The organism is Klebsiella sp. GW_Kp181 (genome assembly GCF_040062315.1).
GTDB classification, from domain to species: Bacteria; Pseudomonadota; Gammaproteobacteria; order Enterobacterales; family Enterobacteriaceae; genus Klebsiella; species Klebsiella oxytoca.
Genome location: NZ_JBEAFR010000047.1, coordinates 1 through 56,467 on the forward strand (window position 1 = coordinate 1; position 56,467 = coordinate 56,467).

General features: G+C 55.2%; 55 protein-coding genes and 1 riboswitch (1 of these 56 cut by a window edge). Of the genes, 30 read left to right on the forward strand and 25 right to left on the reverse strand.

What is annotated here, in order from left to right:
* Positions 1-146: 146 nt before the first annotated feature.
* Positions 147-674 carry a single-stranded DNA-binding protein SSB1 gene (gene ssb1 / locus ABLV11_RS09345; protein ID WP_004097799.1) on the reverse strand — a complete coding sequence of 176 codons (528 nt, stop codon included), beginning with the start codon at positions 672-674 and terminating at the stop codon, positions 147-149.
* Between the two features lie 246 nt (positions 675-920).
* On the opposite strand from ssb1, the gene uvrA reads away from it, so the two are divergent.
* The 3 genes from uvrA (at position 921) to ABLV11_RS09360 (ending at position 4,610) form a co-directional block, all read left to right on the forward strand.
* A complete protein-coding gene (uvrA, locus tag ABLV11_RS09350; protein ID WP_004109498.1) occupies positions 921-3,746 on the forward strand; it encodes an excinuclease ABC subunit UvrA in 2,826 nt (941 codons plus the stop codon).
* Positions 3,747-3,879: 133 nt separating this feature from the next.
* Positions 3,880-4,290 carry a hypothetical protein gene (locus ABLV11_RS09355; protein ID WP_126488170.1) on the forward strand — a complete coding sequence of 137 codons (411 nt, stop codon included), beginning with the start codon at positions 3,880-3,882 and terminating at the stop codon, positions 4,288-4,290.
* A gap of 2 nt (positions 4,291-4,292) precedes the next feature.
* Positions 4,293-4,610: a hypothetical protein gene (locus tag ABLV11_RS09360; RefSeq protein ID WP_004109504.1), complete on the forward strand. Its 318-nt coding sequence runs from the start codon at positions 4,293-4,295 to the stop codon at positions 4,608-4,610.
* A gap of 2 nt (positions 4,611-4,612) precedes the next feature.
* Here the strand turns inward: ABLV11_RS09360 and ABLV11_RS09365 are convergent, their stop codons facing one another.
* From ABLV11_RS09365 to tyrB, 4 genes are all read right to left on the reverse strand, one after another.
* Entirely contained in the window at positions 4,613-4,966 is a 354-nt protein-coding gene (locus tag ABLV11_RS09365) for an MmcQ/YjbR family DNA-binding protein (RefSeq protein WP_004097793.1), read from the reverse strand.
* A 2-nt stretch (positions 4,967-4,968) separates the two neighbouring features.
* A complete protein-coding gene (locus ABLV11_RS09370) occupies positions 4,969-5,385 on the reverse strand; it encodes a secondary thiamine-phosphate synthase enzyme YjbQ (RefSeq protein WP_004109507.1) in 417 nt (138 codons plus the stop codon).
* A gap of 142 nt (positions 5,386-5,527) precedes the next feature.
* The gene (gene aphA / locus ABLV11_RS09375) at positions 5,528-6,241 is read right to left on the reverse strand and encodes an acid phosphatase AphA (protein ID WP_004109510.1); all 714 of its coding nucleotides are present in this window, start codon (positions 6,239-6,241) and stop codon (positions 5,528-5,530) included.
* A 196-nt stretch (positions 6,242-6,437) separates the two neighbouring features.
* Positions 6,438-7,631 (reverse strand): aromatic amino acid transaminase, encoded by a 1,194-nt coding sequence (tyrB, locus tag ABLV11_RS09380; protein ID WP_004109518.1) that lies wholly within the window; start codon positions 7,629-7,631, stop codon positions 6,438-6,440.
* Positions 7,632-7,702: 71 nt separating this feature from the next.
* On the opposite strand from tyrB, the gene ABLV11_RS09385 reads away from it, so the two are divergent.
* Positions 7,703-8,434, forward strand: a complete 732-nt coding sequence (locus ABLV11_RS09385; protein WP_224250544.1) for a hypothetical protein — start codon at positions 7,703-7,705, stop codon at positions 8,432-8,434.
* A gap of 88 nt (positions 8,435-8,522) precedes the next feature.
* Here the strand turns inward: ABLV11_RS09385 and alr are convergent, their stop codons facing one another.
* Positions 8,523-9,602 (reverse strand): alanine racemase, encoded by a 1,080-nt coding sequence (alr, locus tag ABLV11_RS09390; RefSeq protein WP_064343591.1) that lies wholly within the window; start codon positions 9,600-9,602, stop codon positions 8,523-8,525.
* Positions 9,603-9,747: 145 nt separating this feature from the next.
* A complete protein-coding gene (gene dnaB / locus ABLV11_RS09395; protein ID WP_004097788.1) occupies positions 9,748-11,163 on the reverse strand; it encodes a replicative DNA helicase in 1,416 nt (471 codons plus the stop codon).
* Positions 11,164-11,224: 61 nt separating this feature from the next.
* Between dnaB and ABLV11_RS09400 the strand changes: the two genes are divergently transcribed.
* The gene (locus ABLV11_RS09400) at positions 11,225-12,208 is read left to right on the forward strand and encodes a quinone oxidoreductase (protein ID WP_017145127.1); all 984 of its coding nucleotides are present in this window, start codon (positions 11,225-11,227) and stop codon (positions 12,206-12,208) included.
* Positions 12,209-12,589: 381 nt separating this feature from the next.
* On the opposite strand, the gene pspG is transcribed toward ABLV11_RS09400, so the two are convergent.
* The 3 genes from pspG to ABLV11_RS09415 form a co-directional block, all read right to left on the reverse strand.
* Positions 12,590-12,832, reverse strand: a complete 243-nt coding sequence (gene pspG / locus ABLV11_RS09405) for an envelope stress response protein PspG (RefSeq protein WP_004109526.1) — start codon at positions 12,830-12,832, stop codon at positions 12,590-12,592.
* Positions 12,833-12,971: 139 nt separating this feature from the next.
* Positions 12,972-13,970: a tRNA dihydrouridine(20/20a) synthase DusA gene (gene dusA / locus ABLV11_RS09410; protein WP_126488166.1), complete on the reverse strand. Its 999-nt coding sequence runs from the start codon at positions 13,968-13,970 to the stop codon at positions 12,972-12,974.
* Between the two features lie 104 nt (positions 13,971-14,074).
* Positions 14,075-14,563, reverse strand: a complete 489-nt coding sequence (locus ABLV11_RS09415) for a cupin domain-containing protein (protein WP_004109530.1) — start codon at positions 14,561-14,563, stop codon at positions 14,075-14,077.
* A gap of 204 nt (positions 14,564-14,767) precedes the next feature.
* Between ABLV11_RS09415 and zur the strand changes: the two genes are divergently transcribed.
* Positions 14,768-15,283: a zinc uptake transcriptional repressor Zur gene (gene zur, locus ABLV11_RS09420; RefSeq protein ID WP_004097781.1), complete on the forward strand. Its 516-nt coding sequence runs from the start codon at positions 14,768-14,770 to the stop codon at positions 15,281-15,283.
* A gap of 90 nt (positions 15,284-15,373) precedes the next feature.
* On the opposite strand, the gene ABLV11_RS09425 is transcribed toward zur, so the two are convergent.
* The 4 genes from ABLV11_RS09425 to ABLV11_RS09440 all read right to left on the reverse strand — a co-directional run bounded on the left by ABLV11_RS09425 (position 15,374) and on the right by ABLV11_RS09440 (position 18,205).
* Complete coding sequence (locus ABLV11_RS09425; protein WP_016808435.1) at positions 15,374-15,583, reverse strand: CsbD family protein; 210 nt, start codon at positions 15,581-15,583, stop codon at positions 15,374-15,376.
* A gap of 136 nt (positions 15,584-15,719) precedes the next feature.
* Positions 15,720-17,036 (reverse strand): MATE family efflux transporter DinF, encoded by a 1,317-nt coding sequence (gene dinF / locus ABLV11_RS09430; protein ID WP_049593762.1) that lies wholly within the window; start codon positions 17,034-17,036, stop codon positions 15,720-15,722.
* A gap of 69 nt (positions 17,037-17,105) precedes the next feature.
* Complete coding sequence (gene lexA / locus ABLV11_RS09435) at positions 17,106-17,714, reverse strand: transcriptional repressor LexA (protein ID WP_004109543.1); 609 nt, start codon at positions 17,712-17,714, stop codon at positions 17,106-17,108.
* 122 nt (positions 17,715-17,836) lie between these two features.
* Positions 17,837-18,205 carry a diacylglycerol kinase gene (locus tag ABLV11_RS09440; protein WP_004109553.1) on the reverse strand — a complete coding sequence of 123 codons (369 nt, stop codon included), beginning with the start codon at positions 18,203-18,205 and terminating at the stop codon, positions 17,837-17,839.
* A 129-nt stretch (positions 18,206-18,334) separates the two neighbouring features.
* Here ABLV11_RS09440 and plsB point away from each other — a divergent pair, with 129 nt between their 5' ends.
* Positions 18,335-20,758: a glycerol-3-phosphate 1-O-acyltransferase PlsB gene (gene plsB / locus ABLV11_RS09445; RefSeq protein WP_064383164.1), complete on the forward strand. Its 2,424-nt coding sequence runs from the start codon at positions 18,335-18,337 to the stop codon at positions 20,756-20,758.
* 100 nt (positions 20,759-20,858) lie between these two features.
* On the opposite strand, the gene ubiA is transcribed toward plsB, so the two are convergent.
* The 5 genes from ubiA to malK all read right to left on the reverse strand — a co-directional run bounded on the left by ubiA (position 20,859) and on the right by malK (position 25,961).
* Positions 20,859-21,728: a 4-hydroxybenzoate octaprenyltransferase gene (gene ubiA / locus ABLV11_RS09450; RefSeq protein WP_004109559.1), complete on the reverse strand. Its 870-nt coding sequence runs from the start codon at positions 21,726-21,728 to the stop codon at positions 20,859-20,861.
* Positions 21,729-21,740: 12 nt separating this feature from the next.
* Positions 21,741-22,238: a chorismate lyase gene (gene ubiC / locus ABLV11_RS09455; protein ID WP_126488164.1), complete on the reverse strand. Its 498-nt coding sequence runs from the start codon at positions 22,236-22,238 to the stop codon at positions 21,741-21,743.
* Positions 22,239-22,426: 188 nt separating this feature from the next.
* A complete protein-coding gene (gene malM / locus ABLV11_RS09460) occupies positions 22,427-23,359 on the reverse strand; it encodes a maltose operon protein MalM (RefSeq protein WP_004109563.1) in 933 nt (310 codons plus the stop codon).
* A gap of 107 nt (positions 23,360-23,466) precedes the next feature.
* Positions 23,467-24,753, reverse strand: coding sequence for a maltoporin (locus ABLV11_RS09465; RefSeq protein ID WP_004109566.1), 1,287 nt, complete (start codon positions 24,751-24,753; stop codon positions 23,467-23,469).
* A gap of 98 nt (positions 24,754-24,851) precedes the next feature.
* A complete protein-coding gene (gene malK, locus ABLV11_RS09470; RefSeq protein ID WP_004097762.1) occupies positions 24,852-25,961 on the reverse strand; it encodes a maltose/maltodextrin ABC transporter ATP-binding protein MalK in 1,110 nt (369 codons plus the stop codon).
* 370 nt (positions 25,962-26,331) lie between these two features.
* Here malK and malE point away from each other — a divergent pair, with 370 nt between their 5' ends.
* The 4 genes from malE (at position 26,332) to xylE (ending at position 32,487) form a co-directional block, all read left to right on the forward strand.
* A complete protein-coding gene (gene malE, locus ABLV11_RS09475) occupies positions 26,332-27,522 on the forward strand; it encodes a maltose/maltodextrin ABC transporter substrate-binding protein MalE (RefSeq protein WP_004109568.1) in 1,191 nt (396 codons plus the stop codon).
* A gap of 186 nt (positions 27,523-27,708) precedes the next feature.
* The gene (gene malF / locus ABLV11_RS09480; protein ID WP_004109570.1) at positions 27,709-29,253 is read left to right on the forward strand and encodes a maltose ABC transporter permease MalF; all 1,545 of its coding nucleotides are present in this window, start codon (positions 27,709-27,711) and stop codon (positions 29,251-29,253) included.
* A 156-nt stretch (positions 29,254-29,409) separates the two neighbouring features.
* The gene (gene malG, locus ABLV11_RS09485) at positions 29,410-30,300 is read left to right on the forward strand and encodes a maltose ABC transporter permease MalG (RefSeq protein ID WP_004109572.1); all 891 of its coding nucleotides are present in this window, start codon (positions 29,410-29,412) and stop codon (positions 30,298-30,300) included.
* Positions 30,301-31,011: 711 nt separating this feature from the next.
* The gene (gene xylE / locus ABLV11_RS09490; protein WP_126488162.1) at positions 31,012-32,487 is read left to right on the forward strand and encodes a D-xylose transporter XylE; all 1,476 of its coding nucleotides are present in this window, start codon (positions 31,012-31,014) and stop codon (positions 32,485-32,487) included.
* A 41-nt stretch (positions 32,488-32,528) separates the two neighbouring features.
* Here xylE and psiE read toward each other — a convergent pair whose 3' ends face one another.
* The gene (gene psiE / locus ABLV11_RS09495; protein WP_004097754.1) at positions 32,529-32,939 is read right to left on the reverse strand and encodes a phosphate-starvation-inducible protein PsiE; all 411 of its coding nucleotides are present in this window, start codon (positions 32,937-32,939) and stop codon (positions 32,529-32,531) included.
* A 377-nt stretch (positions 32,940-33,316) separates the two neighbouring features.
* Between psiE and ABLV11_RS09500 the strand changes: the two genes are divergently transcribed.
* From ABLV11_RS09500 to ABLV11_RS09525, 6 genes are all read left to right on the forward strand, one after another.
* Complete coding sequence (locus ABLV11_RS09500; RefSeq protein ID WP_126488160.1) at positions 33,317-34,594, forward strand: L-serine ammonia-lyase, iron-sulfur-dependent, subunit alpha; 1,278 nt, start codon at positions 33,317-33,319, stop codon at positions 34,592-34,594.
* A 65-nt stretch (positions 34,595-34,659) separates the two neighbouring features.
* Positions 34,660-35,397: an AzlC family ABC transporter permease gene (locus ABLV11_RS09505; RefSeq protein WP_004109581.1), complete on the forward strand. Its 738-nt coding sequence runs from the start codon at positions 34,660-34,662 to the stop codon at positions 35,395-35,397.
* Positions 35,390-35,710 (forward strand): AzlD domain-containing protein, encoded by a 321-nt coding sequence (locus tag ABLV11_RS09510; protein WP_004109584.1) that lies wholly within the window; start codon positions 35,390-35,392, stop codon positions 35,708-35,710. The genes ABLV11_RS09505 and ABLV11_RS09510 overlap by 8 nt, the downstream gene beginning before the upstream one ends.
* Positions 35,711-35,735: 25 nt before the next feature.
* Entirely contained in the window at positions 35,736-36,113 is a 378-nt protein-coding gene (locus tag ABLV11_RS09515) for a Rid family detoxifying hydrolase (protein ID WP_004109587.1), read from the forward strand.
* Between the two features lie 109 nt (positions 36,114-36,222).
* A complete protein-coding gene (locus tag ABLV11_RS09520) occupies positions 36,223-36,732 on the forward strand; it encodes a GNAT family N-acetyltransferase (RefSeq protein WP_064343585.1) in 510 nt (169 codons plus the stop codon).
* Between the two features lie 8 nt (positions 36,733-36,740).
* The gene (locus tag ABLV11_RS09525; protein ID WP_004109596.1) at positions 36,741-37,196 is read left to right on the forward strand and encodes an acyltransferase; all 456 of its coding nucleotides are present in this window, start codon (positions 36,741-36,743) and stop codon (positions 37,194-37,196) included.
* A 43-nt stretch (positions 37,197-37,239) separates the two neighbouring features.
* Here ABLV11_RS09525 and pgi read toward each other — a convergent pair whose 3' ends face one another.
* A complete protein-coding gene (gene pgi / locus ABLV11_RS09530) occupies positions 37,240-38,889 on the reverse strand; it encodes a glucose-6-phosphate isomerase (protein ID WP_004097737.1) in 1,650 nt (549 codons plus the stop codon).
* Between the two features lie 352 nt (positions 38,890-39,241).
* Positions 39,242-39,475: riboswitch (Lysine riboswitch) on the forward strand.
* 180 nt (positions 39,476-39,655) lie between these two features.
* Between pgi and lysC the strand changes: the two genes are divergently transcribed.
* Positions 39,656-41,005, forward strand: coding sequence for a lysine-sensitive aspartokinase 3 (gene lysC, locus ABLV11_RS09535; protein WP_004109599.1), 1,350 nt, complete (start codon positions 39,656-39,658; stop codon positions 41,003-41,005).
* Positions 41,006-41,104: 99 nt separating this feature from the next.
* Here the strand turns inward: lysC and ABLV11_RS09540 are convergent, their stop codons facing one another.
* Together ABLV11_RS09540 and ABLV11_RS09545 are read right to left on the reverse strand one after the other, a co-directional pair.
* Positions 41,105-41,920: a nucleotidyltransferase domain-containing protein gene (locus ABLV11_RS09540; RefSeq protein ID WP_126488158.1), complete on the reverse strand. Its 816-nt coding sequence runs from the start codon at positions 41,918-41,920 to the stop codon at positions 41,105-41,107.
* Positions 41,921-41,925: 5 nt separating this feature from the next.
* Positions 41,926-43,053, reverse strand: a complete 1,128-nt coding sequence (locus ABLV11_RS09545; RefSeq protein WP_004117199.1) for a slipin family protein — start codon at positions 43,051-43,053, stop codon at positions 41,926-41,928.
* 444 nt (positions 43,054-43,497) lie between these two features.
* On the opposite strand from ABLV11_RS09545, the gene rtcR reads away from it, so the two are divergent.
* The 3 genes from rtcR (at position 43,498) to ABLV11_RS09560 (ending at position 46,590) form a co-directional block, all read left to right on the forward strand.
* Complete coding sequence (rtcR, locus tag ABLV11_RS09550; RefSeq protein WP_053064522.1) at positions 43,498-45,078, forward strand: RNA repair transcriptional activator RtcR; 1,581 nt, start codon at positions 43,498-43,500, stop codon at positions 45,076-45,078.
* Positions 45,079-45,189: 111 nt separating this feature from the next.
* A complete protein-coding gene (gene panS, locus ABLV11_RS09555) occupies positions 45,190-46,131 on the forward strand; it encodes a ketopantoate/pantoate/pantothenate transporter PanS (RefSeq protein WP_016808446.1) in 942 nt (313 codons plus the stop codon).
* A gap of 186 nt (positions 46,132-46,317) precedes the next feature.
* On the forward strand, positions 46,318-46,590 hold the full coding sequence (locus ABLV11_RS09560) for a DUF3811 domain-containing protein (RefSeq protein ID WP_151386386.1): 273 nt from the start codon (positions 46,318-46,320) through the stop codon (positions 46,588-46,590).
* On the opposite strand, the gene rluF is transcribed toward ABLV11_RS09560, so the two are convergent.
* Positions 46,587-47,459, reverse strand: coding sequence for a 23S rRNA pseudouridine(2604) synthase RluF (rluF, locus tag ABLV11_RS09565; protein WP_126488156.1), 873 nt, complete (start codon positions 47,457-47,459; stop codon positions 46,587-46,589). The genes ABLV11_RS09560 and rluF overlap by 4 nt on opposite strands.
* 470 nt (positions 47,460-47,929) lie before the next feature.
* Here rluF and ABLV11_RS09570 point away from each other — a divergent pair, with 470 nt between their 5' ends.
* The 9 genes from ABLV11_RS09570 (at position 47,930) to pepE (ending at position 55,689) form a co-directional block, all read left to right on the forward strand.
* Positions 47,930-48,877: a sugar-binding transcriptional regulator gene (locus ABLV11_RS09570; RefSeq protein ID WP_126489675.1), complete on the forward strand. Its 948-nt coding sequence runs from the start codon at positions 47,930-47,932 to the stop codon at positions 48,875-48,877.
* 70 nt (positions 48,878-48,947) lie between these two features.
* Positions 48,948-49,751: an SDR family oxidoreductase gene (locus tag ABLV11_RS09575; RefSeq protein ID WP_004109619.1), complete on the forward strand. Its 804-nt coding sequence runs from the start codon at positions 48,948-48,950 to the stop codon at positions 49,749-49,751.
* A gap of 9 nt (positions 49,752-49,760) precedes the next feature.
* The gene (locus ABLV11_RS09580) at positions 49,761-50,168 is read left to right on the forward strand and encodes a mannose/fructose/sorbose PTS transporter subunit IIA (protein WP_004109623.1); all 408 of its coding nucleotides are present in this window, start codon (positions 49,761-49,763) and stop codon (positions 50,166-50,168) included.
* Positions 50,168-50,662: a mannose/fructose/sorbose PTS transporter subunit IIB gene (locus ABLV11_RS09585; protein WP_004109627.1), complete on the forward strand. Its 495-nt coding sequence runs from the start codon at positions 50,168-50,170 to the stop codon at positions 50,660-50,662. The genes ABLV11_RS09580 and ABLV11_RS09585 overlap by 1 nt, the downstream gene beginning before the upstream one ends.
* A 186-nt stretch (positions 50,663-50,848) precedes the next feature.
* Positions 50,849-51,646 (forward strand): PTS mannose/fructose/sorbose transporter subunit IIC, encoded by a 798-nt coding sequence (locus tag ABLV11_RS09590; RefSeq protein ID WP_004109631.1) that lies wholly within the window; start codon positions 50,849-50,851, stop codon positions 51,644-51,646.
* 11 nt (positions 51,647-51,657) lie between these two features.
* On the forward strand, positions 51,658-52,482 hold the full coding sequence (locus ABLV11_RS09595; RefSeq protein ID WP_004109634.1) for a PTS system mannose/fructose/sorbose family transporter subunit IID: 825 nt from the start codon (positions 51,658-51,660) through the stop codon (positions 52,480-52,482).
* 176 nt (positions 52,483-52,658) lie between these two features.
* Positions 52,659-53,891 carry an L-sorbose 1-phosphate reductase gene (gene sorE, locus ABLV11_RS09600; protein ID WP_348855290.1) on the forward strand — a complete coding sequence of 411 codons (1,233 nt, stop codon included), beginning with the start codon at positions 52,659-52,661 and terminating at the stop codon, positions 53,889-53,891.
* Positions 53,884-54,693 (forward strand): shikimate 5-dehydrogenase, encoded by an 810-nt coding sequence (locus tag ABLV11_RS09605; RefSeq protein WP_023320161.1) that lies wholly within the window; start codon positions 53,884-53,886, stop codon positions 54,691-54,693. The genes sorE and ABLV11_RS09605 overlap by 8 nt, the downstream gene beginning before the upstream one ends.
* A 306-nt stretch (positions 54,694-54,999) precedes the next feature.
* Positions 55,000-55,689 (forward strand): dipeptidase PepE, encoded by a 690-nt coding sequence (gene pepE, locus ABLV11_RS09610; protein ID WP_004117180.1) that lies wholly within the window; start codon positions 55,000-55,002, stop codon positions 55,687-55,689.
* A 123-nt stretch (positions 55,690-55,812) separates the two neighbouring features.
* Here pepE and ABLV11_RS09615 read toward each other — a convergent pair whose 3' ends face one another.
* Positions 55,813-56,467, reverse strand: the 3' end of a protein-coding gene (locus tag ABLV11_RS09615) for a Na/Pi cotransporter family protein (RefSeq protein WP_004109645.1). 977 nt of this gene lie beyond the right edge of the window; 655 of the gene's 1,632 nt are visible here — the last part of the coding sequence; its start codon lies beyond the right edge, outside the window; it ends in the stop codon at positions 55,813-55,815.

A 56,467-nucleotide genomic window follows, 5' to 3' on the forward strand; every position in this document is an offset into this window, starting at 1 on the left:
CCTGCCACACCTGCCACACCTGCCACACCTGCCACACCTGCCACACCTGCCACACAGTGAATTAATGCAGATAAGCTGCGTCAGAAAATAGAAAAAGCCCCAAACAGGGGCTTTTTCAGAGAGGGCTTTACGACGCTAACGCTTCGTTAGAACGGAATATCGTCGTCAAAGTCCATCGGCGGCTCATTGGAAGGCGCTGCCGGAGCCTGCTGCTGCGGACGCGACTGCGCGCCGCCGCTGAACTGGTTTCCGCCCTGCGGCTGCTGAGGCTGTCCCCAACCGCCCTGCTGCTGACCACCGCCTGCCGGGGCGCCCGCGCCCTGCTGACGACCGCCGAGCATTTGCATCGTGCCGCCAACGTTGACTACAACCTCGGTGGTGTATTTTTCCTGACCGGATTGGTCAGTCCATTTACGGGTGCGCAGCTGGCCTTCAATATAGACCTGAGAACCTTTGCGCAGATATTCGCCGGCCACTTCCGCCAGTTTGCCGAACAGCACAACGCGGTGCCATTCAGTCTGCTCTTTCATCTCACCGGTCGCTTTATCACGCCAGGATTCGGAAGTAGCCAGCGTAATGTTGGCAACTGCGCCACCACTCGGCATGTAGCGTACTTCCGGGTCCTGGCCCAGATTACCGACGAGAATCACCTTGTTTACGCCTCTGCTGGCCATGTTTGTGTCTCCTGAATGCGTTTCTTAATAGTGTAAACGCGCGAGTGTACCATTTCCAGGTGCTATGTTGATAGCTGGGAAGTATGTTCCAGAGAACTCTCGCGGTACGACATTTTTGCATACCTCGCCGGAAAATGCATTCCAATACTGTATATTCAAACAGGTTAAATTGTGTCATAATTAGCCGTTTCTGCCGTTTGTCCTTCTAACAAACCAGGCAATCCGCGTATCTACCGGGAAAGGTGAATGGATAAGATCGAAGTTCGGGGCGCCCGCACCCATAATCTCAAAAATATCAACCTCGTCATCCCGCGCGACAAACTCATTGTCGTCACCGGGCTTTCGGGTTCAGGCAAATCCTCACTGGCTTTCGACACGTTGTATGCCGAAGGGCAGCGTCGCTACGTTGAATCGCTCTCCGCCTACGCGCGGCAGTTCCTGTCGCTGATGGAGAAGCCCGACGTCGACCATATTGAAGGGCTGTCGCCGGCGATTTCCATTGAACAGAAATCAACGTCCCACAACCCCCGCTCTACGGTAGGCACCATTACCGAAATTCACGACTATCTGCGCCTGCTGTACGCGCGCGTCGGCGAGCCCCGCTGCCCGGATCACGATGTGCCGCTGGCGGCGCAAACCGTGAGCCAGATGGTGGATAATGTTCTCTCCCAGCCTGAAGGTCAGCGCCTGATGCTGCTGGCGCCGATCATTAAAGAGCGCAAAGGCGAACATAACAAAACGCTGGAAAACCTCGCCGGGCAGGGCTATATCCGCGCGAGGATCGACGGCGAAGTCTGCGATCTCTCCGATCCGCCGAAGCTGGAGCTGCAAAAGAAACATACCATCGAAGTCGTGATCGACCGCTTTAAGGTCCGCGACGATCTCAGCACGCGTCTGGCCGAGTCCTTTGAGACCGCGCTGGAGCTGTCGGGCGGCACCGCCATCGTCGCCAATATGGACGATCCGAAAGCCGAAGAGCTGCTGTTTTCCGCCAACTTCGCCTGCCCGATTTGCGGCTACAGCATGCGCGAACTGGAACCGCGCCTGTTCTCCTTCAACAACCCGGCAGGCGCTTGCCCGACCTGCGACGGCCTCGGCGTCCAGCAGTATTTCGATCCGGAGCGCGTGATTCAAAACCCTGAGCTGTCGCTGGCGGGCGGAGCGATTCGCGGCTGGGATCGGCGCAATTTTTACTACTTCCAGATGCTGAAGTCGCTGGCGGAACATTATGAATTCGACGTTGAAGCGCCCTGGGGCACGCTCAATACCAGCGTACAAAAGGTCGTGCTGTACGGTTCAGGCAAAGAGAATATTGAATTCAAATATATGAACGATCGCGGCGATACCTCCGTACGCCGCCATCCGTTTGAAGGCGTGCTGCATAATATGGAGCGCCGTTATAAAGAGACGGAATCCAGCGCAGTACGCGAAGAGTTAGCTAAATTCATTAGCAATCGTCCCTGCGCCAGCTGTGAAGGGACACGCCTTAAGCGCGAAGCGCGGCACGTGTTTGTGGAAAATACGCCGCTGCCGACCATCTCAGACATGAGCATCGGCCACGCGATGGACTTCTTCAACAACCTGAAGCTCTCCGGCCAGCGCGCGCAAATTGCCGAAAAAGTACTGAAAGAGATTGGCGATCGTCTGAAATTCCTCGTCAATGTCGGCCTGAACTACCTGACGCTCTCCCGTTCGGCGGAGACCCTCTCCGGCGGCGAAGCGCAGCGTATCCGCCTCGCCAGCCAGATCGGCGCAGGCCTGGTCGGCGTGATGTACGTACTGGATGAGCCCTCTATCGGTCTGCATCAGCGCGATAACGAACGCCTGCTGGGAACCCTAATCCACCTGCGTAATCTCGGCAACACGGTGATTGTCGTTGAGCACGATGAAGATGCTATTCGCGCCGCTGACCACGTTATCGATATCGGCCCTGGCGCCGGCGTGCACGGCGGTCAGGTCGTTGCCGAGGGTAAGCTGGAAGATATCATGGCAGTGCCGGAATCACTGACCGGCCAGTTCATGAGCGGCAAGCGTAAAATTGAGGTGCCGAAACAGCGCGTACCCGCGAATCCAGAGAAAGTGCTGAAGCTGTCCGGCGCGCGCGGTAACAACCTGAAAGACGTAACGCTGACGCTGCCGGTGGGGCTCTTCACCTGTATTACCGGCGTTTCAGGGTCGGGTAAATCCACGCTGATCAACGACACGCTGTTCCCGATTGCCCAGCGCCAGCTCAACGGTGCCACCATTGCGGAACCGGCGCCGTACCGCGATGTACAGGGTCTGGAACATTTCGATAAAGTGATCGACATCGACCAGAGCCCAATCGGTCGTACGCCGCGCTCCAACCCGGCCACCTACACCGGCGTCTTTACTCCGGTCCGTGAACTGTTTGCCGGCGTACCTGAATCACGTTCGCGTGGCTACACGCCGGGCCGCTTCAGCTTTAACGTGCGCGGCGGCCGCTGTGAAGCCTGCCAGGGCGACGGCGTGATCAAAGTCGAGATGCACTTCCTGCCGGATATCTACGTACCGTGCGACCAGTGCAAAGGCAAACGCTATAACCGCGAAACGCTGGAGATTAAGTACAAAGGCAAAACGATTCATGAAGTGCTGGATATGACCATTGAAGAAGCCCGTGAGTTCTTCGATGCGGTTCCGGCGCTGGCGCGTAAGCTGCAAACGCTGATGGACGTCGGGCTGACCTATATTCGCCTTGGCCAGTCGGCGACTACGCTCTCCGGCGGCGAGGCCCAGCGCGTCAAGCTGGCGCGCGAGCTGTCCAAACGCGGTACCGGGCAGACGCTGTATATCCTTGATGAACCGACCACCGGTCTGCACTTTGCCGATATTCAGCAGCTGCTGGAAGTACTGCATCAGCTGCGCGATCAGGGTAATACCATCGTGGTGATTGAGCATAACCTGGATGTCATCAAAACGGCTGACTGGATCGTTGACCTTGGGCCGGAAGGCGGAAGCGGCGGCGGAGAGATCCTCGTTTCCGGAACCCCGGAAACGGTCGCCGAATGCGAGGCTTCATATACCGCTCGCTTCCTCAAGCCCATGCTGAAGTAACCTCACCTGCCTCTTCTCGTCCCGGGAAGAGGCATCATTTCCTCTCATTTTTCTTCCGCTGATATTTTGTGATTTGCGGCCGCACGACATCTGTCATCAGATAGCGTCACGGCCATAAATTGCAGGATGCATCATGTCTTTCAAACACGGATTTTATCAATTCACTCTTATCGCGGCGCTATTGGTGACAACCGCCTGCAGCTGGGTAGACGGCTACAGCAATACGGCCCACCAGCAGCTATTGATGCTGGAACAGCTTCATCTGCAGTTCATCAGCAATGCGGCGACAGCGCCGGTCGACCAACGCTTATTAAGACAAGAGGATCGCCAGATTCGTCAGCTATTTAGCCTGGCATTAAGCGACGGTGATGCGCTGCGGCAGAATAATCTGCGCGTGCTGGAGAAGAATTATCAGCGGCTTTACACGCATGTTTCCCGCCAGGATGCAGCGCTGACGCCCTTCACGGCCGGAGCTCTGGCGCAACAAACGGAATATCTTTATCAGCAGGCCATCAGCGGCGAACAGCTGCGTTCAGGGAGATAACCATGTCCATCATTAAAGAAGTCAGCGCCCAGGTGACCGGCGCAGGCGTGAATACGGCAGAATGGCTACAGCTTATGGAGGCGATAGTAAATGATGAAGACAGCGGCATTCGCGACGCCGGAATGCTCACGCTTCAGGCATTACAGGAGAAAGCGCGCGGCTGGTTAAGTCAGGACGATCTCATTCTGCTCCTCGAAGGGCAGCGCGATATTGCCAGCATTCGCGCCAGCAATGAACAGATCGCCATGCAGACGCACCTGCACTCCACGCTGCTTCGCCTGTTTGATGTGACCCTGCTGGCGCTGCTGGGGAGGATTTAACGCTATGGCAATAGTTTACGCTTAGCCTCGGAAAGAGAATCAAGTGCCTGCTGGTATGAAGCATCCACCAGGTAGTAAATTTGCGAATCAGGCAGGGAGCCATCCAGAAACACCGTACTCCAGTGGGCTTTATTAAGGTGTTTGCTGGGGCGAACGTCGCGATGCTGCTGCCTTAGCAGTTCCGCAAGCTCGGGGCTGGTTTTTAACGATACCGCAGGCCGATTGTCCTCCACCTCTTTTACCATCGCAAACAGGACGTCCGCCGCTTTGATCTGCGTCGCTTTCCAGTCGCTATGTACGCTTTGTTCAGCGCCCGGCTTTGCCATGCAGTACTGCAATAAATCCGAAATTGTCATTTTTATTCCCCCATTAGCGTCGCGATGATATGGCGCGATCCGCCGTGAATACGATGCTCCCCTAGCCAGATACCCTGCCAGGTCCCCAGCCTGACGCGTCCGTCCTGAACGGGCAGCATCAGCGATACGCCCAGCATCGAAGATTTAATGTGCGAGGGCATATCATCAGGACCTTCATAATCGTGTTCATACGGCGCATTATCCGGTACGGCATGCAGAAAATGTTGTTCCATATCGTAGCGGACGGTCGGATCGCAGTTTTCATTTAGCGTCAGGGAAGCAGATGTATGCTGGAGCAGCAAATGCAGCAGGCCAGTTTTAACTCCCGAAAGCTGGGGAATCTGGCTTAAAACCTCATCAGTGACCAGATGAAAGCCCCGTGATTTCGGGCCTAAGGTCAGAGTTTGCTGATGCCACATAAACCGCTCCTTTTACCGATCAACCTTCCTAAGTGTGCAGCAATAAGCGAAAAGGTAAAACCTCCGACGCGCTATTTTGCACAAAAAAACGGCAGCGCGTCGGCTGCCGTTTGAGCTAATGATGTTTACGCCGATGGATGGCTTAATATTCTGAATTCACAATGACCTCTTCGCCCTGAGCGCCCGCCATCGGCAGAGGCTTATAGGAGGAATTCGAGGCTCGCAATATACGGATCCCACGCGCGCCTACCTCTCGGGCGGCGGAGATATCGTTATCCGAATCGCCGTAGAAGACTTTGATCCCTTTCTCCTGCAGCCACTGCGTTTTGGTGTTCTGACCGGGCTTATCGCCAGCAAAAATAACCGGGTTCATATTCGCTGCCGGGATGAGAAAATCATCCTGTAGGGTTTTCGTTACCGTTTCGGTTTTGGTCTGGCTACGTCCGGTCACAAAATAGATGCTATCGCCGCGCTTCACGTGCATCGCAATCAGCTGGCGCGCCACCTCTTTCGGCATGCTGAATTCATCCCAGCCGTTGTTCATTTTTTCCCAGAACTCCGGATTTTTCAGGTAATCATCGCTGCCGGGGGAATAGGTTTTCTGCCCGCGCCAGAATCCCGGGCTGGAAAACAGGACGGTATCATCAATATCAAACCCGACGGCCATCGGCTGGCGCCCCAACAGGCTATTTTCAATCTGGGCCACGGAAACCCAATGGATCGGCGCCTGTTCGGCGAGTTTCGCCATATTGGTGCCCGTCCACAGCGGCTGCGGTGTGGAAGCGCGAGCAACGACGGAGCTATTTAGCGTGAACAGTAAGCAGACGGCCCCAAAGGCCAGGGTGATCTTGCGCATATTTTTCCCTAAATAATCGAATCGTTATAATTTTCAATAATGTGTACGCTTATTAATGCATCAAGACCTTACCCCCCGCTGGCGCGGATAGGAAGATTTTTCTGCTCTGATGTCATATAAAAAGAGAATGATCACACTTCAGGTAGGGAATTACCCGCGTCATGATTTGACGCGGGCAAAAAAGGTCAGGAAAAACTTATATTACAGCAGCAAATGCCTGCGCGACGCGCCGCACGTTGCCTGAATTCAGCCCGGCTACGCACATACGGCCGCTGGCGATCAGGTAGACACCGAACTCATCGCGCAGGCGGTCAACCTGGGCTGGGCTGAAACCGGTATAGCTAAACATGCCGCGCTGCTTAAGCAGGTAGTCAAAATCACCGCCCGGCACCGTCTCTTTCAGCACATTCACCAGCTCGTGACGCATGGCCAGAATACGGGTACGCATCTCTTCCACTTCCGCCAGCCATGAGGCTTTCAGCTCGCTGTCGCCCAGTACCGCCGCCACGACCTGCGCGCCAAAGTTCGGCGGGCTGGAGTAGTTGCGCCGTACGGTCGCTTTCAATTGCCCCAGTACACGACCCGCGGTTTCTGCATCTTCACAGACGATCGACAGTCCGCCCACGCGTTCACCATACAGGGAGAAGATTTTCGAGAAGGAGTTGCTCACCAGCAGCGGGATCCCGGCGCGCGCAATGGCGCGGATAGCGTAGGCATCCTCTTCCATGCCGGCGCCAAAGCCCTGATAGGCAATATCGAGGAAAGGAATTAAATGACGCGCTTTCAGCACCTCAACGACGTCGTCCCACTGCGCATTGCTGAGATCGGCTCCCGTTGGGTTATGGCAGCACGGATGCAGTAGCACGATATCGCGCTCCGGTAGCGATTTGAGTTTTTCCAGGAACGCCTCAAAACGCACGCCATTGGTTTTATCATCAAACCATGGGTAAGTACTTACTTCGAATCCAGCCCCTTCGAATATCGCGATATGGTTTTCCCACGTCGGATCGCTAACCCACACCTGCGAGCCCGAGAAGTAGCGTTTCAGGAAATCAGCGCCGACTTTCAGGGCGCCGGAGCCGCCCAACGTCTGAATGGAGGCCACGCGATGTTGCGCCAGTACCGGATGATCGGCACCGAACAACAGTGGCGCGATAGCGTGACGGTAGGCGTTCAGTCCTTCCATAGGTAAATAGATTGAGGCGCCGTGCGGCTGAGCATTAAGGCGCGCCTCCGCTTCGGCAACCGCCTGCAGCTGCGGAATAATGCCGTCTTCGTTGTAATAAAGACCGATGCTGAGGTTTACTTTGTCACTACGCGGATCGTCTTTAAAACGCTCCATCAGGGAGAGAATGGGATCGCCAGCGTAGGCGTCAACTTTCTGAAACACGTGATGTTTCTCCAGGTTTACATGAGGCAAGTCATAACACAATAAACTGGATGCGAAAGAAGGTCGAGGGGATGTTGACCTTCTTTATTCCCTATAGCATAAAGCCTCATAAACTGGAGCAGCACGACGTAAAAAAGGATAATGAATTTATGGATAGCCCCCCGATTGCGGACGTTGATTTTACAATGCTCTGGAAGGAAAGCGGTTATACGATAAAAAATTACGTTAAACCCGCCTCTGATAATCGATTTATAACGCCGCAGACAAGGACAAACGCCATGACTCCCGAGATATTACTATTGCGTGGGAAAATCAATCAACTTTCTGAAATTACTGAATATATTGAGTTAGAACTCACAGATAACCCTCAATGGGAAGCGCCGTCTGATACCAGCTATTTAAATGAAAAAGATTGGGCTGACCCCGATATTGTTGACAACGTCAGAGCGATGCAGGCCACCAATAAACTTATCAGTTGGTTTTGTGAGGATAATGAGGGGTACGTGGGACTATGGCGTGGTCCGGATAATATTCCTCTGGAGCAGGCACAGGTGGTACGTCTGGATTCAGAAGGGCAATATGAACTGGTAGCAGACACCATCGCAAACTATCTGGCAATCAGTTGTGACGAAGACGAATTCCCACATATCCGCCAGTTACTCACAACCGCCGGGTTTAGCGTGGCGAATTCTATCGATGAGATTTGGCAACGCATTGATGACTCAATTGTTCAACCTAATGATTATCGCAACCGGCTTTATAACGACGCACGAATCCTACGCGGAGAAGACCCAGTAGAATGAAGTGGCAGCCAGCAATTCTACGGAATAAGTCAGGATGGGCTGGTGGACCATGCCCCGGCAACGCTGCCAGGGCAAACGAGAAAGAACATTAATCCATGTACTTCATCGACACCCGTGAAGTCAGGCGCGTAATAAGTTCGTAAGCACTTACTTTTGTGATTTCGGCAATACGTTCGACGGGTAAACCTTCGCCCCACAGCACGACCGCATCGCCAGCCTTATCCTGCGCTTCAGGCCCAAGATCGACGCAAATCATATCCATCGCCACGCGTCCGACAATCGGCACCTCACGCCCGTTAACCAGCACCGGCGTTCCGGACGGCGCGGCGCGCGGATAGCCATCGCCATAGCCCATCGCCACAACGCCTAAACGCGTATCGCGCTCGCTGATCCAGGTTCCGCCGTAGCCCACCGGCTCGCCGGCTTTATGCTCGCGGACCGCAATCAGGCTGGAGGTCAGGGACATCACCGGCTGGCAGCCAAAATCCGCGCCGGTGGATCCACCGTCGAGCGGCGACACGCCGTAGAGAATAATCCCCGGACGCGCCCAGTCGAAGTGCGACTGCGGCCACAGCAATATACCGCCGGATGCGGCGATAGAACGCAGCCCCGGTTTCCCTTCCGCGAAGGTGGTAAAGATATCCAGCTGACGTTCGGTCGCGCCGCACTCTGGCTCATCCGCACGGGCAAAATGGCTGACGATATTTACCGGCTGACGGACGTTTTTACACTGGCTCAGGCGCTGATAGAAGGCTTCGGCCTGTTCGGGCAGAACGCCTAATCGGTGCATTCCGGTATCCAGCTTCATCCATACGGTGATCGGTTCGGGTAAGTCGGCATCTTCCAGCGCCGCCAGCTGTTCCGGGCTGTGTACCGCAGTATGCAGACGCTGGGCGGAAATAATCGCCAGGTCAGCGGCCTCAAAGAACCCCTCCAGCAGCAGAATCGGCTGGGCGATACCGCCCGCGCGCAGGCGCAGGGCTTCTTCAAGACGGGCGACGCCAAAAGCATCGGCGTCCGGGAGCGTTCGCGCGGTCTCAAGAAGACCGTGTCCGTAGGCGTTCGCTTTCACCACCGCAACCAGTTTGCTGGCAGGCGCCAGTTCACGTAATCGTTGCAGGTTGTGTCGCAGAGCGCGGCGGTTAATGACTACAGTTGCCGCTTGCATTTGAATTCCTTAATAAAAGCATCTCCTAAATCCTTCGTGTTGCAGGAAGGCGACAAGCCTGAGAATCCCCGGGAGCTTAGTAAACTAAGTGACCGGGGAGAACAGGCGTAGTCAACGCATCTGCGGCATGAAGGATGACGGAGATTTATTCGTCGTCGTATTGTGGCCCAGCATAATTATCAAAACGCGACCACTGACCGTTAAACGTCAGGCGCACCGTCCCGATGGGACCGTTACGCTGTTTACCAATAATAATTTCGGCGATGCCTTTTAAGTCACTGTTTTCGTGGTAAACCTCATCACGGTAGATAAACATGATTAAGTCGGCATCCTGCTCAATGGAGCCAGATTCACGCAGGTCGGAGTTCACCGGGCGCTTATCCGCACGCTGTTCCAGAGAGCGGTTAAGCTGCGACAGCGCCACCACCGGCACCTGCAGCTCCTTCGCCAGCGCCTTGAGCGAGCGGGAAATTTCGGCGATTTCCAGCGTACGGTTATCGGAGAGCGACGGCACGCGCATCAGCTGCAGGTAGTCGATCATAATCAGGCCGATACCGCCGTGCTCGCGGGCGATACGCCGCGCGCGTGAACGCACTTCCGTCGGCGTCAGGCCGGAGGAGTCATCGATATAGATGTTGCGTTTTTCCAGCAGAATCCCCATGGTGCCGGAAATGCGCGCCCAGTCTTCATCATCCAGCTGGCCGGTTCGAATACGGGTCTGGTCAACGCGCGACAGCGAGGCCAGAGAACGCATCATAATCTGCTCCGAGGGCATCTCCAGACTGAAGATGAGGACCGGTTTATCCTGCAACATCGCCGCGTTTTCCACGAGGTTCATCGCAAACGTCGTTTTACCCATCGATGGACGCGCGGCAACAATAATCAGGTCCGACGGCTGAAGACCGGCGGTCTTTTTATTGAGATCGTCATAGCCGGTATTGACCCCGGTGACGCCGTCATGCGGCTGCTGGAAGAGCTGCTCAATTCGCGCCACGGTGGCGTCGAGCACGTCGGCGATATTTTTCGGCCCTTCATCTTTATTCGCGCGGCTTTCGGCGATTTTAAAGACCCGGGATTCGGCGAGGTCGAGCAGATCTTCGCTGGTGCGGCCCTGGGGATCGAAACCGGCTTCGGCGATTTCATTCGCCACCGAGATCATTTCGCGTACCACCGCGCGTTCGCGGACGATATCGGCATAAGCGCTGATATTCGCCGCACTTGGCGTATTTTTCGATAATTCCGCCAGGTAGGCGAATCCGCCGACGCTGTCCAGCTGCCCCTGACGCTCCAGCGATTCGGCGAGCGTAATCAGGTCGATCGGGCTACCCGACTCCTGCAGGCGCGCCATTTCAGTGAAAATATGGCGATGCGGGCGAGTATAGAAATCTTCCGAAACAACGCGCTCGGCAACGTCGTCCCAGCGTTCGTTATCCAGCATTAAACCGCCCAACACCGACTGTTCCGCTTCAATCGAGTGCGGCGGGACCTTTAACCCATCGAGCTGATAATCTCGCTCGCGGGGTTCAGTCTGTGGTTTGTTGAAGGGTTTATTTCCTGCCATAGTGAATGGAGTTACCGAGATAGTGAATGGGTCGAAAGATTACCACATTTCTGGAGGAAGCATGGCAACACGAATTGAATTTCACCAGCACGGAGGGCCTGATGTTCTGCAAGCGGTGGAGTTCACGCCGAAAGATCCCGCAGAGCACGAAATTCAGGTAGAGAACAAGGCCATCGGCATCAACTACATTGATACCTATATCCGCAGCGGCCTCTATCCACCGCCGTCATTGCCGAGCAGCCTCGGCACCGAAGCCGCTGGCGTCGTGAGCAAAGTCGGTAACGGCGTAAAGCATATTAAAGCCGGCGACCGGGTGGTCTACGCGCAATCGGCGCTGGGGGCCTATAGCTCCGTGCATAACGTACCTGCCGATAAGGCCGCTATTTTACCGGACGCCATCTCTTTCGAGCAGGCGGCAGCGTCGTTCCTGAAAGGGCTCACGGTTTATTACCTGCTGCGTAAAACCTATGAGATCAAAGCAGGCGAGCCGTTCCTGTTCCACGCGGCGGCCGGCGGCGTCGGGCTCATCGCCTGTCAGTGGGCCAAAGCGCTGGGCGCTAAGCTGATCGGTACCGTCGGCAGCGCGCAAAAAGCCGAACGCGCTAAACAGGCCGGCGCCTGGCAGATAATTAACTATCGCGAAGAGAATATCGTCGAACGCCTGAAAGAGATCACCGACGGTAAGAAAGTTCAGGTGGTTTATGATTCCGTCGGTAAAGATACCTGGGAAGCGTCTCTTGATTGCCTGCAGCGCCGGGGGCTGATGGTGAGCTTCGGCAACTCTTCGGGCCCGGTGACCGGCGTGAATCTCGGCATTCTCAACCAGAAAGGTTCGCTGTACGTTACCCGCCCGTCGCTGCAGGGCTATATCACTACGCGCGAAGAGCTGACGGAGGCCAGCAACGAGCTGTTCTCGCTGATCGCCAGCGGGGTGATAAAAGTGGATGTTGCGGAGAGTCAGAAATATGCATTGAGCGATGCCCGCCGCGCGCATGAGGTGCTGGAAAGCCGGGCGACGCAGGGCTCGAGTTTGCTGTTGCCATAGTTATGGCTTTTCCCTAAATGAGCCGGGCTACAGGAAGAGAGTAAGTGAATGAATCCCCAGGAGCTGACAACAGTAAGCGACTGGGGTGAATGACAAATCTGTCAGAAACAGATTTGAACGCCGCAAAGCGACGGCCCGTAAGGGCGAGTCTCATGGATGAGACGAGTCACTCAGCAACCAACGCCCCTGCAGCCTGAAGTATGACGGGAGAAGAAGAAAAGTTTAGGGCTTCCCCCTGGGAAGCCCTTACTTTTTTTGTTCGGCTGTATGTAGGGTACAGCTCGATGAATTCGTTAACGCGCTAATAGTGACAGATTTAATAAGCAAAGCCTACGCTGTTTTATGCAAAAATCTTCAGGTTGTGACATACCGCTCAATACCTTAGTAACGCCAGCGGTTATTACCGCGATAACGGTTCCCGGTTGGCGATTTTATCGCCCGAATCACCCACACCACGACTACGGCCAGCAGCAGCCAGGGCAGCAGCTTAATCATTAACGCAAACAAACCACCGACAAACATCAGCGCGGTCGCGACCACAATCGCGGCAATAATTCCCAGCAGTGAAACGCCGGTGACCAACAGCATGACAAAAAAGCCAATAACAAATAAGAGTTCCAGCATCGTCTTCCCCTAAAGAAATGTAATCTACCTTGCTGGATATTACAAAAATCATGCCAAATATAAGTTATTGAATAAAAACAAAAACGCCCGACATGTCAGGTGCCAGGCGTGGTGAATTTGACCAGATTTTAGCGAAAAACTAACGCTTGTCGGCAACCAGTTTCAACGCCTGTTCCAGTACGTTGATGTCCGCCCCGGCTTTATGCGCATTTTCGCTCAGATAGCGACGCCACTGGCGCGCGCCGGGAATGCCCTGGAAGAGCCCCAGCATATGACGCGTTACGTGCCCCAGGTAGGTTCCGTTACTCAGTTCGCGTTCGATATAGGGATACATCGCCCGGACCACGGAAACCGGGTCAGCATCGACGCCTTCCACGCCGAAAATCTCCCGATCCACCGAGGCCAGAATACCCGGATTCTGATAGGCCTCACGGCCTACCATCACGCCGTCCATATGCTCAAGATGCTCCTTTGCCTCTTCCAGCGACTTAATACCGCCGTTGATCGCCATGGTCAGATGCGGGAAATCGCGCTTAAGCTGGTAAACGCGTGGATAGTCCAGCGGCGGAATCTCGCGGTTCTCTTTGGGGCTCAGGCCTGAAAGCCAGGCTTTACGCGCGTGGATGATGAACATCTCGCATTCGCCCTCCCCGGATACCGTTTCGATAAAATCGCACAGAAACTCATAGCTGTCCTGGTCGTCAATGCCGATACGGGTTTTTACCGTAACCGGGATCGACACGACGTCGCGCATCGCTTTAATACAGTCAGCCACCAGCTGCGCGTTCCCCATCAGGCAGGCGCCAAACATACCGTTCTGTACGCGATCGGACGGGCAGCCGACGTTGAGGTTAATTTCATCATAGCCGCGCGCCTGCGCCAGCTTTGCGCAGTGCGCCAGCGCAGCCGGATCGCTGCCGCCGAGCTGCAGGGCGACCGGATGCTCTTCTTCGCTGTAGGCCAGATAGTCGCCCTTACCGTGAATAATCGCGCCGGTGGTCACCATTTCGGTATACAGCAGCGTGTGGCGCGACAGCTGACGCAGAAAATAACGGCAGTGTCTGTCGGTCCAGTCGAGCATGGGCGCGATGGAAAAACGGTGGGCAGCAAAAGCAGTAGACGTTGATTCTGACATCATGGCGAATAAATAAGCATCCGGGTAAAAAGGGGCGCTACTATAGCACAAAGATAAACCACTGGCGCATAGCGTCGGCGCGCCCCCTTTCCATCCCGCAATAAACGCTATTTTTTCCGCGGCTTGCCGTCGTGAGGGCCGAAAAACTGCGGCGGATGGTCAACCCAGCGATCCTGACGCGTAGCGGCATAGCCGGGGTTAAGCGGATAGTAGATACGATTAAATTTCTTGTTTGCCTCACCAACGACTAACAGGCGGACCTCCTGTTCGGTGTTATTGAGGAACGTGTGGCAAATACCGGTTCCGGCAGGAAAACCGACGCTATCCCCCGGCTCAAGCTTCCACAGGTAGCCGTTGATCCACACTTCCGGATAGCCTTCCAGCACGTAGATAAACTCTTCTTCGTCGCTTTCCGCATGTGGATAAGAAGTGCGGCGCCCGGGCGGCAGGCGCTCATGGTGGATCCCCAGACGATTGAGCCGCAGGCCGCGCGCCAGCGGCGCACCGATGGAGAAAAGCTCGGTACTGTCAGGGTAGGTGGAATCATCCGCCCCTTCCAGTTCACGCCAGTGTCGAATGCAATCAGGTCGTTTCATCGTTTTCTCCCGAAAATGAGATGCATCAGGTATAGCATAAGGGGGCAAGCCAGAGCGACCCCAGGAGCGTGACGGCTGGGACGAATTGACGCTGCCAAAGCGTATGTGACGCGAAGTGTGACGGGTATAGTCCACCGGGTCTCGGCGTTTCATTGGTATCGTGATAAAGTAACAGTTTGAGATTCACGCAACCAGAGGACGCTCATGGATAAGACCACTTCGCAACAAATGTTAGCGCATGCTGAAAAGCTCTGCGCGCAGCGTGGCGTGCGCCTGACCCCGCAGCGCCTCGAAGTATTGCGTTTGATGAGCCTGCAGCAAGGGGCAATCAGCGCCTACGACCTGCTCGATCTGCTTCGTGAAAAAGAGCCTCAGGCTAAACCGCCGACCGTCTATCGGGCGCTGGAGTTTTTACTGGAGCAGGGGTTCGTGCATAAGGTGGAATCGACCAATAGCTACGTGCTGTGCCACCTTTTCGATCAGCCAACCCACAGCTCAGCGATGTTTATTTGCGACCGCTGCGGCGGCGTGAAAGAAGAGTGCGCGGAAGGCGTCGAAGATATAATGCATACGCTGGCGGCAAGAATGGGATTCGCGCTGCGCCACAACGTCATTGAAGCTCACGGCCTCTGCGCTGCCTGCGTCGAGGTCGAATCCTGCAGTACGCCGGGCCACTGTCATCACGACCATACCATCCAGATTAAAAAGAAAGCCCGCTGAGGCGTTAGCCGCAGCGGGAATCAAGGGTAGCGGCACCTTCATGTACCGATCGTGCAGGCAATAACAGTGGGTTAAAACACGACGTTTTCGCTACCAGCGGTAGTCGTTTTTGGTTTCCCAATCGGTCACTTCTTTGTCTGCCTGGTCTTTTTCATATCCATAGCGTTCCTGGATTTTACCGACCAGCTGGTCACGCTTACCCTCAATGACGGTCATGTCATCATCAGTCAGCTTGCCCCATTTCTCTTTCGCTTTACCTTTGAACTGTTTCCAGTTACCGCCGATTTCGTCTTTATTCATCATGCATTCCTCATCGTTCGGTTATCGTTCGGTGAATGAACAGCCCGCTGTGTTTCGGACATGACTTAACTATAGATGAGTATTCTGAGTAAGATTTATTATTCGGAATCTTTAACCATCAGATGTACTAAATGCATTACGAAAACCAGGTTCCGCGCCGCCAGTGCCGCCGCCAGATCGCTGCCAGGGAAACGCCGCGCAGAGCGAGAAATACCGTCAGCGCCAGCCACAGTCCATGGTTACCGAGCGTGGGTACCGTCAATAGCGTCAGGGCAAACCCCGCCGCCGCCACCGCCATGCTGTTACGCATCTCCGCACCGCGCGTCGCACCGATAAACATGCCGTCCAGCAGGTAGCACCAGACGCCAATGACCGGCAGAATCATCTGCCAGACCAGATAGCGGTCGGCCAGCTGCTGCAGGGAAGGCAGCGAGGTCAGCAACGCAATAATCTGTTCGCCAGCAAGTCCGTAAATCAGCGCAAACGCCAGCGCCACTATTCCTGACTGGCGGCAAGCCGCATGCCAGACAGCCAGCAGCCGGCTATCGTCGCGCGCGCCGTAGGCCTGCCCGGAGTGCGCCTCAACGGCGTAGGCAAAACCGTCCAGCGCGTAGGCGGTAAAGGTCAGCATCGTCATGAGAACCGCATTGACCGCGACGACATCGGCGCCGAGGCGAGCGCCAAATACCGTTACCGCACCGAAGCAAAGCTGTAGCAGCAGCGAACGCAGCATGATGTCGCGATTCAGCGCCAGCAGGCGACGTATATCGCCGCGCCAGGCGTTTTTTAGCATTAGCAGGGAAACGCCGCGCAGCGCCAGCACGCGCCTTGCCATCAGCAGGCCGATAAAGAAAGTGGCGTATTCTGCCGTGACCGTTGCCAGCGCCGCCCCCTGCACGTTCATATGCAGGCCCATCACCAGCCATACATCGAGCACAATGTTAAGAACATTGCCGACCACCAGCAGGATCACCGGCGCTCTGGCGTACTGCACGCCCAGCAGCCAGCCCAGCAGGACCAGGTTCGCCAGCGATGCCGGCGCGCTTAGCCAGCGGATCTCAAGGAAGCGTCTGGCCTGTTCGAGCACGGCTTCGCTGCCGCCGACGATGTGCAGCGCCAGGTCGATCAACGGCATCCGCAAGAGCACAATGGCCGCCCCGGCGGCCAGCGCCAGGCACAGCGGCTGCACCAGCGCACGCGCCAGACGCTGCGGATCTTTAGCGCCGTACGCCTGGGCCGTCAGCCCAGTGGTACTCATTCGCAGGAACAGCAGCAGCATAAAAAGGAAGCTGGTTGCCGTTGCGCCAACCGCCACGCCCCCCAGATAAACCGGGCTATCGAGATGACCAATAACGGCGGTGTCCACCAGCCCGAGCAGCGGAACGGTGATATTGGAGAAGATCATGGGCAGCGCTAAGCGCCACAGGGCTTTGTCGGCGGCGTTAAAAAACATGGAGAGAGTGCCAAAAAGAGGAAAAACGACGCAGCATCATGCATCAGATGATGCCGCGAGAGGAAGAGTTTACTGCCAGTTGCCGTTGCGAATAACGCCGACGGCCAGGCCTTCAATGGTGAAACTTTGTTGACGAAGATCCACCACGATTGGCGAAAATTCGCTGTTTTCCGGCAGCAGTTCGACGACGTTACCCTGCTTTTTCAGGCGCTTTACGGTTACTTCTTCGTCAATACGCGCCACAACTACCTGGCCGTTACGTACATCCTGAGTTTTATGGACTGCCAGCAGGTCGCCATCAAGAATGCCGATGTCTTTCATCGACATACCGCTGACGCGCAGCAGAAAATCGGCATTCGGTTTAAACATGGCCGGATCGACCTGATAGTGGCCTTCAATATGCTGCTGGGCCAGCAGCGGTTCCCCTGCTGCTACGCGGCCAATAAGCGGCAGGCCCGTTTCTTCTTCCGTCAGCAGACGAATACCGCGGGAGGCGCCGGAAACGATTTCGATAGCGCCTTTACGCGCCAGCGCTTTCAGGTGCTCTTCCGCCGCGTTTGGGGAACGGAACCCCAAGCGCTGAGCAATCTCCGCACGCGTCGGCGGCATGCCCGTCTGGCTGATATGATCCCGAATGAGATCAAACACCTCTTGCTGCCTGGTCGTTAACGCTTTCATTCCGCCCCCTGGGTGTATATACAGTTATGCTGTGAGTATATACAGCTAACGGTGATTTTGGAACCACATTTCACACAAAAATCAGGAGTTTCTTTTCGTTTTGCGAGCCGCTACGACAGGAGTTAGCGGTAATTTGCCCATAAAAGGGTTCCCCAGGTGATCAGCGCGATGACAATCGCCAGCAAAACCGCCGCAGAGCCCATGTCTTTCGCGCGCCCGGAAAGCTCATGATGCTCAGGGCCGATACGGTCCACGACCGCTTCAATCGCGCTGTTGATAATTTCAACTATCATCACTATCAGGACCGAGCCAATTAACAGCACCCGGGTAATGGCATCGACGTCTAACCAGCAGGCAATCACCACGGCAATGATGGCCGCGATGCCTTCCTGACGAAATGCGGCCTCGTTGACCCATGCCGCCCGGAATCCTTTCCAGGAATACCCTGCCGCTTTAATAATTCGGGTTAACCCAGTGGTATTATTGGCCATCAAACAAACCTTTTTATGTAAATGACGTCAATGAGTGTACGCGTTTGCCGCGTTACAACGGAAATTTTGCGCACTTTCTGTTATTCTTGCGGCGCATTTGCATGATTAACCAGAGGCTTCACATCGTCTATGTCTGGCTGGCAACGAATTTACTATAAATTACTGAATTTACCATTAAGGGCGCTGGTAAAAAGCAAGTCGATTCCGGCACAACCTGCTCAGGAGTTAGGCCTGGATACCTCGCGGCCCATTATGTACGTCCTGCCCTACAATTCGAAGGCGGACCTGCTGACGCTGCGCGCGCAATGTCTGGAGCATGAGTTACCGGACCCGCTGGAGCCGCTGGAGATCGACGGCGCCCTGCTTCCGCGCTACGTATTTATCCACGGCGGACCGCGCGTATTCACCTATTACACGCCGAAAGAAGAGTCTATCAAGCTCTTTCACGACTATCTGGATTTGCACCGTAATCACCCCGATCTTGATGTGCAAATGGTGCCAGTCTCGGTCATGTTCGGTCGCGCACCGGGGCGTGAAAAAGGCGAGGTTAACCCGCCACTGCGCATGCTCAACGGCATTCAGAAATTCTTCGCTGTTCTGTGGCTGGGCCGCGACAGCTTTGTGCGTTTCTCGCCTTCGGTCTCGCTGCGTAAAATGGCGGACGAACACGGCACCGATAAAACTATCGCTCAGAAGCTGGCCCGCGTGGCGCGTATGCACTTCGCCCGTCAGCGTCTGGCGGCGGTCGGTCCGCGCCTGCCTGCGCGCCAGGATCTGTTCAATAAACTGCTGGCGTCGAAAGCCATTGCCCGTGCGGTAGAAGACGAAGCGCGCAGCAAGAAAATTTCTCATGAAAAGGCGCAGCAAAACGCTATCGCCCTGATGGAAGAGATCGCCGCGAACTTCTCCTACGAGATGATTCGCCTGACAGACCGCGTGCTGGGCTTTACCTGGAACCGTCTGTATCAGGGCATTAACGTGCATAACGCCGAGCGCGTGCGCCAGCTGGCGCACGAAGGCCACGAGATCGTTTATGTCCCGTGCCACCGCAGCCATATGGATTATCTGCTGCTCTCGTACGTGATTTATCATCAGGGCCTGGTTCCGCCGCATATCGCCGCCGGTATCAACCTGAACTTCTGGCCTGCCGGGCCGATTTTCCGTCGCGGCGGCGCTTTCTTCATTCGCCGTACGTTCAAAGGCAATAAGCTCTATTCGACGGTATTCCGCGAATACCTCGGCGAGCTGTTCAGCCGCGGCTACTCCGTCGAATACTTCGTTGAGGGCGGCCGCTCTCGTACCGGACGCCTGCTGGATCCGAAAACCGGTACCCTGTCGATGACCATTCAGGCGATGCTGCGCGGCGGTAATCGCCCCATCACCCTGGTGCCAATCTACATCGGCTACGAGCACGTGATGGAGGTTGGTACCTACGCTAAAGAGCTGCGCGGAGCGACAAAAGAGAAAGAGAACCTGCCGCAGATGCTGCGCGGCTTAAGCAAGCTGCGTAATCTCGGCCAGGGCTACGTTAACTTCGGCGAACCGCTGCCGCTGATGGCCTACCTGAATCAACATGTGCCGGACTGGCGCGAGTCGATCGATCCTATCGAAGCCGTTCGCCCCTCCTGGCTGACGCCGACGGTAAATAACATCGCCTCAGACCTGATGGTACGCATTAACAATGCCGGTGCGGCAAACGCTATGAACCTGTGCTGTACGGCGCTGCTGGCATCGCGTCAGCGTTCCCTGACCCGCGAGCAGCTTACCGAACAGCTGGAATGCTACCTCGCCCTGCTGCGCAACGTGCCGTACTCTGCGGACGCGACCACGCCTGCGGCGTCTGCCAGCGAGCTTATCGACCACGCGCTGCAGATGAACAAGTTCGAGGTCGAGAAAGACACGATCGGCGATATCATCATTCTGCCGCGCGAGCAGGCCGTCCTGATGACCTATTACCGCAACAACATCGCCCATATGCTGGTGATGCCGTCACTGTTAGCCGCCATCGTCACTCAGCATCGTCGTATTACCCGCAGCGAAATATTGCGTCACGTCGAGATGTTCTATCCGTTCCTCAAGGCCGAGCTGTTCCTGCGCTGGGAAAAAGCGGAGCTGGCGGGCGTCGTCGATGCGCTGATTGCCGAGATGCAGCGTCAGGGGCTTATCGCCGTGAATGACGATGAGGTGAGCGTCAATCCGTCTCATGCCCGTTCCCTGCAGCTGCTGGCCGCAGGCGCGCGCGAAACGCTGCAGCGCTACGCCATCACCTTCTGGCTGCTGAGCGCTAACCCGTCAATCAACCGCAGTTCGCTGGAGAAAGAGAGCCGCACCGTGGCGCAGCGCCTGTCCGTTCTGCACGGTATCAATGCGCCGGAGTTCTTCGATAAGGCGGTATTCAGCACGCTGGTGCTGACCCTGCGCGACGAAGGCTATATCAGCGATACCGGAGATGCCGAGCCGGAAGAGACGTTGAAGATCTACCGTATGCTGGCGGATCTGATTACTTCTGATGTGCGTTTGACGATTGAAAGCGTTACCCAGGATGAAGCGTAACGTTTAAAGTGATATCCCGGCTTGCGCCGGGCTACCAGACCCTGCGGTTTAGTAGCCCGGCTAAAGCTTTTACAGCGCCAGCCGGGGAACCCCGCCCCATTTACTGCATATACCCCATCGCCAGGCCGAGAAACAGTACCAGCCCCACGTAGTTATTATTCATAAATGCCTTAAAGCAGCTATCGCGTTCGCGTTTAAATATCAGCTTTTGCTGCCAGACAAACAGCGCCGCGGCGATAAACAACGACCAGTAATATTCCCAGCCCAGCCCGCTCAGCCAGCCTACTGCCGCCATCAGACCCAGTACCGCCACCTGTAAAATACCGATGATTAAGCGATCGTTGTCGCCAAACAGAATCGCCGTCGATTTGATACCGATTTTGACGTCATCATCACGATCGACCATCGCATACTGGGTATCGTAGGCCACCGCCCACAGGATGTTGGCGAGGAACATCAGCCAGCAACTGAGCGGCAGCGATTCGCTTACCGCCGAAAAGGCCATCGGGATCGACCAGCCAAATGCCGCGCCCAGCACCACCTGCGGCAAGTGGGTGTAGCGTTTCATAAATGGATAGACCCATGCCAGCGCCAGCGCCGCTATCGACAGCAGAATGGTCATGGTGTTCAGGGTCAGCACCAGCAGGAAAGAAAGCAGCACCAGCACGACAAACAGCGTTCGCGCCTCCTTTTCGCTGACGTCGCCGCTCGGCAGCGGACGGCGGGCCGTCCGTTTAACGTGGCCGTCAAATTTACGATCGGCATAATCATTGACCACGCAGCCTGCGGCGCGCATTAACCAGACGCCGGCAACAAACACGGCGAGGATCCACAGCGGCGGTATCCCCGGCGTGGCCACCCACAGCGCCCACAGCGTCGGCCACAGCAGCAGCAGCGCGCCGATCGGTTTGTCAGTACGCATCAGGCGGTGAAACGCCAACAGCTTGTTCTGCGTCAGACTCCACTCCATTTCATTTTCCTCTTAATACAACGGCGATGCAGGCAAAAACAGCTCCGTCAGCAGCAGCGGTTTGCCGCTCAACCGGAGGCGGGAACGACGCCCCCACAGCTCTGCATGACGACCAATTTCAATAAAATCGCGGGTTAGCGTCGATGACGTGAAGAGATAGCGGCCCAGCGGCGTTTGTCCCAGCTGTTGCAGCGCCAGTTCGGGGCCGCTCAGCGTCGACTCCGGCACGATAGTTCGGCCAGCAAGCCAGGGTTCGCCATTAGCGCAAAGGATAATTTCCCGCAGCCAGTAGCGGGATTCGACGGGTAACAGAGGCGCTTCATCTGCCAGCGCTTCGCGTCCAACAAAACCTTCGTTAACCATGATGACGCTGACTCGCTTCCCCTGTTGCTCAAAGCGTTTGGTCATTGAGTCTTCCAGCAATAGCCAGTCGCGCAGATGCGCGTCCAGCGGGGGCATTGCGGCAAAATAACGCAGCGCACGCAGTTGCGTAAGCGCAGGATGTGGCATGCCTGAATCTCCGGTACAAAACGTAAAGGTATTGTATCGCAGAATGGGGCATCGGGGGCGGGCAAACGTCAATATACGATCATCCGCGCAACAGCCCTGCAACAGAAGCTGCCGCGCGATAAAAAAAAGTGCGCCCTGACGGACGCACCTAAAGGCTGTGCCTAAACATCAGCATTGTGGGGAGACGGTCACCCCTTGCCTTTTACACTGCTGATAAAGGTGGAACGAGCAGATTTCGAGCCAAGACGTTCAGCTTCGTTCATCAATTTCAGGGCCTTGTCGATATCGCCTTTCGCAACCGCCTGCTTAATGCCGTTATTGAAGTAAGTTTCGGTATCATCAAGCATCGGTTCGGTTTTCGCCGCTGGAGCCGGGGCCGGGGCGGCGACCGGCGCGCTATAGGCAGGAGCAGCGGTATTACCGACGGTAACAGGCCCCGGACCAGACGAACCGAACAGCGGGCCAACCAGCACGCTGGAGCCGGTAGAGGTTTTTACCTTCAGGCTGATGGTACCGTCCGTGACGTGTTTCGCGATGGGATCCGGAATATCCGGCACCGCATTGCCGGTGCCTTTGGCGTATGCCTTCGCCGGATCGATTAATTTAGTGGTCTGCTGTAAATCCTGCGGCGTGGTAAAGACCAGCACATAAATTTTCTGCTGTCCCAGCGCCGGAGTCAGGCGCATTACGCCCTCCAGACGATCTGAGCTCATCACGCCCGGTTCAAGATATGTAAAGTAGCTGCTGGGGAAGAATGCAGATGGCGTCATATTCTGATCAAGAATCAGCACGTTCGGCGCATATACCGCAGCTTGTTTTTCCACTTCGCTGGTTAACGTAATATTGAGCTCGCCAATATTCGCCGGAACGCTGTATGCGGCGACCGGACCACTGATTCCGGGGACATTGAGCGTCTGCCCGGCCACGGCGAGCTTTGTGGTTTGCGTTTTGGATTGGTCGACTGGAGTCCAGGTGAGCTGCTGCAACGCGGAGGCCGGAATCGACGGCGCGGCAGAGGTGTTCTGCGGCACGAAATTAACATCAGCAAAACTGACTGCGGGTACGCAGGCCATCAGGCCGACGGACAGGCAGAGGGCAACGAGACTTTTCTTCATTTTCATTGTTATCACCTCAATTCCGATGGCCGAGCGGTAGCCAGGCAATAGCGCGCTGGGCCTAAGATAGAGGGGCTTGCGCCCCTCTTTTAGTTACGAACGGTCAGGCTCGATTACCACCAGATTTCCATCTGGGCACCGAAGGTCCACTCGTCGCTATCGCCACGGCTAAAGGTTTTAGCACTGGTGTCGTTATATGCTACGCCGCTATCGTTATAGCCCCATTTCTCATCCCATTTGGCGTACGTTGCGAATACGCGGATTGCCGGACGGGACCAGATGCTGTCACCAGCCTGCCACTGCTGGGCCAGGGTCACTTTATACTGGCTGTTACGATCGCTGGTGCGTTGAGATTTGACGTTGTCGTAGCCGATTTCCATCAGGGTGCTCATGATAGGCGTCCACTTGTACATTGGACGAACGCCGACGGTCCACCATTGGGTACCATTGTTGTTGTCGCGGTCGATATCCTGGTACATACCGACGTACATCAGATCCCAGCTATCGCCGAGAGAGATCGCACCGTGGTCCAGCACGCGCCACATAGATCCATCGTTATTAATGCTGCCACCCTGCGGAACACCTTTACCGCTGGAGGTCATAGAGTCAGTTGCATACTGCAGAACAAATTTGTTAAAGCCTTTCAGCATGCTCTGAGTATGCTCAGCGGTAAGCATCCAGCCGTCTTTGGAAGCGCCCGGCTGCAGAGAATAATCATCAGGGATGTTAGTGTGGCCGTAGTCAACGCCCAGCTCCAGCGTGCCGCCTGGGTTAGTTTCCAGACCGGCTAAACGCACGTCGAATACATCGTTCGGCACGATATTGTCGTAAACGCGATTACCGAACTGGTCGCGATCGGCGAAGGTACCGGAGCCGCCGGATTCAGAAGAACGCGTTGCTGCCAGAGAGAGTTTACCGAAGCCCAGATCGATGTTTTCAATACCCGCACCAGGACCAGAAATATCCCAGTAGTAGAAGTCGATCATATGAACGTCATGACGCTGGTAGAAGCGCTTACCGGCCCAGATGGTGGAACCTGGCAACCATTCGATCAGGTTTTTACCCTGCACGTTAGCTTCACGGAATGCCGGACTGGTGGATTCCCAGTCGTTCTGCTGCGACACAGAGTAGGCGACGTTAGTATCGAAGTAGAAGCTCTTATCACCTTCTTTCCAGACTTCCTGGCCCAGTTTCAGTTCCGCATAGGTTTCACATTCGTTACCAAGACGGTATTTGCTTTGAGCACCGGTTGCCTGGAAGCACTGTTGCTCACCGCCGCTGCCGGTCCAGCCGATACCAGAACGAGCATAGCCGTGGAAATCAACGGCCAGCGCCTGAGCAGACATAACGCCTGCCGCAACGGCGACCGCCAGTGGAAGTTTGCGCAGAGTAATCATCATTCTATCTCCTGAGATCATTGCTTTTCTTTGAACGCTTCGCCTGTTGTTGCGCCTGTTTATCGACGCTGCAGGGTGCACGTTTTTTTTAATGGGAAGCCTTACACGCCCGGCTCTTTATGCAGCCGACGACAAGCGGTGCCATCCTCACGGAATAAATGGCAACGCTCCGGCGGCAAACCGATGGCGAATGTGGCTCCCTCTTCTACCAGCACCACGTCGTTCTGGCGGTAAACCAGGTTCTGACGGATGGATGGGATCTGAATATGAATTTGCGTTTCGTGGCCGAGCTGTTCGACCACCTGGACTTCACCTTCGAGGGTGACGTCGGCAATATCGCTGGGCAGCAGATGCTCCGGACGGATACCTAAAGACATGTTGGCGCCAACCTGAACGCGGGCGCTGTCCACCGGCAGCCAGACCTGCTGGCGGTTCGGCAGCTCCACCTGCACCTGCTCAATGGCGGTAGCGGTGACTTTGACCGGCAGGAAATTCATCTTCGGCGAGCCAATAAAGCCCGCGACGAAACGGTCCGCCGGGTAGTGATAGAGTTCGAGAGGCTTCCCGACCTGCGCGACGCGACCGGCATCCAGCACCACAATCTTGTCGGCCAGCGTCATCGCTTCGACCTGGTCGTGGGTCACGTAAATCATCGTGCGGCCAAGGCGTTTATGCAGACGGGATATTTCAATACGCATCTGTACGCGCAGCGCGGCGTCAAGGTTTGAGAGCGGTTCATCCAGCAGGAAAACGCGCGGTTCAGCCACCAGGGTACGGCCAATCGCCACGCGCTGGCGCTGGCCGCCAGAAAGCGCTTTCGGTTTACGTTCCAGCAGATGGGCAAGCTGCAGAACTTCCGCCACCTGGGTCACGCGCTGGTTGATCAGTTCTTTTTTGGCGCCGGCCAGCTTAAGGCCGAAAGACATGTTTTCCGCGACGGAAAGGTGAGGGTAAAGCGCATAAGATTGAAACACCATCCCGATACCGCGCTCGGCGGGCGGAACATCATTCATTCGGGTATCGCCAATCAGCAGATCGCCGCTGGTCACCGTTTCCAGCCCGGCAATCATACGCAGCAGGGTGGATTTGCCGCAGCCTGATGGCCCAACAAACACGACGAACTCCCCATCCTGGATTTCGAGATTAATATCTTTCGATACCACCACGTCACCCCAGGCTTTCGTTACATTTCGCAGCTGTACGCTCGCCATGCCCTTCTCCCTTCGTTACAACCTGTCACTTAACGACACATTCAAGATGGGCTGACTATGCGGCATTCATAAGTGGGGTAAATCCTCCACCCCCCGGCTTTTTTATGGGGGAGGAGGCGGGAGGATGAGAGATGACGTCTCGCCGCCGGGGGGGACGGGCGGATGCCGATTTCGTGATGTCGCCTGCAAAATTGGCCGCCTTTTTATGTGCGCCAGGACTCATAACCGGCATTTCTGCAATGGAGATCACACAAACGGAGGATGGGGCGTAGACATGGGGAGGATGGAAAGAGGTTGTTAAAAAAGGAAACTCATCATCGTTAAGCCACTCAAGTGTATCCACGAGCACATCACCAAATAGGACGGGTATATGAAAATCAAAACTGGCGCTCGCATCCTCGCGCTGTCTGCATTGACCACGATGATGTTTTCCGCCTCTGCCCTCGCAAAAATTGAAGAAGGTAAGCTGGTTATCTGGATTAACGGCGACAAAGGCTACAATGGCCTCGCTGAAGTGGGTAAAAAGTTTGAGAAAGACACCGGCATCAAAGTCTCCGTAGAACATCCGGACAAGCTGGAAGAGAAGTTCCCGCAGGTTGCCGCGACCGGCGACGGCCCTGACATCATTTTCTGGGCTCACGACCGCTTCGGCGGCTACGCACAGTCCGGTCTGCTGGCGGAAATCACCCCGGATAAAGCTTTCCAGGACAAACTCTATCCGTTCACCTGGGATGCGGTTCGCTACAACGGCAAGCTGATTGCCTACCCGGTTGCCGTCGAAGCGCTGTCGCTGATCTATAACAAAGACCTGGTAGCGAACCCGCCGAAAACCTGGGAAGAGATCCCGGCGCTGGATAAAGAACTGAAAGCGAAAGGTAAGAGCGCGCTGATGTTCAACCTGCAAGAACCGTACTTCACCTGGCCGCTGATTGCTGCCGACGGCGGTTACGCGTTCAAGTTTGAAAACGGTAAGTACGACGTGAAAGACGTGGGCGTAGATAGCGCTGGCGCGAAAGCGGGCCTGACCTTCCTGGTCGACCTGATCAAGAACAAACATATGAACGCCGACACCGACTACTCCATCGCGGAAGCGGCCTTCAACAAAGGCGAAACTGCGATGACCATCAACGGTCCGTGGGCGTGGTCTAACATCGATAAGAGCAAGGTTAACTACGGCGTTACCCTGCTGCCAACCTTTAAAGGTAATGCGTCCAAGCCGTTCGTTGGCGTACTCAGCGCCGGTATTAACGCCGCCAGCCCGAACAAAGAACTGGCGAAAGAGTTCCTCGAAAACTATCTGATGACCGACCAGGGTCTGGATGAAGTTAACAAGGACAAACCGCTGGGCGCGGTTGCGCTGAAATCCTTCCAGGAAAAACTGGAAAAAGATCCGCGTATCGCCGCCACCATGGCTAACGCCCAGAAAGGTGAAATCATGCCGAACATCCCGCAGATGTCCGCCTTCTGGTATGCCGTTCGTACCGCAGTTATCAACGCCGCTAGCGGTCGCCAGACCGTCGATGCCGCCCTGAAAGACGCGCAGGCTCGTATCACCAAGTAATACGGTTTCCCTTATTCCTTAGGGAGTAAGGTTTGTTGAATACGTTGTTACACGAAATCTTTCGCGCTACATCGAGGCGGCAAGGATGCAAATCCCCAGGCGCTTACATCAGTAAGTGACTGGGGTGCGCATCCGCAGCCAACAAAGAGGTCGCGCGAAGGATAAAGTGTAAAGAGGATGATCCCCATGGATGTCGTGAAAAAGAAACACTGGTGGCAAAGTCCGCAGCTCACATGGTCTGTGATCGGCTTGCTGTGCCTGCTGGTGGGTTACCTTGTTGTTTTGATGTACGCCCAGGGGGAGTACCTGTTTGCCATCATGACGCTGATTTTAAGCTCGGTTGGCCTGTATATTTTTTCCAATCGCAAGGCCTATGCCTGGCGCTATGTTTACCCGGGTCTCGCCGGGATGGGGCTGTTCGTCCTGTTCCCGCTGATCTGCACTATCGCTATCGCTTTCACCAACTACAGCAGTACTAACCAGCTTACCTTTGAACGCGCCCAACAGGTGCTGATGGACCGTTCCTTCCAGGCGGGTAAATCCTACAACTTCGCGCTTTATCCGGCGGGAGATGAGTGGAAGCTGGCGCTGACCGATGGCGAGAGCGGCAAAAACTATCTTTCCGACGCTTTTAAATTCGGCGGCGAACAGAAGCTGGCGTTAAAAGAGGCTGATGCCCTGCCGGAAGGCGAACGCGCCACCCTGCGCGTGATTACGCAAAACCGCACCGCCCTGAACCAGCTGACCGCCGTCCTGCCGGATGAGAGCAAAGTCATTATGAGCTCCCTGCGTCAGTTCTCCGGTACCCAGCCGCTGTACGCGCTGGCCAATGACGGTACGCTGACCAACAACCAGAGCGGCGTGAAATATCGGCCGAACGCCGAGGTCGGTTTCTATCAGGCGATTAACGCCGACGGCAGCTGGGGCAGCGAAAAGCTCAGCCCGGGCTACACCGTGACCATCGGCTGGGATAACTTCACCCGCGTGTTCCAGGATGAAGGTATCCAGAAACCGTTCTTCGCGATTTTCGTCTGGACGGTGGTCTTCTCTGTTCTGACCGTGATTCTCACCGTTGCGGTCGGCATGGTGCTCGCCTGTCTCGTCCAGTGGGAAGCCCTGAAAGGCAAAGCGATTTATCGCGTACTGCTGATTCTGCCTTATGCCGTACCATCGTTTATCTCAATTCTGATCTTCAAAGGGCTGTTCAACCAGAGCTTTGGTGAGATCAACATGATGCTCAGCGCGCTGTTCGGCATCAAGCCGGCCTGGTTTAGCGACCCGACTACCGCGCGCACCATGATTATCATCGTCAACACCTGGCTGGGCTATCCGTACATGATGATCCTGTGCATGGGCCTGCTGAAAGCGATTCCTGACGATTTATATGAAGCCTCGGCAATGGATGGCGCCACGCCGTTCCAGAACTTCTTCAAAATTACGCTGCCGCTGCTGATCAAGCCGCTGACGCCGCTGATGATCGCCAGCTTCGCCTTTAACTTTAACAACTTCGTGCTGATTCAGCTGTTGACCAACGGCGGGCCGGACCGGCTCGGCACCACCACGCCGGCGGGCTACACCGACCTTTTGGTGAGCTATACCTATCGCATCGCCTTTGAAGGCGGCGGCGGGCAGGACTTCGGCCTCGCGGCGGCTATCGCCACGCTGATCTTCCTGCTGGTAGGCGCCCTGGCGATTGTTAACCTGAAAGCCACACGTATGAAGTTCGATTAATTGGAATAACCAGGCGTCATTGGCGCGGGCAGTTTGAGCTCGGCCAGCGCGCGAGAACCGGAGCGTACACGTAGTACGTGAGGATTCTGAGCACTGCCCGAGTTCAAAATGACAAGCAAAATAGCCTGGAGCGGTATCAAGGGGAGTAAAAATATTATGGCTATGGTTCAACCCAAATCTCAGAAGCTGCGTTTACTGACAACGCACCTCCTGCTGCTGATTTTTATCGCGGCGATTATGTTCCCGCTGCTGATGGTCATCGCTATCTCGCTGCGCGAAGGGAACTTCGCCACCGGTAGCCTGATTCCCGAAAGTATCTCCTGGGAGCACTGGCGGCTGGCGTTAGGCTTCAGCGTCGAACACGCTGACGGCCGCGTCACGCCGCCCCCCTTCCCGGTTCTCCTGTGGCTGTGGAACTCCATCAAGGTGGCCGGCATTACCGCCATTGGCATCGTCGCGCTCTCTACAACCTGCGCTTACGCTTTTGCCCGTATGCGCTTCCCGGGTAAAGCCACGCTGCTTAAAGGAATGCTGATTTTCCAGATGTTCCCCGCGGTTCTGTCGCTGGTCGCGCTGTATGCCCTGTTTGACCGTCTCGGCCAGTACGTACCGTTCGTTGGACTGAATACCCACGGCGGCGTGATCTTCGCCTATATGGGCGGTATCGCGCTGCACGTCTGGACAATCAAAGGCTACTTCGAAACCATCGACGGCTCGCTGGAAGAAGCGGCGGCGCTGGACGGCGCGACGCCATGGCAGGCTTTCCGCCTGGTGCTGCTCCCGCTATCGGTACCGATTCTGGCGGTGGTGTTTATTCTGTCGTTCATCGCCGCGATTACCGAAGTGCCGGTGGCCTCTCTGCTGCTGCGCGATGTGAACAGCTATACCCTTGCGGTCGGAATGCAACAGTATCTCAACCCGCAGAACTATCTGTGGGGCGACTTTGCCGCCGCGGCGGTGCTCTCCGCCATTCCGATTACCGTAGTGTTCCTGCTGGCCCAGCGCTGGTTGGTTAATGGCCTGACCGCAGGCGGAGTGAAAGGTTAATTTTCATCGTTAGATACTCTAATTAATTCGAGTTGTCGAAAGGCGACAAGCCCGATAATCCCCAGCAGCATAGATAACTATGTGACTGGGGTGAGCGGGTGCAGTCAACGCATCAGCAACTTGAAGTATGACGAGTATACCCGCCCCAAATTTCAGAGGAGGGATGACGGTTTCGCGGTAATGCACGACCCCAACCGGGCATTACCGCCGTCGCCCTCAGCTGAAAAAGTAAGGCAAATGCCACTGCTATCCTCAACTGGACCCTACATAAATTCTATTTGTGACTGTTGGTCAGCGGCCCTGGAGGCCGCTTTTTTTTATTCGCGTTTCAGGTACCCGACGTCTCGCAATGAAACTCCCCCTTGCGCGAAAGTCCAGAAGCTCGCAGGCAAAGTGCTGAGCGTTAGCCACCCGCAGCGCCTTGATGCAGCGGCGCCCACCCACCAACGTTTCTTCCGAAGAGAGATAATCCGCCACTCTTTTAAAGAAATTTATTATGTTATTTTGCATTTAGGTTACGATTATTTTCTTTTGCGCGATTCATCACTGCAATTTCATTTACCGCCGTTCTTTTAACAATTAAATAGAGTTGAGATCACATAAAGAATATAACGTAATTGCAATATTAAATTTGATAATTGCCATCCCCGGGTGATGAATACACCATCATTATTACCGATAAGAAGAAATGTGTATTTAAGGCTGGTCAGGATGAATACCCAATATAATTCAAGCTATATCTTTTCGATTACGTTAGTCGCCACGTTAGGAGGACTATTATTTGGCTACGATACCGCAGTCATCTCCGGTACGGTAGAATCCTTAAACACTGTTTTTGTGGCTCCGCAAAACCTGAGTGAATCTGCCGCCAACTCATTGCTGGGCTTCTGCGTTGCCAGCGCCTTGATTGGCTGCATCATTGGAGGCGCGCTTGGCGGCTATTGTAGTAACCGTTTTGGCCGCCGGGATTCGCTAAAAATTGCCGCGCTTCTGTTTTTTATCTCCGGTATCGGTTCGGCATGGCCTGAATTAGGTTTTACCCCGATAAATCCTGATAACGCGGTGCCAGTTTATTTAGCCGGATATGTACCAGAATTCGTTATTTACCGCATTATTGGAGGCATTGGCGTAGGTTTAGCATCTATGCTTTCACCGATGTATATTGCGGAACTGGCGCCGGCAAGCATACGAGGAAAACTGGTTTCCTTTAACCAGTTCGCGATTATTTTTGGGCAGCTATTGGTTTACTGCGTTAACTATTTCATTGCAAAATCAGGTGATGCTAGCTGGCTGAATACCAATGGTTGGCGATATATGTTTGCCTCAGAATGCATTCCCGCACTGCTGTTTTTAGGGCTACTGTATACCGTACCGGAAAGCCCGCGCTGGCTGATGGCGCAGGGCAAACAGGAACAGGCGGAGGGTATTCTGCGCAAAATTATGGGCAGCAAGCTCGCCGTCCAGGCAATGCAGGAGATCAATCTGTCACTGGAAAATGGCCGTAAAACGGGCGGTCGTCTGCTGATGTTTGGCGCAGGCGTCATTACTATCGGCGTTATGCTGTCTATATTCCAGCAGTTTGTCGGCATCAACGTCGTGCTCTACTACGCTCCGGAAGTCTTCAAAACGCTGGGAGCCAGCACTGATGTCGCCCTGCTGCAGACCATTATCGTGGGCGTTATCAACCTGACTTTCACCGTTCTGGCCATCATGACGGTTGATAAATTTGGCCGCAAGCCGCTGCAAATTATTGGCGCGCTCGGGATGGCGCTTGGCATGTTCAGCCTCGGCACCGCCTTTTATACGCAAGCATCCGGTTTGGTGGCGCTGCTGTCGATGCTGCTTTACGTCGCCGCATTTGCCATGTCCTGGGGCCCGGTTTGCTGGGTGCTGCTGGCAGAAATCTTCCCTAACGCGATTCGCGGCAAAGCTCTCGCCATTGCGGTTGCCGCGCAGTGGCTGGCGAACTACTTTGTCTCCTGGACCTTCCCGATGATGGATAAAAACTCCTGGCTGGTTGCCCATTTTCACAACGGTTTTTCCTACTGGATTTACGGTTGTATGGGAATTCTGGCGGCGATGTTTATGTGGAAATTTGTGCCGGAAACGAAAGGCAAGACGCTGGAAGAACTCGAAGAGCTGTGGGCACCCGCAGAAGAGAAAACGCTTCAGGCCTCTATCAGATAATAACCACAGCACGCCGCTACCGGAAGCGGCGTGCTGTCTGTTTACTCGCGTTTCAGTCGGTTGGAGTTACACAGCCAGAGCGTAATCACCAGAATCAGGATCGCGGCGGAGTAAATCAGCACCGCCATGGGCGACTCATGATCGATGATAATCAGGCGTACGATGGCGGTGATGCCGATATAAACAAAGTAGCGTAGCGGGAAGTGAAATCCCGATTCAAAGTACTTCACAATCAGCGCGATAAACTCGAAATAGAGGAAGTAGACCACCAGGCCTTCCACCAGCTTGTACTTACTGACAGGTTCAGGGGTAAACAGGACGTGCGCCAGATGCAACGTCTCTTTCCCGAGGAATACGATCAGAATGACCCCCAGGCACAGCAGGCCAAGATTCAAAACGGTTTGCATGGCGGTTGCAATAAAACTCACCAACGGACGATAAACCGGCGGCATAGACACCCCTTATAAGCATGATTTCCTGCGATCTGTATAACGCAAAAATGTGATCCAGATCTACATTTGTTATCCCCTTCTCCCCACTGCCCGCCTTGCTCGTATACGACGAAATACGTAAAAAGAGAAAATCTTACTTTCGTCATCGCTGTGAGGCGGTTAACTAAATCCCTTTTTATGTTCAAAAAACAGAATATAAATACTCGGTAAATCAGTTAATTAACCATAATAAGATCACAGTTTTACATTCTTTTAATAAGCGAAAATTTTTCTCTTTAATGCATAAATAACAGGGTTATTAGAGTAAGTTTTTCCTTCAGAATTATCTTAGGATACTCGCCAGTTAATAACCCACATTTAGCGGATTGATTTAAAATATGATTAATGAACGCGCATCCATTTTTATAAAATGGCTAAAACAAGAAGTGGCTCCGGCGTTAGGTTGTACCGAACCCGTCGCTATTTCTTTTACTACCGCTTACGCTGCGAAACATTTAGATACGGCCTGTCAAAGTATTAACGGTTTTATTTCTGCGAATCTGTACAAAAACGCGATGGGCGTAACTATTCCAGGAACATCCGTTAGCGGTGTCGCGCTTGCCGCCGCCATTGGCGCTTTTGGCGGCGATGCCGATAAGGGGTTAAAAACACTGGAGGGGATTACCCAGCAGCATGTCGAATTAGCGCAAAAGCTAATCGCCGATGGCCAGGTTAATATTCGCGTGGAAGATACTCCCGATTTTATCCATCTGGATCTGACCCTGACTGATGGCGAAAAGAGCTGCCGCGTGGTAGTTAAAGGCACGCATACCAATATCGTTGAACTTTATATTAATGGCGAAGCGCAGGCTTTGGCTAATAAACAGAATACGGTAACGCAGCAGGAAGCGTTAGAACCCTTTTCGCTTGCCGGAGCCTTCAATTTTATAAGCGAAGTCGATTTTGCCGACATCGAATTTATTCTCGAAGCCGCCCGCCTCAATTCGGCGCTGGCAAATGAAGGCAAGAGCAAGAAATATGGTTTAAACATCAATGGTACCTTCTCTGATGCAGTAAAAAAGGGTCTGCTCAGCAACGACCTGCTCAGTAAAGTCATCATCAATACCGTCGCCGCATCCGACGCGCGGATGGGCGGCGCTCCCGTCGTCGCCATGTCAAACTTTGGTTCCGGCAACCAGGGTATCGCCGCTACCATGCCGGTAGTGACGGTCGCGGAGCATCTTAATGCCGATGAAGAAACGCTCGCACGGGCGCTCGCGCTCTCCCACCTGACCGCGATATCGATCCACTCCCGCTATACGCGTCTGTCCGCGCTATGCGCGGCGTCTACGGCAGCAATGGGAGCAGCTGCCGGGATGGCGTGGCTATTTACTCGCGATATGGAAACCATTAACACCGCGATTATTAATATGGTCAGTGATATTACCGGTATGATTTGTGACGGCGCTTCTAATAGCTGCGCGATGAAAGTTTCATCCGTCGTGTCCAGCGCATTTAAGGCTGTATTGATGGCCATGCAAAATAGCTGCGCAAGCTCTAATGATGGGATCGTTTGCGCTGACGTTGAGCAAACGATTAATAATCTCTGTCGTCTGGTTGTTAAGCCCATGGCCTATACCGACAAAGAAATTATCAACATCATGGTTGCTAAATAATCATTAACTAATCTTTCCACGTACCTTACATAAATAATTAATTTCTTAAATAACAGATATTGCTTATGAACAAAAAAGTTATCCTACGGGGCGCCAGCGCCATTCTTCCCTTGTGTATCGGCGACTTTCCCTTTTCATTTATCGTCGGCGCGCTAAGCGTGAGCGCCGGAATGAGCGTCTGGCAAAGTACGGTCTGGTCCACCATTGTTATTGCGGGTTCAGCACAAATGCTGGCGTTGAATATGCTCAAAACCGGGGCGAGCCTCGGGGTAATTATATTCACCACGCTGATTATTAATCTCCGTCATATACTTTACAGCGCATCAATTTCCAGTACCGTACGCGAGGCGTCCTTTTTTAAAAAATGCTTTATGGCCTATGCTCTGACCGATGAGGTGTACGCCACGACGGTGAAAGAGATGGAGGAGAATAAAAAGGATAAATATCTGTTCTACTCTTCAGCCATGCTGACATTTTGGTTCGCCTGGGTTTTAGCCGATTTCCTTGGCGCTCTGGTTGGCGCCTCATTTCCACATATTGAAAAATACGGTCTGGACTTCGCGATGGTCGCCGCCTTTATCGCCATCGTCGTTCCGCAAATCAAGAGCCAGGCCTGTACCGTCGCCGCCATTGTGGCTGCCGTATCCGGCGTACTTTTGGTCGTGCTGCCCTATTCGTTAGGCATTGTCGTCGCATCCGTATTGGGCGTAATGGCGGGCCTGAGCGTCGATCTCGCCGAAGAGCGTAAACAAGCGCAGGCCGCCGCTAAACTCTCTCTCGAAGGAGCGCTGGAAAATGAGTAATAGCTTTTTTATCGCCCTGACGCTGGGTATGGCCGCCGTGACCTTTCTTATTCGCTTCTCGTTCATTGGTCTCGCCGGGAAAATCCAGATGTCGAACCGGGTCAGCAAAACGCTGCGCTTTGTGCCGGTGACTGTTCTGCCAGCCATCATCACGATTCAGATCCTGAGCGTGAACTCCAGCATGGAGTTTGATTTAAAAAACCCGAAAGTCATCGCCGCGATTATCTGCACGCTTGCCAGCTTCCGACTGGGGCTGGTCTGGGTCGTCGTCAGCGGCGTTGGTTCACTGGTTTTACTTAACTATTTCATGTAACCACTTATCAAGAGGAATCAACAGAATGATTATTTCCACCGCGTCCGCGCCTGCCGCCATCGGTCCGTATGTTCAGGGGGTAAACCTGGGTACCATGACGATGACCTCAGGGCAGCTCCCGGTTAATGCGCAAGATGGCACCATGTCTGACGACATCGCTGTGCAAACGCGCCAGTCGCTGGAAAACGTTAAGGCTATCGTGGAAGCGGCGGGCTTGCAGGTGAAAAATATTGTTAAGACGATGGTTTTCGTCAAGGATCTGAACGATTTTGCCACCATCAACGCGGTCTATGAAGCGTTCTTCGTTGAACACAACGCGGCGTTTCCAGCCCGCTCCTGCGTTGAGGTCGCCAGACTGCCTAAAGATGCGGGTATTGAAATCGAGGCCATCGCCGTCGCCTGATCCCCAGCCGGAGGCTCTCCTCCGGCATCTTCTCCTCCCCCACTTTTGAGGTTTACCCGCAGCGAACTTTACGGGCAAAATATCGCCACTTCTTTGCGAGGAACGCAGAATGCTAAAGATTCGTCTTGCACGTCCGGAAGATGCGGCTTTACTCAACGATATGGCGAATGCCAGCTATCGTCATCACTTTACCCACCTCTGGCATAACGCCGATGAAATGGAGCGCTACCTGCAGCAAGAGTATGCCGTGGCCTCACTGGAGCGCAGCCTGGCCGATACGCAGTGCTGCTGGTTGATTGCTGAGGCAGAGGAGCCAATCGGCTTTGCTAAATACGCCTGCCGCCAGGACATCAATCCCGAAGGCCCAACCGGTACGCTATTGCATAAGCTCTATCTGTTACCTGCAACAACGGGCCATCGCTATGGCGAGCAGCTTTTTCACGCCGTCGAGAAGCGAGCAAAAGTTGCCGGTGAACGCTGGCTCTGGCTGGAGGTGCTCGCCGCGAATACCCGCGCCCGCCGTTTTTATGAACGTCAGGGAATGCAGCACGTAAAAGATGTCGTCTTTCATTCTGCGACCCAGCAAAGCACATTACACATTTTGGCTAAACCGATCTGAGAGGCAGCATGCATACCCTTCGTGAAACCGCCATTCGCAACGTCGCCAGCGGCGAAAACGTGGTGATTTACCAGCCCGCCAACCTCTATGACTGCACGCTAGGCGATAACGTCTTCGTCGGCCCCTTCGTTGAAATCCAGGGCCATACCCGCGTTGGCAGCGACAGCAAAATTCAGTCCCATACCTTTATCTGCGAGTACGTGACCATCGGCGAACGCTGTTTTATCGGCCACGGCGTAATGTTCGCTAACGATATGTTCCGCGACGGCAAGCCCAACGCCGACCGCGAAAGCTGGGGAAGAATCGTCATTGGCAACGATGTGTCTATCGGCAGCGGCGCAACCATTCTGGCGGTCAGCATTTGCGATGGCGTCGTGATTGGCGCGGGCAGCGTGGTGACAAAATCCATTACAGAGAAAGGCGTGTGGGCAGGAAACCCGGCAAAACTGCTGCGGCGGCTATAAAAAATGCCGGCCACCTGGGCCGGCATTGACAACGTTTTAGCGATTATGCGCGCCAGGATTTATAGCGGTTAATCAGGCCGTTAGTGGAGCTGTCGTGGCTGCTGACTTCAGAACCATCCTTCAGCTCCGGCAGGATGCGGTTCGCCAGCTGTTTGCCCAGCTCAACGCCCCACTGGTCGAAGGTGAAGATGTTCATAATCACGCCCTGGGTGAAAATCTTATGTTCATACAGGGCAATCAGCGCGCCCAGACTGAACGGCGTGATTTCACGCAGCAGGATGGAGTTAGTCGGCCGGTTGCCTTCAAACACTTTGAACGGCACCACGTGTTCCAGCGTCGCGGGATCTTTACCCTGATCGCGATATTCCTGTTCAACCACTTCGCGGGATTTACCAAACGCCAGCGCTTCGGTCTGCGCAAAGAAGTTAGACAGCAGCTTCGGATGATGGTCAGACAGCGGGTTATGCGTAATCGCCGGAGCGATAAAATCGCACGGCACCATTTTGGTCCCCTGGTGAATCAGCTGATAGAACGCGTGCTGACCGTTGGTGCCCGGCTCGCCCCAGATGATCGGGCCCGTCTGGTAATCCACGGCGTTGCCGTTACGGTCAACGTATTTACCGTTGGATTCCATGTTGCCCTGCTGGAAGTAGGCGGCAAAGCGGTGCATATACTGGTCGTACGGCAGAATCGCTTCGGTTTCAGCGCCGAAGAAGTTGTTGTACCAGATACCGATCAGCGCCAGCAGCACCGGCAGGTTTTTCTCAGCCGGCGTGGTGGAGAAGTGTTTGTCCATCGCGTGCGCGCCGGAGAGCAGCTCGACGAAGTTGTCGAAGCCCACGGACAGGATGATGGACAGGCCGATAGCAGACCACAGAGAGTAACGACCGCCAACCCAGTCCCAGAACTCAAACATATTGGCGGTATCAATACCGAATTCACCTACCGCTTTACCGTTGGTGGAGAGCGCGGCGAAGTGTTTCGCTACGTGTTTCTCATCGCCAGCGGTCGCCAGGAACCAGTCGCGCGCGCTGTGGGCGTTGGTCATGGTTTCCTGGGTGGTAAAGGTTTTCGACGCCACCAGGAACAGCGTGGTTTCCGGGTTCACCGTTTTCAGCACTTCGGCGATATGGGTACCATCGACGTTAGAAACAAAGTGCATATTCAGGTGATTTTTGTACGGACGCAGCGCTTCGGTCACCATGAACGGGCCAAGATCGGAGCCGCCGATACCGATGTTCACGACGTCGGTAATCGCTTTACCGGTGTAGCCTTTCCAGCTACCGGAGATAATAGCTTCAGAGAAGGTTTTCATCTTCTCAAGCACGGCGTTCACTTCCGGCATCACATCTTTGCCATCAACCAGAATCGGAGTATTGCTGCGGTTACGCAGCGCAACGTGCAGCACCGCGCGATCTTCCGTGCGGTTAATCTTCTCGCCGGAGAACATGGATTTAATGGCGTCAGCCAGGAAGGTCTCTTTGGCCAGATCCTGCAGTTTGGCCAGCGTCTCTTCGGTGATGCGGTTTTTGGAAAAATCCACCAGCATCAGATCGTCGAACGTGGCGGAGAATTTAGAGAAACGGTCGCTATCTTTCGCGAACAGATCCGCGATGGTAACGTCTTTCATTTCATCAAAGTGTTTCTGTAATGCCTGCCAGGCAGAGGTCTGCGTTGGGTTGATGTTTTTCATTAGCAATACTCTTCTGATTTGAGAATTGTGACTGCGGTCGATTGTAGCGCCGGTGACGAAAAATTGTGATGATTTTTATGTTATGCCGATGATACGCGTCAGAAATTGGGGCAATTTGAGGCAAAACGTCCCTGATAGTATAGACATCATAAGGCTTTTTTCTGTCAGCGACCCGCGCATGAAAAATCCGCATAACCCTGACGTTGACATACTTCGCCTGAACCCTTTATATAACGGCAGTACCTACATATACGTAGGTAGGTATGGATCGCGCATTTCACGCTACAGCGAAAGGGTATTGCAGGGGGGTATAATGTCCCGCGTCCCCCTGGCAAAGTGAAAGACGTCGGTAATTGCCAGAAGAGGTGCGTTGCCCAGGTAACCGTATTGGAGGAGCCAGTCCGGGGAAAATACGTGAGGGGGAGCAACGCCGAGGTGAATAAGCGTCTGGTTACGCTCATCACCGGCCACAGGGGCTGAATCCCCTGGGTTGTCACCAGAAACGTTCGCAGTCGGGCGTTTCATACTCGCCATCTGATGCGCTGCATCGGCAAGCGGGTCTACAAGGTGGAGCACTTCTGGGTGACATCGTAGTTTGTTTATCGCTCTGCGCCCACCCTGTTTTTCGCTCTTCCCTTGTGCCATGGCTGAATAATTTGGCCTGGCTTATTAAGACATTTTGTTGCAATCCGGCTGCGTCCAGCCCCGCCAGGATTGGTTGTCAGGAATCGTTTTAATAAGTCAGGCCCCCTGACACGAGGTTGTTATGACAGACTTAGTTGTAGCCAAATTCGGCGGTACCAGCGTTGCCGACTTTGATGCCATGAACCGCAGCGTAGACGTCGCGCTGCTGGATGCCAATACCCGCGTGGTGGTGCTTTCCGCCTCGGCTGGCGTGACCAACCTGCTGGTCGCCTTAGCGGAAGGGCTGGAACCTGGCGAACGTTTCGCAAAGCTCGATGCCATGCGGCAAATCCAGTTCAATATTCTGGAGCGTCTGCGTTATCCGAACGTGATACGCGATGAAATTGAACGCCTGCTGGAAAACATCACCACCCTGGCGGAAGCCGCCTCCCTGGCCAGTTCAAGCGCGTTAACCGACGAACTGGTCAGCCATGGCGAACTGATGTCTACTCTGCTGTTTGTCGAGATCCTGCGCGAGCGCGGTATCGCCGCCCAGTGGTTCGACGTGCGCAAGGTTATGCGCACCAACGATCGCTTTGGCCGCGCGGAACCGGATATCGCCGCCTTATCTGAACTCACCGAGCAGCTTCTGGCTCCGCGTCTGGCGGAAGGCCTGGTGATCACCCAGGGCTTTATTGGCAGCGAAGCGAAAGGCCGTACCACCACACTTGGCCGCGGCGGCAGCGACTATACCGCCGCGCTACTCGGCGAAGCGCTAAACGCTACCCGCGTCGATATCTGGACCGATGTTCCGGGTATCTATACCACCGACCCGCGCGTTGCGCCGGCGGCCAAACGCATTGACGTTATCGCCTTTGAAGAAGCGGCGGAAATGGCGACCTTTGGCGCGAAAGTGCTGCATCCGGCCACCCTGCTTCCCGCCGTACGTAGCGATATTCCGGTATTCGTCGGCTCCAGCAAAGAGCCAAAAGCGGGCGGCACGCTGGTGTGCAAAAATACGGAAAATCCGCCGCTGTTCCGCGCGCTGGCGCTGCGCCGCAAGCAGACTCTGCTGACCCTGCACAGCCTCAATATGCTGCACTCGCGCGGTTTTCTGGCCGAGGTATTCAGCACGCTGGCGCGTCACAGTATCTCCGTCGATCTGATCACCACTTCTGAAGTGAGCGTGGCGCTGACCATGGATACCACTGGTTCGACTTCGGCCGGCGACACCCTGCTCACCCAGTCGCTGCTGACCGAACTGTCCTCGCTGTGCCGCGTTGAGGTTGAACAGGACCTGGCGCTGGTTGCCATCATTGGTAACGAACTGTCGAAAGCGTGCGGCGTCGGTAAAGAGGTGTTTGGCGTGCTGGAGCCGTTTAATATTCGAATGATTTGCTACGGCGCATCCAGCCACAATCTGTGCTTCCTGGTACCGGGTGCAGATGCCGAGAAAGTGGTGCAGAAGCTGCATCATAATCTGTTCGAGTAACAGCGATAAAAATGGCCCGCCATTTCTGCCGGGCCATTTAAGATGGCAGACAAAGGGTGCCTTTCTGCCATTGCCTTGCAGAAATGCTGGCCTTACAAATCAAACGCGTATCAAAGATTCCGATTTAGCGTTCCCCATCACCGTGGTCATCAGTAATCTGTCCAACTCCCTGATATTCCCTGTCCGGCTCTCAGGCAGCGCTGGCGGGATCGCGCCTCTGAGCAGCTCGGACTGAATAAACGCATGCAGTAATGGCCGCCGCGGACCATATTCAGCCTCGTCGGCGCGCTGTTTGCGCGCCAGCAGCTCGTCGATTTCCTGACGCAGGCCCGCCTCCAGACAGCTTCCCGCCAGCAGTTCAGCAAAGCGCATCGGCGGCGCCCCTTTTCCCGCCTCAACCCAGCGGACGGCCAGTAGCGGACGCAGCACGTAAAAGTACTTTTTCAACCGCACCTGTTCACCCTGCAGATAGCCGCGAAAATTCTTTCTGGCCATCGAGTAGTAATGCCAGCGGGCGCGTACCGGAGAAAACCACTCCGGTATCAGCCGCTTAAGCGCCTGAACCGTCGCATCATCCTGCTGATACACCACCGGCGAGTCCAGCCATTCGATCAGCGTCGGATTTGCCCCTTTCAGCAGACCCAGCGCCTTACGCCACTCCCAACCGCAGACGTCCAGCTCAGCGTCGATGGGCAGCTCGATAACATTGCGCGGCGCATCCACCCGCAGGTACCACTCAGGGGGATGAACATAGAGAAACCGCACATCATAATCGCTGTCCGGCGAAGCAAAGCCCCAGCCCCGGCTGCCGGACTCGCAGGCGTAGAGCACCCTGACGCCGTAGCGCTGCTCCACCTCCTGTAACTGCCGCCGCACCTTATGGCGCATGGCGGCATCCACACCGTTATACGTCATGTTGTTTATCCTTTTAGATTGACCAGTCCATGCAGCACCTGGTCCAGGCCGCCAAAGACCGAGATTTTATCGATACGCTCCGCCACCCTTTCCAGCGTTTCCAGCTCTTTTAAGCGCAGCGCGACCGGGTTGTTTTCCATCACTTTCGCGGTGTTGAGCAGCGAACGCGTCGCCGCGGTCTCTTCACGCCGGCGGATCACGTTCGCCTGCGCCGATTTCTCCGCCTCCACCAGCTGCGACAGAATAGCTTTCATGTCGCCGGGCAAAACAATATCTTTCACGCCCAGCGAGGCGACTTCGATACCAAATGCCGCCATGCGCTCGGTTACCTGCGCGCTCACCACCTCATCAATGATGTGCTTATCTTCCAGTAGTTCATCCAGCGTTCGCGTTCCGACGGCTTCACGCAGCGCAAACTGCAGTTCGCGATACAGATGGTCCAGCGGCTTCGTCAGCTGCCCAAAAGCCCGCAACACATCGCTGTAGCGCCAGTTCGCCGCCAGATTTAAACGCAGATTCACTTTATCTTTGGTCAGAATCTCCTGACCGCCGACTTCCAGCACCTGCAGGCGGGTATCGACCACTTCAGCTTCCACCAGGTGATTGATCTTCCAGTAGGCGCTCAGGCCCGGCGGCAGCAGCGACTGCGTCTCACCATCGACTTTCAATACCCCGACGTGCCAGGCTGGCACCGATACGGTCAGGATCGCTTCGCGACCTTTTACCGTCCCGTGACGTCTCGGCTGCAGCACCGCGTTCATGATCGCCTCGGGGACCTCAACCTGCCGGGTATCCAGACGTAGCAGCTGCATCTCGTCACCGGCGGCCCAGTAAAGTCGACGCGTCGCTGGCGGCAGAATTTCCTGCAGCACGCCGTTGTTATAGAGCGCTCCGGCCTCGTTATCCGTCAGGTCCGCCGCCAGGCAGTACTGTTCGATCCATTCCGCCTGAAAGCGCCGTAAATACTCGGCCAGCGCCTCCGGCACTTCGCTGCCGTCCCTGTTAACGATTAGCACTTCAGGAACGTTGAACCACGGCAGGCGATACTCGCCCGCTTCCAGAATCTGATAGTAATCTCCCTGACGAGAGAGAAGTCCCAGTTGGCCTTTCCGTATAGTGATTTTTTTAGCCATTTTTTATTCCTTATAAAAAGCAGGCGCGGGTGCAGGGGCGAAGCCGCAGGGGAACTCCCTTTTGCCTGCGGCACGGCGCCTTTACCGGCGGCCTGCTGTGGGGAGTGCTGACTGCGCAAAACCCCGTGTATCTCTATGATTAACAAACCAGTTTTCATTGGAGTGAAATCGGGAATCGAACCCATTGGTGGTTATCGGCTGACGGAACGCGCCCGAAAGACGGTCAGTACCGTTTCTGACGTGCCGGCGGGGTTTAACCCCCTGCGAATTCAGCGAAATAACGAAAGGGTTATTGCCAGATGCGTGCCAGGACGAAAAAGTGACGAAATAAATTTTTATCTCATTGATTAAAAGTGATTTATTTTTTAACTCGGTTTTTGCCGTTGCCCGGCTCGGGAGAATTTTTTATCTTTTAGTATCGATACTTATCTTATGAGATAAATAATGAACAAGCGTCGGGTGGTGATTGGCGTTCTCGGAACGGTACTGGATAAACGCGGCAAGCGGGCTAATCGTTTAAAGAAATGGCGGCCCACCGTTGGGCTATGCCAGCAGGCCGATTTTCCTGTCGACAGGCTGGAGCTCATCCACCAGCCGCACGATGAAAGCCTGGCGCAAAAGCTGATCGAAGATATCGCCCTGCTTTCGCCGCAAACCGAAGTACGCCCGCATAGGGTCGAGATAAACGATCCGTGGGATTTTGAAGAGGTCTACGCGGCGTTTCTCGACTTCGCCAGCCGCTACAGCTTTGATACCGAAAACGAAGAGTATCTGGTGCATATCACTACCGGGACTCACGTGGCGCAAATCTGCTGGTTCCTGCTGACGGAGGCGCGCTATCTTCCCGCCAATCTGCTGCAGACCGGTCCTGCGCCGAAAGGCTCACCGGATGAAGCCATCGCTGTCGGTATTTACTCGGTTATCGATCTGGACTTAAACCGCTATGCCGCGCTCACCAGCCGCTTTCAGCGCGAGCAGCAGCAGTCGGTCTCTTTCCTGAAAGCCGGGATAGAGACGCGCAATGCGACGTTCAACAAGCTTATCGATCGAATTGAGCGCGTGGCGATCCGATCGACCGATCCGATCCTGCTTACTGGCCCAACGGGCGCCGGTAAGTCCTTTCTCGCCAGACGTATCTATCAGCTGCGCCAGTCGCGTCATTTAGTGGCGGGAAAATTTATGGCGGTTAACTGCGCCACCCTTCGCGGCGATAACGCAATGTCTACGCTGTTTGGCCATGTCAAAGGCGCGTTTACCGGCGCGGTCGCGCCGCGCGCCGGACTATTACGCGAAGCCGACGGCGGCGTGCTGTTTCTTGATGAAATCGCCGAGCTAGGGCTGGACGAGCAGGCCATGCTGCTGAAGGCCATTGAAGAAAAAACCTTTTTCCCGTTTGGTTCGGACAACGAGGCGCACAGCGACTTTCAGCTAATCGCCGGAACGCATCGCGATATGCAGCAGTGGGTGGCGGAAGGACGCTTTCGCGAAGATCTTTATGCGCGCATCAATATGTGGCGCTTTGCCCTCCCCGGCCTGGCGCAGCGGCGGGAAGATATTGCGCCAAACGTGGAGTATGAACTACGGCGACTGGCCAGCGAACGGCAGACGCAGATCCGCTTTGATAAAGAGGCCCGCGAGCGTTATCTGGCCTTTGCCTGCTCGCCGCAGGCGCAGTGGCGCGGCAATTTTCGCGAACTCAGCTCATCCGTGGCGCGTATGGCGACGCTGGCCGAGCAGGGGCGCATTACGCAGGCCGTTGCGGAAGAGGAGATTATGCTGCTGAAAGAGAGCTGGCAGCTAACGACGTCTTCTCCTGACATAGCAATGGAAATCGATCTCTTCGATCGCCGGCAGCTGGAAACGGTGCTGGAGGTCTGCCAGCGCAGCGCTTCGCTCTCCGAAGCCGGACGCGAGCTGTTCGCCGTCTCCCGTCAGAAAAAGGCCAATCCTAACGATGCTGACCGCCTGCGCAAGTATTTAGCGCGCTTCGGACTCAGCTGGGAGCTTATCCGCAGCGGAACATGAGCATAATTTGTTTGAATAATATTTCTTAGCACGATAAACAATAGCTATGGCCGGGCTCGATCCCGGCCGGTCAATAACAAGCAAACACAACTTATGTGCAAGGAAAACAACATGCTCGCCACGCTTACGCGGCTGTTCCCATTATGGGCGCTGCTGCTCTCGGTTATCGCTTATTACACGCCATCCACTTTTACTCCCGTTGGCCCTTGGGTCCCGACGCTGCTGATGCTGATTATGTTCGGCATGGGCGTGCATCTGAAAGTCGACGACTTTAAGCGCGTGCTTTCCCGCCCCGCGCCGGTTGCCGCAGGGATTTTTCTCCACTACCTGGTGATGCCGCTCGCCGCCTGGCTGCTGGCGCTGATTTTTCACATGCCGCCGGAGCTTTCCGCCGGCATGGTGCTGGTGGGCAGCGTCGCCAGCGGTACGGCATCCAACGTGATGATCTTTCTGGCAAAAGGCGATGTTGCGCTCTCAGTCACCATCTCCTCGGTATCCACCCTGGTCGGCGTGGTCGCGACGCCGCTGCTGACGCGTCTGTACGTGGATGCGCATATTCAGGTAGATGTGATGGGAATGCTGCTCAGCATTCTGCAAATTGTGGTGATCCCAATTGCACTGGGGCTGGCGGTGCATCATCTGCTGCCGAAAGTGGTGAAGGCGGTGGAACCGTTTCTCCCGGCCTTTTCGATGGTCTGCATTCTGGCGATTATCTGCGCCGTGGTGGCAGGCTCCGCGTCGCATATCGCTTCCGTTGGTTTTGTGGTGATTATCGCCGTTATCCTGCATAACACTATCGGTCTGCTCGGCGGCTACTGGGGCGGGCGACTGTTTGGCTTTGACGAGTCCACCTGCCGCACGCTGGCGATCGAGGTAGGAATGCAGAACTCCGGCCTTGCCGCCGCGCTGGGGAAAATCTACTTTGGCCCGCTGGCCGCGCTGCCCGGGGCGCTGTTCTCGGTCTGGCACAACCTGTCTGGCTCGCTGCTGGCCGGTTACTGGTCAGGGAAGCCGATTGCGGATGAATCGCGTAAAACGGAAAAAGAGAGCTAACAACCCGTAATTTTCCCGGCTTGCGCTGCGCTTAGCCGGGCTACGGTCCGTGCAGCTTGCGGGTTTTGTAGCCCGGACAGGTGCGCAGCACCGCCTCCGGGATTTTCTGCGAGGCACAACAATTTACCGTGAGACGTCCGCCCCTTTACCGTACACTGAAGCCACAGGCTAACTGAGGGCACCACTATGGCACTCCCCCGCATCACTCAAAAAGAGATGACCGAGCGCGAACAGCGCGAACTGAAAACCCTGCTCGACCGCGCGCGCATCGCCTATGGCCGTCCGCTGACCAACGCGGAGACCAATAGCGTGAAAAAAGAGTACATCGATAAACTAATGCTCCAGCGCGAAGCCGAGGCTAAGAAAGCCCGCCAGCTCAAGAAAAAGCAGGCTTACAAACCGGATGCGGAGGCCTCGTTTTCCTGGTCGGCAAATACGCCAACGCGCGGCAGACGCTAACGCCCTTTCTTTTTACGCCCAGGCGCAGTAAAGCGTTTGCCGTTCGACGCCGGACGGGAAGACTTCTCGCTGGTTTTTTCCATCGCGACTACCGGGCGCTTAATGCCGGCCGTTTTCGGCTTCGCCTTTGCCTTCGGTTTCGCCTCTGAAGACGAGTTCTCAATCAGCTTGAAGAGATCGATCAGCTCATCGTCGGTCAGATCGCGCCACTCTCCCAGCGGGATCCCCGACAGGCTGACGTTCATGATCCGCGTCCGCTCAAGCTTCGTCACTTCATAGCCAAAATATTCGCACATCCGGCGGATCTGGCGATTCAGCCCCTGAACCAGGGTAATGCGAAACACAAAAGGCGCTTCTTTTTTCACTTTGCACTTCTTCGTTACCGTGCCGAGAATCGGTACGCCCGCGCCCATTCCGCGAATAAACTCATCGGTCACCGGCTTATCAACGGTGACCAGATACTCTTTTTCATGGTCGTTACCGGCGCGCAGGATTTTATTCACCAGATCGCCATGGTTGGTCAGAAAGATGAGCCCCTGCGAGTCTTTGTCCAGACGGCCGATTGGGAATACGCGTTTGCTGTGGTTAACGAAATCAACGATGTTGTCGCGCTCCCCGTCTTCGGTAGTGCTGACGATGCCAACCGGTTTATTCAGCGCAATCAGTACTAAATCATCCGCTTCGCGCGGCTCAATCAACCGGCCATTGACCTTGACTACGTCGCCAGCTTTAACCTGGTCGCCAATAGTGGCGCGTTTGCCGTTGATAAAAACGTTGCCTTGTTCGATAAAGCGATCGGCTTCACGGCGCGAGCAAATTCCGCTTTCGCTGATGTATTTATTGAGTCGGGTTGACGAGTCGGGCAGCATAACTTCTCCTGAAACACTTCATCCTTCAAGTTGTCTCTGCGATGGCTACACTCACTGATCCCAGTCACATAGATTTCTATGCTGCCGGGCGTCGCTCCCTTGCCGCCTTGATAAAACTTGAATGCTTTCTGTTTAAAAACGAAATATACCCTACCTTGCAGGCGATAAAAAAGAATCGCGCGCTCGCCGCCTGACGCTAAATGTGATCTGTCCCGCCTTTCAACACAAAAGTGTACTTCAGAAAGCCCAGCAACTTTGCCCGGCGAAATAAAGCAGAATCAGGCCCTTATCACTTACGGCACAAACGTGCCGGAAACCGGCGATTAGCAACGCAAATGTGCAACAGAAACGGTCAGAAGGTTGCTATGAAAAAGAGGAAAATTTCTTTAAAGCGGGCGCCTGATGGGGTTATATCAGATCGTGAGCGCCAATATCTGATTTGCACAAATGTGCAGGAGCCGACAGTGACGATGGAAAACAGCGACGATATTCGTCTGATCGTAAAAATCGCCCAGCTCTATTATGAGCAGGATATGACCCAGGCGCAGATTGCCCGCGAGCTGGGGATATATCGCACCACCATCAGCCGTCTGCTGAAGCGCGGCCGCGAGCAGGGCATCGTCACTATCGCCATCAACTATGACTACAACGAAAATCTGTGGCTTGAGCAGCAGCTGAAACAAAAATTTGGCCTCAAGGAGGCGGTGGTGGCGGCCTGCGACTCGCTGCTGGAGGAGGATCAGCTCAATATTATCGGCCTGCATGGCGCACAATTGGTCGACAGGCTGCTGGAGCCGGGCGATATCGTCGGTTTCTCCTGGGGGCGTGCGGTACGCGCGCTGGTGGAGAATCTGCCGCAGGCCAGCCAGTCCCGTCAGGTTATCTGCGTCCCGATTATCGGCGGCCCCTCCGGCAAGCTGGAGAGCCGCTACCACGTGAATACGCTGACCTACGGCGCCGCGGCGAAGCTGAAAGCGGAATCGCATCTCGCCGATTTCCCGGCGCTGCTGGATAACAAATTAATTCGCAACGGTATTATGCAATCCCAGCACTTTAAAACCATTGCATCTTACTGGGATAACCTGGACGTCGCGCTGGTGGGGATCGGTTCACCGGCTATCCGCGACGGCGCCAACTGGCATGCGTTTTACGGCAGTGAAGAGAGCGACGATCTCAACGCCCGCCAGGTCGCCGGTGATATCTGCTCGCGCTTTTACAATATTGATGGCGCGCTGGTAGAAACCGCCATGAGCGAGAAAACGCTATCTATTGAGATGGCGAAACTCAGGCAGGCGCGTTATTCGGTAGGTATCGCCATGGGCGAGGAAAAATACTCCGGTATTCTTGGCGCCTTAAATGGACACTATATTAACTGTCTGGTGACGAATCGAGAAACCGCCGAGTCACTACTGAAGTAAATTACAACGATATGATTTCACGCAGCGCTGCTGCGGGGGATCCCTTTATCTGAAGAAACAGGAGTCGATAATGGATACGTGGTTAAACTTAAAAGATAAAATTATTATTGTTACCGGTGGCGCATCAGGAATTGGCCTGGCGATTGTCGATGAATTATTAGCCCAGGGCGCTAATGTGCAGATGAGCGATATTCACGGTGGCGATAAACATCAGCTCGGTGAAAATTATTGTTTCTGGCCAACCGATATTTCCAGCGCCAGCGAAGTGAATAATACCGTCGACAGTATTATTCAGCGTTTTGGCCGTATTGACGGATTGGTTAATAACGCTGGCGTCAACTTCCCGCGTTTATTAGTTGATGAGAAAGCGCCGTCCGGCCGCTATGAATTAAATGAAGCGGCATTCGAAAAAATGGTCAATATCAATCAAAAAGGCGTATTTCTGATGTCACAGGCGGTAGCCCGCCAGATGGTTAAACAGCGCAGCGGCGTGATTGTTAACGTCTCGTCGGAAAGCGGCCTCGAAGGCTCTGAAGGCCAGAGCTGTTACGCCGCGACTAAAGCCGCGCTGAATAGCTTTACCCGCTCATGGTCGAAAGAGTTAGGTAAACACGGTATTCGCGTCGTGGGCGTTGCGCCGGGCATTCTGGAAAAAACCGGGCTGCGCACGCCTGAGTACGAACAGGCGCTGGCCTGGACCCGTAATATTACCGTCGAGCAGCTGCGCGAAGGCTATAGCAAAAATTCGATTCCGATTGGTCGTTCGGGTCGACTCAGCGAAGTCGCTGATTTTGTTTGCTATCTACTCTCAGATCGCGCCAGCTATATCACCGGAGTCACCACTAACATCGCGGGCGGAAAAACGCGCGGCTAAGGGGGAAAAATGGTTAACGTCATCTTCTGCGCCCACGGCCAGCTGGCCTGCGCCATGCTCGACTCGGTGCGCATGGTTTACGGCGATGTCAACGTCAGCGCCGTGGAGTTTGTACCGGGTGAAAACGCGGGCGACATCGCCGGTAAGCTTGAAAAGTTGGTAAGTACTCACAAAGACGAAGAGTGGCTTATTGCCGTCGATTTACAGTGCGGAAGCCCGTGGAATGCCGCCGCCGGGCTGGCGATGCGCAACCCGCAGCTCCGGGTCATCAGCGGCCTGTCGCTGCCGCTGGCTCTGGAGCTGGTCGATAATCAGCAAACGATGAATGCAGAAGCGCTGTGCCAACACCTGGAACTTATCGCCAGCCAGTGCTGCGTCACCTGGCGGCAACCGGAAACCGTTGAGGAGGATTTCTGATGAACATTACGCTCGCGCGCATTGACGACCGTTTGATTCACGGCCAGGTCACCACCGTTTGGTCAAAAGTGGCCAACGCCCAGCGCATTATTATCTGTAATGACGACGTGTATAACGACGACGTTCGCCGCACGCTGCTTCGCCAGGCCGCGCCGCCGGGCATGAAGGTTAATGTGGTGAATATCGAGAAAGCCGTCGCCGTTTATCACAACCCGCAATATCAGGACGAAACGGTCTTTTATTTATTCACAAACCCGCAGGATGTATTAACCATGGTGCAGCAGGGGGTGAAAATAGCCACCCTGAATATTGGCGGTATGGCCTGGCGACCGGGTAAGAAACAATTAACCAAAGCGGTATCATTAGACGCAGCGGATATTAATACCTTTCAGCAGTTAGATAAGCTGGGGGTTAAACTTGATTTACGCGTCGTAGCTTCAGATCCGTCGGTTAATATTCTCGATAAAATAGCAGAGCAGTCCGTTACAGAATAATAAAACGCGCCTTTTATTTCACCCTGGCATTCTGGCTGCATCGCGGCGGCAAATGAGCGAGTCACCAGCAGCATAGATTACTATGCGACTGGGGCGAGAGAATGCAGTCAACAAAGAGGCAGCCTGAAGAACATCGTGTAAATGCCGTAAAAGGCAGGGATTTCTATACCCTCAAGGTGACAAATTATGGAAATAAGTACCCTACAAATAATAGCCATATTTATTTTTTCCTGTATTGCCGGGATGGGCAGCGTGCTGGATGAATTCCAGACGCACCGTCCATTAATCGCCTGTACCGTGATTGGCTTAATTCTCGGCGATTTAAAAACCGGAATTATGCTCGGCGGGACGCTGGAGCTCATCGCGCTCGGCTGGATGAACGTCGGCGCGGCGCAGTCTCCGGATTCGGCGTTAGCCAGCATTATCTCCGCCATCCTGGTGATCGTGGGCCAGCAAAGCATCGCTACCGGAATAGCGATTGCGCTGCCGGTCGCTGCAGCAGGTCAGGTGCTCACCGTGTTCGCCCGCACCATTACCGTGGTGTTCCAGCACGCGGCGGATAAGGCCGCGGAAGAGGCACGCTTCAGAACAATCGATCTGCTGCACGTGTCGGCGCTGGGCGTTCAGGCGCTGCGCGTCGCCATTCCCGCACTCATCGTTTCTCTGTTTGTCAGCGCGGATATGGTCAGCAATATGCTCAACGCCATTCCGGAATTCGTCACCCGCGGTCTGCAAATCGCCGGCGGTTTTATCGTGGTGGTCGGCTACGCCATGGTGCTGCGCATGATGGGCGTGAAGTATCTGATGCCTTTCTTCTTTCTCGGCTTCCTCGCGGGCGGCTATCTCGACTTTAGTCTGCTGGCTTTCGGCGGTGTGGGGGTCATCATCGCGCTGATTTATATCCAGCTCAACCCGCAGTGGCGTAAACCTGAACCGCAGGCCGCCGCCCCCTCTTCCACCGCCCTTGACCAGCTTGACGACTGATGGAGCCCAACATGGAACAGAAAAAAATTACCCAAGGCGACCTGGTGAGCATGTTTCTGCGATCCAACCTGCAGCAGGCGTCATTCAACTTCGAGCGTATCCACGGGCTTGGTTTCTGCTACGACATGATCCCGGCCATCAAGCGCCTCTACCCGCTGAAGGAGGATCAGGTTGCCGCGCTGAAGCGCCATCTGGTGTTCTTCAATACCACTCCGGCAGTCTGCGGGCCGGTTATTGGCGTGACCGTCGCGATGGAGGAAGCGCGGGCCAACGGCGCCGCTATTGACGATGGCGCCATCAACGGGATCAAAGTCGGCCTGATGGGGCCGCTGGCAGGCGTGGGCGACCCGCTGGTATGGGGCACGCTGCGGCCAATTACCGCCGCCCTCGGCGCCTCGCTGGCGCTCTCCGGAAATATTCTTGGTCCGCTGCTGTTCTTCTTTATTTTCAACGCGGTTCGTCTGGCGATGAAGTGGTACGGACTGCAGCTTGGCTTCCGTAAAGGGGTCAATATCGTCAGCGATATGGGCGGTAACCTGCTGCAAAAACTGACCGAAGGCGCCTCCATTCTTGGCCTGTTTGTGATGGGCGTGCTGGTCACCAAGTGGACCACCATCAACGTCCCGCTGGTGGTCTCGCAAACGCCGGGCGCCAACGGCTCAACCGTCACCATGACCGTACAAAACATCCTCGATCAGCTTTGCCCCGGCCTGCTGGCTCTGGGCCTGACGCTGCTGATGGTGCGCCTGCTCAATAAGAAAGTGAACCCGGTCTGGCTGATTTTCGCCCTCTTCGGTTTGGGGATTATCGGTAACGCACTGGGCTTCCTGTCCTGATTATTCCGCCCGGCGATGCCGGGTCTACTTCAACAAGTTAACCCCAAAGATGGCGCAGTACGGCGAGGCGGCAACTGGATTTATCCCTGGGAGCGTGGATTCACTGCGTGACCCGGGGACGTGAAGGAAGCCAATACAGCCGTAATGCGAAAGATGAAGGGGATGAGGTGGTAAACATGCAAACAACAACAGCCCTGCGCCTGTACGGCAAACGCGACCTGCGCCTGGAAACCTTTGCACTTCCGGCGATGCAGGATGATGAAATCTTCGCCCGGGTGGTCACCGACAGCCTGTGCCTCTCTTCGTGGAAAGAGGCGAACCAGGGCGAGGACCACAAAAAGGTGCCTGACGATGTGGCGACTAACCCGATCATCATCGGCCATGAGTTCTGCGGAGAGATCATCGCCGTCGGCAAAAAATGGCAGCACAAGTTTCACGCTGGCCAGCGCTATGTGATTCAGGCCAATCTGCAGCTACCGGATCGCCCGGACTGCCCCGGTTATTCCTTCCCGTGGATCGGCGGCGAAGCCACCCACGTGGTGATCCCTGACGAGGTGATGGCGCAGGATTGCCTGCTCACCTGGGAAGGCGATACCTGGTTTGAAGGTTCGCTGGTGGAGCCGCTTTCCTGCGTAATCGGCGCGTTCAACGCCAACTATCATCTGCAGGAAGGCAGCTATAACCATGTGATGGGCATTCGCCCGCAGGGGCGCACCCTGATCCTCGGCGGCACGGGCCCGATGGGTCTGCTGGCTATCGACTACGCGCTGCATGGCCCGATCAACCCGGCGCTGCTGGTGGTCACCGACACCAATAAGCCAAAACTCAGCTATGCGCGCCAGCACTATCCCTCCGAGCCGCAAACGCTGATTCACTATCTGGATGGGCACGACGCCAGCCGCGAAACGCTGATGGCGCTCTCCGGCAGCCACGGTTTTGACGATATTTTTGTCTTCGTCCCTAACGAACAGCTCATCACTCTGGCATCCTCGCTGCTGGCCCCGGACGGCTGCCTGAACTTTTTCGCCGGCCCGCAGGATAAGCAGTTCAGCGCGCCGATCAATTTTTACGATGTGCATTACGCCTTCACTCACTACGTCGGCACCTCCGGCGGCAATACCGACGATATGCGCGCCGCCGTAGCGCTGATGCAGGCAAAAAAAGTCCAGACTGCAAAAGTGGTGACCCATATTCTGGGGCTGAATGCGGCGGGCGAGACCACCCTGGATTTACCGGCGGTGGGCGGCGGTAAGAAGCTGGTTTATACCGGGAAAAACTTCCCGCTGACGCCGCTGGGAGACATTCGCGACCCGCAGCTGGCGGCGATTATGGAACGTCACCACGGTATCTGGTCAAAAGAGGCGGAAGAGTATCTGCTGGCCCACGCGGAGGATATTGCTCATGATTAATCGCGATACGCAGCTATGCATGTCGCTGGCCGGTCGCCCGGGCAACTTCGGTACCCGCTTCCATAACTATCTGTATGAAAAACTCGGGCTGAATTATATCTATAAAGCCTTTACCACCCAGGATATTGCCGCAGCGGTGAAGGGCGTCCGCGCATTGGGCATCCGCGGCTGCGCGGTCTCAATGCCGTTTAAAGAGAGCTGCATACCATTTCTCGACGCTCTTGATCCTTCGGCGAAGGCGATTGATTCGGTCAACACCATCGTCAACGACGACGGCAGGCTAACCGGGTTGAATACCGACTACATCGCGGTGAAAAGCCTGATTGACAGCCATCAGCTCGACTCCTCTGCCAAAGTGATGATCCAGGGCAGCGGCGGGATGGGCAAAGCGGTCATCGCCGCCTTTCGCGATGCCGGTTTCCGCGATGTGATTATCGCCGCCCGCCATCGCGATCGTGGACTGGTGCTGGCAAAGCAGTACGGTTTTCAATGGCAGCCAAAGCCGGAAGGGATCGCGGCGGATATTCTGGTTAACGTCACGCCGCTCGGCATGGCGGGCGGTGCGGAAAGCGAAACCCTGGCCTTTAGCCCGACGATGGTGGAACGGGCCGACGTGGTATTTGACGTGGTCGCTCTGCCGCCGGAAACCCCGCTCATCAAACTGGCGAAGAAGCGGGACAAACACGTTATCAGCGGCGCGGAGGTGATTGCCCTGCAGGCGGTGGAGCAGTTTGCGCTCTACACCGGCGTGCGTCCGGACGCGGCGCTGGTCGCTGAAGCCGCGGCCTTTGCCAGAGGATAAGGGCAAACGAAGAGCGCCAGGGAGGGCGCTCTAATAACCATTGATCGGAAAGTCGATTGCAGCGCGCAGCGCAGCCCTTCCCTTGCCTGTGAATCATCACGTGAAACTAAGCGGTTTCCGCTAACCTGTCACGCCCGGTAGAGTCACTCTGCGAGGTACTTTCCAGATTAATTCGGAGAATCCCTGCGCCAAAAATCGCCGCTCCGCTTTGCTCAGCGCGTCTCAGCGTGAGCCACGTCAGCAAGCGGTGAGATATCCTGTGATAACATCCCAGCCCGAATAATCATCTGGTCAAATGGAGAAATTATGGAACTGCTGCTATTGAGTAACTCAACGCTGCCGGGCAAAGCCTGGCTGGAACATGCGCTGCCGACCATTGCCGGGCAGCTAAATGGTCGCCGTTCCGCGGTATTCATCCCTTTTGCCGGGGTGACGCAAACCTGGGATGATTACACCGCGAAAACCGCCGCCGTCTTCAGCCCAATGGGCGTTACGGTTACCGGTATTCACAGCGTCGCGGACCCGGTTTCGGCGATTGAGAACGCGGAGATAGTTATCGTCGGCGGCGGCAATACCTTTCAGCTGCTGAAAGAGTGTCGCGACCGCGGCCTGCTGGCGCCGATGGTGGATGTTGTGAAGCGCGGGGCGCTGTATATCGGCTGGAGCGCGGGCGCTAACCTTGCCTGCCCGACAATTCGCACCACCAATGATATGCCGATTGTCGACCCTAACGGTTTTTCTGCACTGGGGCTGTTTCCGCTGCAAATTAACCCGCACTTCACAAACGCGCTGCCGGAAGGCCACAAAGGGGAAACTCGCGAACAGCGGATTCGCGAGCTGCTGGTGGTTGCGCCAGAGTTGACGATTATCGGCCTGCCGGAAGGCAACTGGATACAGGTGACGCAGGGCCACGCCACTCTCGGCGGCCCGAATCCGACGCTGGTTTTCAGAGCCGGAGAGGAAGCGGTAACCCTGAACGCAGGCCATCGTTTCTGACCCCCCGCCCTTGTCCCGGAGGCGGCGCTGCGCGCCTGTCCGGGCTCCCCCCCCGCAGACCGCGGTAAACCTGTAGCCCGGCTAAGCGCAGCGCGAGCCGGGAATGTAAGGCGGCGTCAGCGCTTAATAATCATCGCGCTCATCGTCCTCATCCGGCTGCTCCATCACGCTATAGGCTACCGAGCAGAACAGCGAGTTCAGACGCTTCATATCGCCCAGCAGCGCCAGGTGCAGCGTACTGGTTTCGATACTCTGCACGTTTTGCTGATGCAGGCGATCAACGTGAGCATGCGAGTAACGACGGTTCATAATGCGAAAACGGTGTTTGCTACGGCGCAAGCGGCGGGCGCTCGGTACGTCGCCGGAAAAGAAAACCGACATCGCCAGCTGTAGATTGCTAAGCAGCTGATCGTAGAGCGCATCCAGCTCTTTCAACCCCTCCATGGAGAACGCGCGCCGCGCGGCCAGCGATTTATCGGCGATTTCGCTGCCCATTCGTTCAACGATATCCGAAGCCTGCTCGAGGTTGAGCGCCATTTCGATAATTTCCGCCCAGCGGCGGGATTCCTCATCGGCCAGCTCCTCTTTTGGCATCCGCGCCAGATAGAGCTTAATCGCGGTGTAAAGTACGTTGATATCGTCCGCCAGCCGCCGCAGCTCTTTCTCTTCACGCGGTTCACCGTGCATCACTTTATGCAGGCTTTCCAGCATCTGCTCCATGGCATCGCCGATACGCAAGGTTTCGCGGGCGGCGTTAGCCAGCGCCAGAGCCGGGGTG

Excerpts from the sequence above, each read along its gene's own strand:
- ABLV11_RS09465 (WP_004109566.1), bottom strand. The coding sequence starts at position 24,753 with ATGATGATTACTCTGCGCAAACTTCCACTGGCGGTCGCCGTTGCGGCA.
- ABLV11_RS09525 (WP_004109596.1), top strand. The coding sequence starts at position 36,741 with ATGCATACCCTTCGTGAAACCGCCATTCGCAACGTCGCCAGCGGCGAA.
- ABLV11_RS09540 (WP_126488158.1), bottom strand. The coding sequence starts at position 41,920 with ATGACGTATAACGGTGTGGATGCCGCCATGCGCCATAAGGTGCGGCGG.
- ABLV11_RS09440 (WP_004109553.1), bottom strand. The coding sequence starts at position 18,205 with ATGGCCAATAATACCACTGGGTTAACCCGAATTATTAAAGCGGCAGGG.
- ABLV11_RS09360 (WP_004109504.1), top strand. The coding sequence starts at position 4,293 with ATGTCCATCATTAAAGAAGTCAGCGCCCAGGTGACCGGCGCAGGCGTG.
- dusA (WP_126488166.1), bottom strand. The coding sequence starts at position 13,970 with ATGATGTCAGAATCAACGTCTACTGCTTTTGCTGCCCACCGTTTTTCC.
- alr (WP_064343591.1), bottom strand. The coding sequence starts at position 9,602 with ATGCAAGCGGCAACTGTAGTCATTAACCGCCGCGCTCTGCGACACAAC.
- dinF (WP_049593762.1), bottom strand. The coding sequence starts at position 17,036 with ATGTTTTTTAACGCCGCCGACAAAGCCCTGTGGCGCTTAGCGCTGCCC.
- lexA (WP_004109543.1), bottom strand. The coding sequence starts at position 17,714 with ATGAAAGCGTTAACGACCAGGCAGCAAGAGGTGTTTGATCTCATTCGG.
- ABLV11_RS09415 (WP_004109530.1), bottom strand. The coding sequence starts at position 14,563 with ATGAAACGACCTGATTGCATTCGACACTGGCGTGAACTGGAAGGGGCG.
- rluF (WP_126488156.1), bottom strand. The coding sequence starts at position 47,459 with ATGCTGCCCGACTCGTCAACCCGACTCAATAAATACATCAGCGAAAGC.
- ABLV11_RS09570 (WP_126489675.1), top strand. The coding sequence starts at position 47,930 with ATGGAAAACAGCGACGATATTCGTCTGATCGTAAAAATCGCCCAGCTC.
- xylE (WP_126488162.1), top strand. The coding sequence starts at position 31,012 with ATGAATACCCAATATAATTCAAGCTATATCTTTTCGATTACGTTAGTC.
- malF (WP_004109570.1), top strand. The coding sequence starts at position 27,709 with ATGGATGTCGTGAAAAAGAAACACTGGTGGCAAAGTCCGCAGCTCACA.
- ABLV11_RS09580 (WP_004109623.1), top strand. The coding sequence starts at position 49,761 with ATGGTTAACGTCATCTTCTGCGCCCACGGCCAGCTGGCCTGCGCCATG.
- ubiA (WP_004109559.1), bottom strand. The coding sequence starts at position 21,728 with ATGGAGTGGAGTCTGACGCAGAACAAGCTGTTGGCGTTTCACCGCCTG.
- ssb1 (WP_004097799.1), bottom strand. The coding sequence starts at position 674 with ATGGCCAGCAGAGGCGTAAACAAGGTGATTCTCGTCGGTAATCTGGGC.
- ABLV11_RS09425 (WP_016808435.1), bottom strand. The coding sequence starts at position 15,583 with ATGAATAAAGACGAAATCGGCGGTAACTGGAAACAGTTCAAAGGTAAA.
- ABLV11_RS09355 (WP_126488170.1), top strand. The coding sequence starts at position 3,880 with ATGTCTTTCAAACACGGATTTTATCAATTCACTCTTATCGCGGCGCTA.
- malK (WP_004097762.1), bottom strand. The coding sequence starts at position 25,961 with ATGGCGAGCGTACAGCTGCGAAATGTAACGAAAGCCTGGGGTGACGTG.
- ABLV11_RS09595 (WP_004109634.1), top strand. The coding sequence starts at position 51,658 with ATGGAACAGAAAAAAATTACCCAAGGCGACCTGGTGAGCATGTTTCTG.
- panS (WP_016808446.1), top strand. The coding sequence starts at position 45,190 with ATGCTCGCCACGCTTACGCGGCTGTTCCCATTATGGGCGCTGCTGCTC.
- malG (WP_004109572.1), top strand. The coding sequence starts at position 29,410 with ATGGCTATGGTTCAACCCAAATCTCAGAAGCTGCGTTTACTGACAACG.
- plsB (WP_064383164.1), top strand. The coding sequence starts at position 18,335 with ATGTCTGGCTGGCAACGAATTTACTATAAATTACTGAATTTACCATTA.
- ABLV11_RS09575 (WP_004109619.1), top strand. The coding sequence starts at position 48,948 with ATGGATACGTGGTTAAACTTAAAAGATAAAATTATTATTGTTACCGGT.
- ABLV11_RS09505 (WP_004109581.1), top strand. The coding sequence starts at position 34,660 with ATGAACAAAAAAGTTATCCTACGGGGCGCCAGCGCCATTCTTCCCTTG.
- sorE (WP_348855290.1), top strand. The coding sequence starts at position 52,659 with ATGCAAACAACAACAGCCCTGCGCCTGTACGGCAAACGCGACCTGCGC.
- ABLV11_RS09545 (WP_004117199.1), bottom strand. The coding sequence starts at position 43,053 with ATGGCTAAAAAAATCACTATACGGAAAGGCCAACTGGGACTTCTCTCT.
- ABLV11_RS09400 (WP_017145127.1), top strand. The coding sequence starts at position 11,225 with ATGGCAACACGAATTGAATTTCACCAGCACGGAGGGCCTGATGTTCTG.
- ubiC (WP_126488164.1), bottom strand. The coding sequence starts at position 22,238 with ATGCCACATCCTGCGCTTACGCAACTGCGTGCGCTGCGTTATTTTGCC.
- ABLV11_RS09520 (WP_064343585.1), top strand. The coding sequence starts at position 36,223 with ATGCTAAAGATTCGTCTTGCACGTCCGGAAGATGCGGCTTTACTCAAC.
- aphA (WP_004109510.1), bottom strand. The coding sequence starts at position 6,241 with ATGCGCAAGATCACCCTGGCCTTTGGGGCCGTCTGCTTACTGTTCACG.
- psiE (WP_004097754.1), bottom strand. The coding sequence starts at position 32,939 with ATGCCGCCGGTTTATCGTCCGTTGGTGAGTTTTATTGCAACCGCCATG.
- zur (WP_004097781.1), top strand. The coding sequence starts at position 14,768 with ATGGATAAGACCACTTCGCAACAAATGTTAGCGCATGCTGAAAAGCTC.
- pgi (WP_004097737.1), bottom strand. The coding sequence starts at position 38,889 with ATGAAAAACATCAACCCAACGCAGACCTCTGCCTGGCAGGCATTACAG.
- ABLV11_RS09605 (WP_023320161.1), top strand. The coding sequence starts at position 53,884 with ATGATTAATCGCGATACGCAGCTATGCATGTCGCTGGCCGGTCGCCCG.
- ABLV11_RS09560 (WP_151386386.1), top strand. The coding sequence starts at position 46,318 with ATGGCACTCCCCCGCATCACTCAAAAAGAGATGACCGAGCGCGAACAG.
- malM (WP_004109563.1), bottom strand. The coding sequence starts at position 23,359 with ATGAAAATGAAGAAAAGTCTCGTTGCCCTCTGCCTGTCCGTCGGCCTG.
- malE (WP_004109568.1), top strand. The coding sequence starts at position 26,332 with ATGAAAATCAAAACTGGCGCTCGCATCCTCGCGCTGTCTGCATTGACC.
- pepE (WP_004117180.1), top strand. The coding sequence starts at position 55,000 with ATGGAACTGCTGCTATTGAGTAACTCAACGCTGCCGGGCAAAGCCTGG.
- ABLV11_RS09365 (WP_004097793.1), bottom strand. The coding sequence starts at position 4,966 with ATGACAATTTCGGATTTATTGCAGTACTGCATGGCAAAGCCGGGCGCT.
- uvrA (WP_004109498.1), top strand. The coding sequence starts at position 921 with ATGGATAAGATCGAAGTTCGGGGCGCCCGCACCCATAATCTCAAAAAT.
- rtcR (WP_053064522.1), top strand. The coding sequence starts at position 43,498 with ATGAACAAGCGTCGGGTGGTGATTGGCGTTCTCGGAACGGTACTGGAT.
- ABLV11_RS09385 (WP_224250544.1), top strand. The coding sequence starts at position 7,703 with ATGTTGACCTTCTTTATTCCCTATAGCATAAAGCCTCATAAACTGGAG.
- ABLV11_RS09500 (WP_126488160.1), top strand. The coding sequence starts at position 33,317 with ATGATTAATGAACGCGCATCCATTTTTATAAAATGGCTAAAACAAGAA.
- ABLV11_RS09590 (WP_004109631.1), top strand. The coding sequence starts at position 50,849 with ATGGAAATAAGTACCCTACAAATAATAGCCATATTTATTTTTTCCTGT.
- ABLV11_RS09585 (WP_004109627.1), top strand. The coding sequence starts at position 50,168 with ATGAACATTACGCTCGCGCGCATTGACGACCGTTTGATTCACGGCCAG.
- ABLV11_RS09515 (WP_004109587.1), top strand. The coding sequence starts at position 35,736 with ATGATTATTTCCACCGCGTCCGCGCCTGCCGCCATCGGTCCGTATGTT.
- dnaB (WP_004097788.1), bottom strand. The coding sequence starts at position 11,163 with ATGGCAGGAAATAAACCCTTCAACAAACCACAGACTGAACCCCGCGAG.
- ABLV11_RS09370 (WP_004109507.1), bottom strand. The coding sequence starts at position 5,385 with ATGTGGCATCAGCAAACTCTGACCTTAGGCCCGAAATCACGGGGCTTT.
- ABLV11_RS09510 (WP_004109584.1), top strand. The coding sequence starts at position 35,390 with ATGAGTAATAGCTTTTTTATCGCCCTGACGCTGGGTATGGCCGCCGTG.
- pspG (WP_004109526.1), bottom strand. The coding sequence starts at position 12,832 with ATGCTGGAACTCTTATTTGTTATTGGCTTTTTTGTCATGCTGTTGGTC.
- lysC (WP_004109599.1), top strand. The coding sequence starts at position 39,656 with ATGACAGACTTAGTTGTAGCCAAATTCGGCGGTACCAGCGTTGCCGAC.